This window comes from Moorena producens 3L, assembly GCF_000211815.1.
In the GTDB taxonomy this organism is placed as follows: domain Bacteria; phylum Cyanobacteriota; class Cyanobacteriia; order Cyanobacteriales; family Coleofasciculaceae; genus Moorena; species Moorena producens.
In genome coordinates this window covers 1-57671 of sequence record NZ_GL890815.1, presented here as the reverse complement: position 1 = coordinate 57671, position 57671 = coordinate 1, and the positions used below count along the sequence as shown (strand labels likewise).

51 protein-coding genes, 3 tRNA genes, 1 pseudogene and 1 other annotated feature (1 of these 56 running past the window's edge) are annotated in these 57671 nt (G+C 43.6%); of the genes and pseudogenes, 22 read left to right on the top strand and 33 right to left on the bottom strand.

The features are described from left to right. The 5 genes from LYNGBM3L_RS00245 to LYNGBM3L_RS00225 form a co-directional block, all read right to left on the bottom strand. Nucleotides 1–828, bottom strand: the 5' end (the start) of a protein-coding gene (locus LYNGBM3L_RS00245) for an alpha-2-macroglobulin family protein (RefSeq protein WP_008177594.1). 4929 nt of this gene lie to the left of the window's left edge; the window shows 828 of its 5757 coding nt (coding positions 1–828); its start codon is at nt 826–828; its stop codon lies off the left edge, out of view. Between the two features lie 177 nt (nt 829–1005). Next, nucleotides 1006–2178 (bottom strand): RNA-guided endonuclease InsQ/TnpB family protein, encoded by a 1173-nt coding sequence (locus LYNGBM3L_RS00240; RefSeq protein ID WP_229414236.1) that lies wholly within the window; start codon nt 2176–2178, stop codon nt 1006–1008. A 281-nt stretch (nt 2179–2459) separates the two neighbouring features. Further along, nucleotides 2460–3302, bottom strand: a complete 843-nt coding sequence (locus LYNGBM3L_RS46310) for an excalibur calcium-binding domain-containing protein (RefSeq protein ID WP_008177586.1) — start codon at nt 3300–3302, stop codon at nt 2460–2462. Nucleotides 3303–3652: 350 nt separating this feature from the next. Further along, nucleotides 3653–4108 (bottom strand): DUF6335 family protein, encoded by a 456-nt coding sequence (locus LYNGBM3L_RS00230; protein WP_008177584.1) that lies wholly within the window; start codon nt 4106–4108, stop codon nt 3653–3655. Nucleotides 4109–4792: 684 nt separating this feature from the next. Further along, nucleotides 4793–6427 (bottom strand): pentapeptide repeat-containing protein, encoded by a 1635-nt coding sequence (locus LYNGBM3L_RS00225; protein WP_008177582.1) that lies wholly within the window; start codon nt 6425–6427, stop codon nt 4793–4795. A 487-nt stretch (nt 6428–6914) separates the two neighbouring features. Here LYNGBM3L_RS00225 and LYNGBM3L_RS00220 point away from each other — a divergent pair, with 487 nt between their 5' ends. The 6 genes from LYNGBM3L_RS00220 (at nt 6915) to LYNGBM3L_RS00195 (ending at nt 14455) form a co-directional block, all read left to right on the top strand. After that, on the top strand, nt 6915–7997 hold the full coding sequence (locus tag LYNGBM3L_RS00220; RefSeq protein WP_008177580.1) for a DNA cytosine methyltransferase: 1083 nt from the start codon (nt 6915–6917) through the stop codon (nt 7995–7997). Nucleotides 7998–8509: 512 nt separating this feature from the next. Continuing rightward, on the top strand, nt 8510–10792 hold the full coding sequence (locus tag LYNGBM3L_RS00215; RefSeq protein WP_008177578.1) for a sensor histidine kinase: 2283 nt from the start codon (nt 8510–8512) through the stop codon (nt 10790–10792). 64 nt (nt 10793–10856) lie between these two features. After that, nucleotides 10857–11486: an IS607 family transposase gene (locus tag LYNGBM3L_RS00210; RefSeq protein WP_008177576.1), complete on the top strand. Its 630-nt coding sequence runs from the start codon at nt 10857–10859 to the stop codon at nt 11484–11486. Then, a complete protein-coding gene (locus LYNGBM3L_RS00205) occupies nt 11473–12573 on the top strand; it encodes an RNA-guided endonuclease InsQ/TnpB family protein (RefSeq protein WP_008177573.1) in 1101 nt (366 codons plus the stop codon). Before LYNGBM3L_RS00210 ends, LYNGBM3L_RS00205 begins: the two co-directional genes overlap by 14 nt. A 15-nt stretch (nt 12574–12588) precedes the next feature. Continuing rightward, nucleotides 12589–13026: a response regulator gene (locus tag LYNGBM3L_RS00200; protein WP_008177571.1), complete on the top strand. Its 438-nt coding sequence runs from the start codon at nt 12589–12591 to the stop codon at nt 13024–13026. A 241-nt stretch (nt 13027–13267) separates the two neighbouring features. Further along, nucleotides 13268–14455 carry a hybrid sensor histidine kinase/response regulator gene (locus LYNGBM3L_RS00195; RefSeq protein WP_008177570.1) on the top strand — a complete coding sequence of 396 codons (1188 nt, stop codon included), beginning with the start codon at nt 13268–13270 and terminating at the stop codon, nt 14453–14455. On the opposite strand, the gene LYNGBM3L_RS00190 is transcribed toward LYNGBM3L_RS00195, so the two are convergent. The 3 genes from LYNGBM3L_RS00190 to LYNGBM3L_RS00185 form a co-directional block, all read right to left on the bottom strand. Next, on the bottom strand, nt 14450–16225 hold the full coding sequence (locus LYNGBM3L_RS00190) for an ABC1 kinase family protein (protein WP_008177568.1): 1776 nt from the start codon (nt 16223–16225) through the stop codon (nt 14450–14452). The genes LYNGBM3L_RS00195 and LYNGBM3L_RS00190 overlap by 6 nt on opposite strands. Nucleotides 16226–16288: 63 nt before the next feature. Next, the gene (locus tag LYNGBM3L_RS39305) at nt 16289–16480 is read right to left on the bottom strand and encodes a hypothetical protein (protein WP_154659629.1); all 192 of its coding nucleotides are present in this window, start codon (nt 16478–16480) and stop codon (nt 16289–16291) included. Between the two features lie 128 nt (nt 16481–16608). After that, nucleotides 16609–17421, bottom strand: coding sequence for a spondin domain-containing protein (locus LYNGBM3L_RS00185; protein WP_044491755.1), 813 nt, complete (start codon nt 17419–17421; stop codon nt 16609–16611). Between the two features lie 149 nt (nt 17422–17570). Between LYNGBM3L_RS00185 and LYNGBM3L_RS46835 the strand changes: the two genes are divergently transcribed. Continuing rightward, complete coding sequence (locus tag LYNGBM3L_RS46835; protein WP_165691804.1) at nt 17571–17720, top strand: hypothetical protein; 150 nt, start codon at nt 17571–17573, stop codon at nt 17718–17720. 352 nt (nt 17721–18072) lie between these two features. Here the strand turns inward: LYNGBM3L_RS46835 and LYNGBM3L_RS00180 are convergent, their stop codons facing one another. Next, nucleotides 18073–19047, bottom strand: a complete 975-nt coding sequence (locus LYNGBM3L_RS00180) for a potassium channel family protein (RefSeq protein WP_229414234.1) — start codon at nt 19045–19047, stop codon at nt 18073–18075. Between the two features lie 257 nt (nt 19048–19304). Further along, nucleotides 19305–19442 carry a hypothetical protein gene (locus tag LYNGBM3L_RS42520; RefSeq protein ID WP_154659628.1) on the bottom strand — a complete coding sequence of 46 codons (138 nt, stop codon included), beginning with the start codon at nt 19440–19442 and terminating at the stop codon, nt 19305–19307. On the opposite strand from LYNGBM3L_RS42520, the gene uvrA reads away from it, so the two are divergent. The 4 genes from uvrA to LYNGBM3L_RS00160 all read left to right on the top strand — a co-directional run bounded on the left by uvrA (nt 19441) and on the right by LYNGBM3L_RS00160 (nt 24672). After that, a complete protein-coding gene (uvrA, locus tag LYNGBM3L_RS00175) occupies nt 19441–22425 on the top strand; it encodes an excinuclease ABC subunit UvrA (RefSeq protein WP_008177551.1) in 2985 nt (994 codons plus the stop codon). The two genes, LYNGBM3L_RS42520 and uvrA, sit on opposite strands and share 2 nt — an antisense overlap. A gap of 108 nt (nt 22426–22533) precedes the next feature. Beyond that, a complete protein-coding gene (locus LYNGBM3L_RS00170) occupies nt 22534–22953 on the top strand; it encodes an element excision factor XisH family protein (RefSeq protein WP_008177549.1) in 420 nt (139 codons plus the stop codon). Further along, complete coding sequence (locus LYNGBM3L_RS00165) at nt 22938–23276, top strand: XisI protein (protein ID WP_008177547.1); 339 nt, start codon at nt 22938–22940, stop codon at nt 23274–23276. Before LYNGBM3L_RS00170 ends, LYNGBM3L_RS00165 begins: the two co-directional genes overlap by 16 nt. A 103-nt stretch (nt 23277–23379) precedes the next feature. Continuing rightward, nucleotides 23380–24672: an FGGY-family carbohydrate kinase gene (locus LYNGBM3L_RS00160; RefSeq protein WP_008177545.1), complete on the top strand. Its 1293-nt coding sequence runs from the start codon at nt 23380–23382 to the stop codon at nt 24670–24672. A 127-nt stretch (nt 24673–24799) separates the two neighbouring features. On the opposite strand, the gene psaK is transcribed toward LYNGBM3L_RS00160, so the two are convergent. Beyond that, entirely contained in the window at nt 24800–25069 is a 270-nt protein-coding gene (gene psaK, locus LYNGBM3L_RS00155; protein ID WP_044491752.1) for a photosystem I reaction center subunit PsaK, read from the bottom strand. 834 nt (nt 25070–25903) lie between these two features. Here psaK and LYNGBM3L_RS00150 point away from each other — a divergent pair. From LYNGBM3L_RS00150 to gltX, 4 genes are all read left to right on the top strand, one after another. Next, the gene (locus LYNGBM3L_RS00150; RefSeq protein ID WP_008177541.1) at nt 25904–27460 is read left to right on the top strand and encodes a TM0106 family RecB-like putative nuclease; all 1557 of its coding nucleotides are present in this window, start codon (nt 25904–25906) and stop codon (nt 27458–27460) included. Between the two features lie 203 nt (nt 27461–27663). Beyond that, a complete protein-coding gene (locus LYNGBM3L_RS39300; RefSeq protein WP_071986763.1) occupies nt 27664–27927 on the top strand; it encodes a hypothetical protein in 264 nt (87 codons plus the stop codon). A 277-nt stretch (nt 27928–28204) separates the two neighbouring features. Continuing rightward, nucleotides 28205–28278, top strand: a tRNA-Asp gene (locus tag LYNGBM3L_RS00140). 130 nt (nt 28279–28408) lie between these two features. Beyond that, nucleotides 28409–29857, top strand: coding sequence for a glutamate--tRNA ligase (gene gltX / locus LYNGBM3L_RS00135; protein ID WP_008177534.1), 1449 nt, complete (start codon nt 28409–28411; stop codon nt 29855–29857). Nucleotides 29858–29882: 25 nt separating this feature from the next. Here gltX and LYNGBM3L_RS00130 read toward each other — a convergent pair whose 3' ends face one another. The 3 genes from LYNGBM3L_RS00130 to LYNGBM3L_RS00120 form a co-directional block, all read right to left on the bottom strand. Then, nucleotides 29883–30446: a helix-turn-helix domain-containing protein gene (locus tag LYNGBM3L_RS00130; RefSeq protein WP_008177532.1), complete on the bottom strand. Its 564-nt coding sequence runs from the start codon at nt 30444–30446 to the stop codon at nt 29883–29885. A gap of 87 nt (nt 30447–30533) precedes the next feature. Then, on the bottom strand, nt 30534–31349 hold the full coding sequence (locus LYNGBM3L_RS00125) for an SDR family oxidoreductase (RefSeq protein ID WP_008177529.1): 816 nt from the start codon (nt 31347–31349) through the stop codon (nt 30534–30536). 279 nt (nt 31350–31628) lie between these two features. Next, entirely contained in the window at nt 31629–33122 is a 1494-nt protein-coding gene (locus LYNGBM3L_RS00120; RefSeq protein ID WP_008177527.1) for an FHA domain-containing protein, read from the bottom strand. A 750-nt stretch (nt 33123–33872) separates the two neighbouring features. Between LYNGBM3L_RS00120 and LYNGBM3L_RS00110 the strand changes: the two genes are divergently transcribed. The 3 genes from LYNGBM3L_RS00110 (at nt 33873) to LYNGBM3L_RS48245 (ending at nt 36840) form a co-directional block, all read left to right on the top strand. Beyond that, on the top strand, nt 33873–34664 hold the full coding sequence (locus LYNGBM3L_RS00110; protein ID WP_008177523.1) for a hypothetical protein: 792 nt from the start codon (nt 33873–33875) through the stop codon (nt 34662–34664). A 474-nt stretch (nt 34665–35138) separates the two neighbouring features. Further along, entirely contained in the window at nt 35139–36698 is a 1560-nt protein-coding gene (locus LYNGBM3L_RS00105) for a B12-binding domain-containing radical SAM protein (RefSeq protein ID WP_008177522.1), read from the top strand. 16 nt (nt 36699–36714) lie between these two features. Then, nucleotides 36715–36840: a hypothetical protein gene (locus tag LYNGBM3L_RS48245; RefSeq protein ID WP_267871960.1), complete on the top strand. Its 126-nt coding sequence runs from the start codon at nt 36715–36717 to the stop codon at nt 36838–36840. Nucleotides 36841–36860: 20 nt separating this feature from the next. Here LYNGBM3L_RS48245 and LYNGBM3L_RS00100 read toward each other — a convergent pair whose 3' ends face one another. From LYNGBM3L_RS00100 to LYNGBM3L_RS00080, 7 genes are all read right to left on the bottom strand, one after another. Continuing rightward, nucleotides 36861–37502 carry a ThiF family adenylyltransferase gene (locus LYNGBM3L_RS00100; RefSeq protein WP_008177520.1) on the bottom strand — a complete coding sequence of 214 codons (642 nt, stop codon included), beginning with the start codon at nt 37500–37502 and terminating at the stop codon, nt 36861–36863. A 4-nt stretch (nt 37503–37506) separates the two neighbouring features. Continuing rightward, complete coding sequence (locus tag LYNGBM3L_RS00095) at nt 37507–38352, bottom strand: hypothetical protein (protein ID WP_008177519.1); 846 nt, start codon at nt 38350–38352, stop codon at nt 37507–37509. Nucleotides 38353–38412: 60 nt separating this feature from the next. Next, nucleotides 38413–38495, bottom strand: a sequence feature (23S ribosomal RNA rRNA prediction is too short). 530 nt (nt 38496–39025) lie between these two features. After that, nucleotides 39026–40459 carry a vWA domain-containing protein gene (locus LYNGBM3L_RS00090; RefSeq protein ID WP_008177516.1) on the bottom strand — a complete coding sequence of 478 codons (1434 nt, stop codon included), beginning with the start codon at nt 40457–40459 and terminating at the stop codon, nt 39026–39028. A 41-nt stretch (nt 40460–40500) separates the two neighbouring features. Further along, nucleotides 40501–40626, bottom strand: a complete 126-nt coding sequence (locus LYNGBM3L_RS48240; protein WP_008177514.1) for a hypothetical protein — start codon at nt 40624–40626, stop codon at nt 40501–40503. A 491-nt stretch (nt 40627–41117) separates the two neighbouring features. Then, nucleotides 41118–41183, bottom strand: a tRNA-OTHER gene (locus tag LYNGBM3L_RS42460). 165 nt (nt 41184–41348) lie between these two features. Continuing rightward, a tRNA-Met gene (locus tag LYNGBM3L_RS00085) sits at nt 41349–41420 on the bottom strand. A 501-nt stretch (nt 41421–41921) separates the two neighbouring features. Next, nucleotides 41922–42122 (bottom strand): hypothetical protein, encoded by a 201-nt coding sequence (locus tag LYNGBM3L_RS00080; RefSeq protein WP_008177509.1) that lies wholly within the window; start codon nt 42120–42122, stop codon nt 41922–41924. Nucleotides 42123–42326: 204 nt separating this feature from the next. Here LYNGBM3L_RS00080 and LYNGBM3L_RS00075 point away from each other — a divergent pair, with 204 nt between their 5' ends. Continuing rightward, nucleotides 42327–42617 (top strand): SDR family oxidoreductase, encoded by a 291-nt coding sequence (locus LYNGBM3L_RS00075; RefSeq protein WP_008177507.1) that lies wholly within the window; start codon nt 42327–42329, stop codon nt 42615–42617. Nucleotides 42618–42628: 11 nt separating this feature from the next. On the opposite strand, the gene LYNGBM3L_RS00070 is transcribed toward LYNGBM3L_RS00075, so the two are convergent. Beyond that, the gene (locus LYNGBM3L_RS00070) at nt 42629–43729 is read right to left on the bottom strand and encodes an RNA-guided endonuclease InsQ/TnpB family protein (protein WP_008177505.1); all 1101 of its coding nucleotides are present in this window, start codon (nt 43727–43729) and stop codon (nt 42629–42631) included. Beyond that, nucleotides 43716–44345 (bottom strand): IS607 family transposase, encoded by a 630-nt coding sequence (locus LYNGBM3L_RS00065; protein WP_008177503.1) that lies wholly within the window; start codon nt 44343–44345, stop codon nt 43716–43718. The genes LYNGBM3L_RS00070 and LYNGBM3L_RS00065 overlap by 14 nt, the downstream gene beginning before the upstream one ends. Nucleotides 44346–44413: 68 nt before the next feature. Between LYNGBM3L_RS00065 and LYNGBM3L_RS00060 the strand changes: the two genes are divergently transcribed. Next, on the top strand, nt 44414–44977 hold the full coding sequence (locus LYNGBM3L_RS00060; RefSeq protein WP_081431876.1) for an SDR family NAD(P)-dependent oxidoreductase: 564 nt from the start codon (nt 44414–44416) through the stop codon (nt 44975–44977). Nucleotides 44978–45070: 93 nt separating this feature from the next. On the opposite strand, the gene LYNGBM3L_RS00055 is transcribed toward LYNGBM3L_RS00060, so the two are convergent. The 9 genes and pseudogenes from LYNGBM3L_RS00055 to hslO form a co-directional block, all read right to left on the bottom strand. Beyond that, complete coding sequence (locus LYNGBM3L_RS00055) at nt 45071–45793, bottom strand: metallophosphoesterase family protein (RefSeq protein ID WP_008177499.1); 723 nt, start codon at nt 45791–45793, stop codon at nt 45071–45073. Nucleotides 45794–45826: 33 nt separating this feature from the next. Further along, entirely contained in the window at nt 45827–46642 is an 816-nt protein-coding gene (locus LYNGBM3L_RS00050) for a metallophosphoesterase family protein (RefSeq protein ID WP_008177497.1), read from the bottom strand. After that, complete coding sequence (locus LYNGBM3L_RS00045; protein ID WP_008177495.1) at nt 46639–47391, bottom strand: CobW family GTP-binding protein; 753 nt, start codon at nt 47389–47391, stop codon at nt 46639–46641. Before LYNGBM3L_RS00045 ends, LYNGBM3L_RS00050 begins: the two co-directional genes overlap by 4 nt. An 85-nt stretch (nt 47392–47476) precedes the next feature. Next, nucleotides 47477–48133 carry a GTP cyclohydrolase I FolE gene (folE, locus tag LYNGBM3L_RS00040; protein WP_008177493.1) on the bottom strand — a complete coding sequence of 219 codons (657 nt, stop codon included), beginning with the start codon at nt 48131–48133 and terminating at the stop codon, nt 47477–47479. A 358-nt stretch (nt 48134–48491) separates the two neighbouring features. After that, nucleotides 48492–49254, bottom strand: a pseudogene (locus tag LYNGBM3L_RS50065) (IS1634 family transposase); the annotation flags it as partial. 679 nt (nt 49255–49933) lie between these two features. After that, nucleotides 49934–51361 (bottom strand): ion transporter, encoded by a 1428-nt coding sequence (locus LYNGBM3L_RS00030; protein ID WP_008177483.1) that lies wholly within the window; start codon nt 51359–51361, stop codon nt 49934–49936. Nucleotides 51362–51591: 230 nt separating this feature from the next. After that, nucleotides 51592–51726, bottom strand: a complete 135-nt coding sequence (locus tag LYNGBM3L_RS48235; RefSeq protein WP_267871959.1) for a hypothetical protein — start codon at nt 51724–51726, stop codon at nt 51592–51594. 253 nt (nt 51727–51979) lie between these two features. Continuing rightward, entirely contained in the window at nt 51980–54283 is a 2304-nt protein-coding gene (locus LYNGBM3L_RS00025; RefSeq protein ID WP_008177481.1) for an AAA family ATPase, read from the bottom strand. Between the two features lie 224 nt (nt 54284–54507). After that, on the bottom strand, nt 54508–55392 hold the full coding sequence (gene hslO / locus LYNGBM3L_RS00020) for an Hsp33 family molecular chaperone HslO (protein WP_008177479.1): 885 nt from the start codon (nt 55390–55392) through the stop codon (nt 54508–54510). Between the two features lie 182 nt (nt 55393–55574). On the opposite strand from hslO, the gene LYNGBM3L_RS00015 reads away from it, so the two are divergent. Continuing rightward, nucleotides 55575–55970, top strand: a complete 396-nt coding sequence (locus LYNGBM3L_RS00015) for a hypothetical protein (protein WP_008177476.1) — start codon at nt 55575–55577, stop codon at nt 55968–55970. Here LYNGBM3L_RS00015 and LYNGBM3L_RS00010 read toward each other — a convergent pair. After that, entirely contained in the window at nt 55967–56311 is a 345-nt protein-coding gene (locus tag LYNGBM3L_RS00010) for a metal-sensing transcriptional repressor (protein ID WP_008177474.1), read from the bottom strand. The two genes, LYNGBM3L_RS00015 and LYNGBM3L_RS00010, sit on opposite strands and share 4 nt — an antisense overlap. A gap of 449 nt (nt 56312–56760) precedes the next feature. On the opposite strand from LYNGBM3L_RS00010, the gene LYNGBM3L_RS00005 reads away from it, so the two are divergent. After that, nucleotides 56761–57671: trypsin-like peptidase domain-containing protein (locus LYNGBM3L_RS00005; RefSeq protein WP_008177472.1), on the top strand; the 911-nt coding region annotated here is incomplete at its 3' end.

Sequence of the window (57671 nt, the reverse complement as noted above, 5' to 3'; positions counted from 1 at the left end):
TTGACTAACGAAAGGGGTTTCGGTCGCGATATTGCCGCGAGCGGGACGCACACCAGGGGCAAAGGCTAATTTGTAATCGGTAGCTTTAGTTAGGGGTTGCTTAGGGGTGATCGTATAAATCCATGGCCGCAAGGAGGGGTTAAATTCCTGAGCGGGTTGCCTATACTCTGAGGAAACATCCTCTTGTTCTTTAAGGGCTACATCTAGCTTGACACTCTGAGTCTGACCTTTTGGTGTCATGGTCAAGTGCTCGTTTACTGAAGCGAGATCCAATTGAGTATTGGAGGTAAACTCTAACTTAGGCTCCAGGGCAATCGGTTGTGGTTCGGCTTCTGGATTCCTCTGAGTTGCTGGCAGATTGGTTAACTGGATCGGGGCAGTATTGAAGGTCCAGGCTAAGTCTTGTTCTAGACTATGATTGTTTAGGTCAGTTAATCCAGCTTTGAGGGTAACTTGGACACGAGTGGCTAGAGGCAGAGCTTGGTCAGCTTGGAATCCTACCATCCGTGGGGTTAAGAAACGAAATTGCCCAGGGATAGGGGGTATGATTTCAAATTTCTGTAATATTTCCCGCTGATTCGGACTTCCCAAGCGTTCAACGGGAATCAAGGGGTCTTTGAAGCGAATCCGAATTTGAGAGAGGGGCTCAGCTATGCCGATGGGACTAATTTGCTCAATCCACTCTGGGATTTGAGGCATCGGTAGGGGAGCTACTGCTGGTAAGGGTTCAAACCCTGAAGTTAGTTTAGCGCTATCACAGCTTATTATACCTAGGATGAGAGATAATCCCAGTAATAACCCTATGGCTGTTTTAATTACCCTACCCATGGCGTGCCTAGATTTTCCTCTTGCAGCTTCCACTATTGATTAAAGCTCAGATTTTTTAATTTGGCAGGATTGTGCTAAGTTTCCGTGACATACTCCCAACGCTAATTACTTCGCTATCGCTACGTAATATAGCCTGGGCTTCTCAACTTGCGAGAACTTGGTGCTTCATTGGTAATCCTACGATTCTTCCTCCACACCCAGCTTGACGACCGCTAGACCTTCAACGGCTGCAATACCTCTATTTACGATAATTTTGCCACTAGCCACATCGCGAGGCATGACGATCTGACATTCTGGACAACTATGTATTCTGACACTCAAGTCTTTAGGCACATCAGCCCCACATTCAGGACAAAGTTGACTACTGCCTTTAGCATCAACTTTTTGATAGTAAGTCCCAGTCTTGCGACAAACCCAATCCAAGATATTCAAGAATTGACCAGGCGCACTATCCAAGACGTGCTTGGCAAGCATACCTTTGCTCAATCCCAAAATGTTCAAATCTTCAGCAAAGATCATTCCTGCCTGACGGCAAAGATGATGGCTAACTTTGTAGTGAAAATCTTTTCGCTGATTACCAATCTTTTCGTGCAGCAAAGATATTTTGTGTGTCAAAGCTTGATAAGATTTACTTCCTTTTTGTTTCTTACTCAATCTGCGTTGCAGCCATTTAAGCTTGCTTTGAGACTGAATGTAGAACCGAGGATTATCAATCAATTCACCTTGGCTGGTAGCGACAAAACTGGAAATCCCCCAATCAATACCCAAGGGTTCACCATGAGGCATCGGATCGGGGATAGATATGTCAGAATGCAAAATCAGTTGAGCATACCACCCCGAAGCTTTCATCAGGACTCGAACCTGCTTGATAACAAATCCTTTTGGAATAGCTCGATGCAGAACAATCGGCATCTTACCAATCTTAGGGAGTTTGATTTGCCACCCAGTAATCGGATTCGATTTGAACTGAGGGAATACAAACGAACGATAACGTCCAACCTTCTTGAAGCGTGGAAACCCAAACTGTCTCTGTTGTCTAATCTTAAATGCTCTATCAAGTCTCTTGAGAGCATCTTGAAGGACTTGAGAATGTACAGCCTGAAATTCACGAATGCTTTTCTTGGCGACTGTCAGTGCGTTCTGTTGTTTGTAGTAGTCAGGATATGGTTCGTCAGCAGAGATAATATATTCCTGCCTGAGACTACAAGCGTCAACTCTACACTTACGGCTATTGATCCAGTCTTTTCTTTGTCGTAGTGCGTAATTATAAACACGCCGACATTGTTCGAGCCAATCAAGCATCTTTGCTTCTTGGTCGATATCTGGATGAATGCGATATGTGTAAGTCATGCTTTCCATACAAATAGTCTAACAAATATTGCCGTCTTGTTAGACTATTTATCCGATTGCCAATTATCACCCCATCGAGGGTTTCAATTGGCTTGGCTTGTCCATGTATCCCAACGCCAAATCAAAGATTTCGCGCGCGGACTTATAGCCCGCCAAACCCCCCAAAAGTTAACTCGTCGGGGTAGTGCTGGTGTAGTAGGTTAGGGCTTTTTGGTGGGGTGCCTCCGGATCACATTAAGTAACTGTGAAACTCCCCAAAACCAAAAATACAATTACTTTGTTTACGGCAGTGACTCACAAGCGATACCATCTTTATCACGGTCTAGCCGGTGGGGGTCGCCGGGAAAGGCATCAAGCACCTGTTGGGCTTCAGCTTGAGTACTGAAATCTGAACAATTGCAATCTGAATTCACGCAATTGGGCAATTCAGGTTGTAGATCAGGAGACGAGATAGGTGTTGTGTTACTAACCATCTTGGCAAAACGAACCTCAGATAAGCCAATCAGACTTGTCGGTCCATAGTTGGAGACAACATCGATTCTGGCAAACTGAGCTTCCACATTAGGAAAAGAGAAGATAGTAGCCGGAATATTGGTTGCAGGTCCTTTAGGCAGAGTTAGGGTTGAAGATTCAAAAACTGGATCACTAAAATCTGAATTGTTAGAGAGAACTAAGATAAAGTCTTTGATGCCCCGATTAGTTGCCGTTGTATTGAAAGCATTGTAATTCCAGAGGGCTAGTGTATTGAATAGGACTGGGCTGCCAAAGTCAAAGTCAAAGTTGACATCAGCTGCGGTTGCACAATGATTTAGCTTAGCTGAGAGAAAGTTAGCTGAATTTCCTCCAGCTACGTGGAGTTGATCCAGTTCCGTGCCGCTACCAGTCAGTCCATTGCCATTGAAAATGTTAGCTACAGCTCCAAAATTAGGTGTGAACGAGCCATTATTTAGGTTAACAAAAGCAGTTGGATGTAGGATTTCAACCTGAGAACCAGGGCTGGAGATGTTAGAATCTGTTTGGGCTAGGGCTATATCGGGGTAACTAGTCAGTGATGCTACTATCGAAAGCATCAACAGAACTGTCATCACAAAAGCTTGAAAGCTTCTCAGGAAAATTTGTTTCACTATTCTATGGTTGAGATTACTTTAATGACTTTACGTGAATTTGTCTAATTTTTCAAGCCCCTTACATAATTCAATTGTAGTATTTTGTCACACAAAAACCGCCAGGAAATTACCAGAATTTTTTTTAGTATAAATCATCATTGTTTCCTTTGCGGTAGTTGTCTGATTCATCGGGATTGAACTAGAGGGGAAAACTAAGGTTGGCAGCAAATATCCCCTCTTTTAGACGTTTTTTATGGTTTAAGTCCCGATATTCCCAAACTAATCAATTCCCAAAATAATCCCCAAAAAAACATCAATCCCTCTCCCTATCCCTGACATCCGTTAAGCCATCCGTTGCCAACAGTACCTTATTTCGAGTGCTCGGAGTAATCTTCAGAAGATTCAGGGTTCAGCTCCCAGCGGAGGTGATCACGAACCTCTAACTTGTCTCGAGTTTGCACAGCTTCACCATCAACTGAAGAAATCCCCATGGACTCCAGCAAGTCTTCAGTTACATTTTGGTCAGGAGTGGGCGTTTGTCCTCCAACTGCTTCTTCCCCCACTACTTCAGCCTGATACCAATTATCATAAATATCGCCACCGGTCACATTGCCACCGGATAGTTTGCTAATTCTCAACTTCTCCAAGGTGCGTCCCATCCCAGTGTCACGGTCAACCACACCCTCAAAAATCCGGTCAGGGTCTTCTATTCCAGTCAGGTCTGCTAACAAGACTTCTTCAGTATTACGGTTGTGAGTATACCCTTCCTCTCGGTTGACAATTTCATAAGAGTTGACTACATCGTTGTTCTTGTAATCTTTCATAATCGTTACTCCTGATTAGTGTCATTGTTTGATTCATTAAAATTCTCCTTATAATTAAATTATACTGCTAAAATAATTAAAATTCACAAGCACTCTCCCCATCACCATCACTCCCTTCACCCCAGCATTATCAGGAATATAACGCTATGCTATCAGTTAGCAAAACTATGAAACATTACTCAATAAATTGTAAACTTATCGCTGCTTAGCCCTTAGCTACAATGGTGGCCACCTAGAAATCATGGCTGCTTCCCCTGAACATTAACGTTTTAAAAACGTGATGGATCGCTTTGTTTAAAGCTTAGCTTAAGCATTGAAAATTAGGAGTTTTTTTTAGGTTAAAATCCCTTTATAAGTCCCGAAATTATTGTTGATAAACCTGATTTATGTTATTAATAACAAGGTTGTTGATGGTTAAAGGTTAACCGTTTGACTGTTATTGGATATAGCTAATGAAATTAGTGTCGAATTACCAGTTAGGTAAATTAGGCGATCGCTCTTTTTTAATACAGATAAATTATCAGACGAATTACCAGTTAGGTAAAAAAGAGCGATCGCTCTTTTTTAATACAGATAAATTATCAGTCGAATTACCAGTTAGGTAAATTAGGCGATCGCTCTTTTTTAATACACATAACTGGTAAGTTTTCAAGAACTAATTTCAGAGGGTTCACCTGGAAAATTCTAAAAAATTGCTCCTCTTTTAATTAGCTTAAGCTTTGTGGATTCATCAATTCCTACAATATATCCGAATCGGGCATTTTTCACGTCAGCACCATTAAGGTTAGCACTACTGAGATCGGCACCAGTGAGGTTGGCACTACTGAGATCGGTATCTTTAAGGTCAGCACGATACAAGTAGGCACCACCAAGGTTAGCGCCACTGAGGTTTGCAGCACTAAAATCGGTACCAGACACCCTCATAGGACACAAGTTGGCAAGACTAAGGTTGGCACCACTAAGATTGGCACCACTGAGGTTGGCACTATAAAGAGAGGCACCCCTGAGGTTGGCACCACTGAGGTTAGCACTATAAAGAGAGGCACCCCTGAGGTTGGCACCACTGAGGTTGGCACCACTCAGCTCAGTACCCCTGAGATTGCTATCAATCAGCTTGGCATTACTGAGGTTGGCACCACTGAGGTTGGCACCACTGAGCTTGGTACCCCGCAGATCGGCACCACTGAGATTGGCACCACTCAGCTCAGTACCCCTGAGGTTAGCACTACTGAGATTGGCATTACTGAGGTTGGCACTATACAGAGAGGCACCACTGAAGTTCGCATTACTGAGGTCGGCACCACTAAGGTCGGCACCACTAAGATTGGCACGAATTAGCTTCGCACTACTGAAGTTGGCATTGCTGAGGTTAGCATTACCGAGGTTCCCACCAATCACCTTAACATCACTGAGGTTAGCACCACTCAAGTTCGCACGAATCAAATTAGCACGAATCAGGTTAGCACTACTGAGGTCGGCACCACTAAGGTTTGCATCATTGAAGTCGGCACCACTTAAGTCGGCACCACTCAAGTCTGCACCACTCAAGTCTGCATCACATAGGTTAGCACCACTGAGCTTGGTATCACTGAGGTCCGCATCACTGAGGTTCGCACCCCTCAAGTCTCGACCCACAGCTCCACCACTAGCAATCTCTGCGACTAGACGCCATTTATGATCAAGCTTGCTATTATCTTCATCATCTGAACTTTCGTTCAAAATTTGAATATCTTTAACAGGAAAACCACTTAATTCTTTTAGGTCTTCTGATTTTATCCGAGCTTCAAGCCCTTCGATAGCTTCTTGAAACCCCTCTAAGATTAAGCGGCTTGGTTTGATATCAATAATGTTGATCGTGTATCCTGAAGATTGTTGTAAAATAGATTCAATCAGTTTTGAAGGTTGAACTGAATTTATATCTCCTTCTAATACAAGAACAGCTTTTATTGTTTGACTTTGTCTTTCGATTATAGTCTCTTGGTGCGTCAGGGTTTGACTTTGCTCTACACCCTGCACCGGCTCTGAGCTACTGCCATCAGTTTTGTTTAGTTGTTCTGATGATTTTTCTTCTACTATTCCCGCAATTTCTTTCCAGTCTAGGGTCAATCCCTCGCATATCCGTTTAAATAAATCAAGCTGAATTGGCTCTGATTTCAAAAATTTTGTAACTGTATAGTGACTTATACCTTGTGACTTAGGAAAGTTACTTTTTAGCTCAAACTCTAGCTTTTCCAAAGCTTTTTTCGCTGTTTCGACACCTTTTGAAGAGGCGGCAATAGTTAGTTTTTTAGTTTTATTACCCTGGCTAAACTCTGTCATTGTCTTGCTGATTTAGCATAACTCTAGCATCAGAAGTATTGAACAGAGAATAGGGAATAGGGAATAGGGTAAAAACTAGGAAGTTTGGGGAGGGTGAGGAGAGTGGGAAAAAACAGGGTATTTATAGCATGGTTTTAGCTAATTCAGATCACTCAGTATTTTCACCCTACCCTACAAGGGACGCCAAAGGCTAACAACTTTCAAATTTAAACTTTCAACCTTTAACATTCAACCTTAAACCTCCAAGTTTAAACCTTCAATTTACAACCTTCAACCTTAACCCTTAAACCTTACTAACCTGATCGTAAATAATCAAATATGTACCAATTTGGCATAACAAAATCAGCTGATACCCTTAAACTACAATTAGTCCAAATATAGCCCTGATCATAATTATGAGGTACAGTAAATTTTCTTACCGCTGCTCCCTACTCCCTACTCCAAATAAAAATGCTATAGCTGATAGCTAAAAACTGCTCCCTAAGTCATGAATGATTCAAAAAACGCCATCGATCTATTTGCAGGGGCAGGTGGCCTTTCTCTAGGTTTCCATATGGCTGGGTGGCAGATCACCACAGCAATAGAAATTGATAAGTCTGCTGTTTCCACTTATCGAGAAAACTTTCCTAGCACTAATGTTATTCGCTCCGATGTTCGAGCTATAGACTTTACTCAATTTCAAGGTATTGACCTAGTAGTAGGTTCACCGCCATGTCAACCTTTTTCTGTCCCAAACCAAGAGCGAAATAAACAGTTATCCCGAGCCAAGCCTAAGGATTTAGTTCCAGAATTTATTCGAGCGGTAAGGGATATTCGACCAAAGGCATTTTTAATGGAAACTATGCCTGGGTTGCAAAGGTCTAAAAAAAATCACTATTATCAATGGATTGAGCAGCAGCTTCAAACCCTAGATTATTCAGTTTATGTAGAGGTGTTAGAGGCAGCATCCTATGGAATTCCCCAGTATCGTGAACGTCTATTTTTCGTCGGTTTAGCCACAAAAAATGATTTTACGTTTCCCCGGAAAACCCATGGTTTAGGGACATCTAATCCCTATATTTCATCGGGTTCAGCCTTAACTGATGTTCCTGACTATGAGCCCAATACCACTAAAGTTTCCTATGCCAATAAACCCGTTATTCGTCCTACCCCTTGGACAGCAACTCTAGTCAAAGGTGGGGGAAAACCCATCAATTTCGATGCACCAAGTCCTACCATTACCGCTACTACAGTCGGTTACTGCACCCACATTATTGATCCTGAAGGTGTTTTACTGGTGTATCACCGTCATTTAATGAATGGGGGAAAGCCGAGATCAGGAACAGTTGAAGGGGTAAGACGGCTGACGGTACGGGAATCAGCTAGACTCCAATCCTTTCCTGATCATTTTGTATTCAAAGGTTCTAAAACATCACGATACAGACAGGTTGGTAATGCTGTACCACCACGGTTAGCCAAAGCAGTTGGAGAAGCAATCCATAAAGCCATCTTCCCCTCTGAGGTATCAACGACAAAAGACTTTCAATCCTATTTTGATCAGCTTTGCGACAAATTGCATCTGCGGCTGTAGGGGATAAGAGTGTGGGAGGTGTGGGAAGTGTGGGGAGATACAGTCAACTTAGTTACCCCTACTCCCTACTCCCTACTCCCTTAATGGAGTGTGGGGAGTAGGGAGTAGGGGTAACAACCTGATTTGCGTTTACGTTTGTCCATCAGAAGTTAACGTTTTTTGTTAAGTTAAATTATTAAATATTGAGTTTTTACGTATTATTATTAATATTTTTTTAGAAGCAAGGCTAACATTGCTCTTGCAATCAAGAGGAATCCCAGAAACAGCAGAAGATCTAAAGGCAGGACAAAAAATTTAATGTTTTTTTAAAAATTACTCTAGACCTAGTCGTTGACTTCCTGGGATATACTAGAGATTGCTAGCTAGTCATAGGTAAGTTCGGTTAAAGATCCACAAGTATTAGACCAAATAGTATTAGGCAAAATAGTATTAGGAATGATATCGATAATCGGAGAGCCTTCCTTCTAGAACTCGTATAACTGTTGATAATCCTGGATTAAGGTCAGAGAATTATGCTAGGAATAGATTTACCAGCACAACAAACCAAATTGGATCACGAACCGATTCATGTGATTGGTCAGATTCAGCCTCATGGGGGACTGTTGGTACTGGAAGAGCCTGAGCTAAAAATATTACAAGTTAGCAACAATACCTCTAGGGTTTTGGGAATCCCTGCCGAAGCCATGCTAGAAAAAACCCTAGAAGATGTACTTGACCCATTCCAAGTGGAGAGAATTAAAGCTGGGTTATCTGAGGAAAATCTAGACCTAATCAATCCTACTAAAATTTGGGCGAGGAAAAAAGGCGATGATTACGCAGTCTTTGATGGTGTGTTTCATCGTAACTCAGATGGCTGTCTGATTCTGGAATTAGAACCAGCAGTTTCCCGGGAAACTATCCCATTTTTAAGCTTTTATCATCTAGCAAGAGCCTCCATCAACCAGCTCCAACAAACCTCAAACCTCCGAGATTTTTGTCAGATCATTGTCAAAGAGGTGCGAAAAGTCACTGGGTTTGACCGGGTGATGCTCTATAAGTTTGAAGATGATGACCATGGAGCAGTTATTGCCGAAGAAAAACTAGACAGTCTGGAATCTTACCTAGGCTTACACTATCCAGAATCCGATATTCCTAAACCAGCTAGACGATTATTCTGTTCCAATTGGATCCGCTTAATTCCAGATGCCAATTCCCAACCTGTTGAGATTTTTCCTACCGATAATCCCATCACCAATCGCCCCCTTGATTTAACATTATCAATTCTCAGAAGTGCTTCCCCCTGTCATATCAAGTACCTCCACAATATGGGAGTTGGGGCGTCTTTGACTATTTCATTGATTAAAGATAAAAAACTCTGGGGACTTATTGCTTGTCATCATCAAACTCCTAAGTATGTATCCTATGAGTTGCGCAAAGCTTGCGAATTTTTAGGACGAGTGATTTTCTCAGAAATTTCAGCCCGAGAAGAGACGGAAGACTATGACTATCAGATGAAGTTGTCCTATATTCAATCAATATTGATTGAGTATATGTCCCAAGAAGAAAACTTTATTGATGGCTTAGTTAAGCATGACCCCAATTTACTGGACTTAACCAGTGCTCAAGGTGCAGCAATTTGTTTTGGGGATAATTTTACGGTTATTGGTGAAACCCCTAGTGAAGAAGACCTGAAGTTTTTGGTGCAATGGCTGAAACAGAATGTTAATCAAGAGGTTTTCTATACTGATTCTCTGCCTCGCATTTATCCTGATGCACAACGGTTTAAAGATATTGGTAGTGGCCTGCTAGCCATCCCCATTTCCAAGAGAAACTATGTACTGTGGTTCCGATCAGAGGTGATTCAAACGGTTAATTGGGGGGGTGACCCCAATAAAGCCTTTGAAACAACCCACACAGAGGGGACTTTGCAACTGTCGCCCCGTAAATCCTTTGAACTATGGAAAGAAACCGTTCGCTTAACCTCTTTACCCTGGAAACAGGTAGAAATTAAGACAGCACTGGAACTGAGGAAAGCACTGATTAATATTGTTCTGCGCCAAGCTGATGAATTGGCTCAATTGGCTCAGGATCTAGAACGTTCCAATGCTGAACTGAAAAAGTTTGCTTATGTGGCATCCCATGACCTGCAAGAACCCCTGAATCAAGTGGCGAATTATGTGCAGCTTTTAGAAATGCGCTATAATGACAAGCTTGACGAAGATGCCAGCGAGTTTATTACCTTTGCGGTTGAGGGAGTCAGCCTCATGCAAACCCTAATTGATGATGTGTTGGCTTACTCGAAAGTCGATTTGCAGGGCATTGAGTTTAAACTGACGGAAGTGGAAACGGCCTTAGACCATGCTCTGGCTAATTTGCGGGGACGCATCCGTGAAACTGGAGCAGTGGTTACCCATGACCCCTTCCCAACAGTTATGGCTGATAGCACCCAGTTGATGCAACTGTTCCAGAACTTAATCGGTAATGCGATCAAGTTCCGCAGTGAACAGCCACCGGAAATCCATGTGGGGGCAAAACGACTCGAAGATTCATGGCTATTTTCAGTGCAGGATAATGGGATTGGCATTGAACCGCAGTTTAGCGATCGCATTTTCGTGATCTTCCAACGTCTGCACACCCGGGATGAGTATCCTGGCACAGGTATGGGTTTGGCTATATGTAAAAAGATTCTGGAGTGCCACCGGGGCAAAATTTGGGTAGAGTCAGAACTAGGTCACGGTGCCACCTTCTATTTTACAATTCCAGTAAGGGGACGCGAGCGTGAGCGTAGAAACGGAGGTGTAACTATGAGCATTTAATCTTATCAAACCTTGTCATACCTTTACAAATATGTAAGTATAGATTTGTAAAGGTTAAGCTGTTATGAAAAAATATGTCACCCCAAAAGAGGCAGCCCAATATTACGGTGTCTCCATTACAACACTCAGGAGATGGGATAAAGACGGAAGACTTGACAGCATCAGGACTCAAGGGAATCAAAGAAGGTTTTGTGTTGAAGGACAACACACGCAGAGTAAGCCCATTGTCGCTTATGCAAGAGTCTCTACACACTCCCAACGAGACGACCTTGATCGACAAGCTGAATTTTTACGGTCAAAATACCCAAACGCTGAAGTTATTTCAGAAGTTGGATCGGGACTCAATTTTAAACGGCGAAAGTTTCTCAAAATATTGGAACGAATATACAGCTGTGATATCTCGGCATTTGTCATTGCATACCCAGATAGAGCAGTCCGATTTGGATTTCCGTTACTTGAATGGTTGTGCCAAAAAAGTGGAGTTAAACTCTTGGTTCTCAATGAACGTAAATTATCCCCAGAGCAAGAACTCGTCGAAGATATCTTGTCCATCCTCCACTGTTTCTCTGCTAGGCTTTACGGACTCCGAAAATACCAAAAACAAGTCACGAAAGCGGTACAAGAAAAAACCTCGGAATCAGACGGTGAAGTTGACACCCAACAGTGTCTCAAAGATCAGGGTGTTTCCGTCTAAAGAACTTCATAAAATCTGGAAAACTTGGCTTAATGCTTATCGTTGGATCTATAATTGGTCAGTAGCCATGCTTAAAAACGGTTATAAAGGTAGTGCTTATGATTTACAAAAACTAGCGAGAAAAGTTGATAGACCAGATTGGGTAAACCAACTTCCAGGTCATCAATTACAAGAAGCAGTAGCCGATGCAATTGATAGTTTCAAGCAAGCCAAAGCCAATCAGGGTTATGTTAAGTTTAAATCTTGTCGAGAAACAAGGCAAGTTATTAAATTTAAAGCGGGAGACTTCAAAAAAAAATGCTGGTACCCAACAAAAGTAAAAGGCTTGTCTTATCGTTCACCTCAAGGTTTCCCTGAAGAATGCATATATGGAACTCAGTTAGTATGGATTAAAGGGAAATGGTACGGGATTTTTCCGGAATATATTGAACCTATCCCTACTGCTCAGGATAAAGTAATAGCTTTAGACCCAGGCGTTAGAACATTTATTACCGGTTTTGATGGTAAAACTTATGTAGAAATAGGTTCTGGTGATATTGGCAGGATTCAAAGACTCTGTCAGCAACTAGATCGGTTGATGAGTCGTATTGACTTAAGCTCTGCAAAAAGACAGAGACGAGCAATGAAAAATGCTGCTCATCGTTTACGCCAAAAGATTCAAAATCTAATCAAGGACTGCCATAACAAGTCAGCTTCTTTCCTTGTCAATAATTACAAGCTTATCTTTTTACCAACGTTTGAGACATCTGTGATGGTAGTAAAGTCAGCTAGGAAATTAAACAAGAAAACAGCTCGTAACATGCTCACTTGGAGTCACTACAAGTTTCGCCAGCACTTAACTCAAATGGCAGATCGTCATGATGTTTTGGTTGTCTTAGTTAACGAATCTTACACCAGTAAAACTTGCCCAGAATGTGGTCAAATTCACGAAAAATTAGGCGGCAGTAAAAAATTCCAATGCCCAAAATGTGGCTTCTCTTTACCACGGGATTGGAATGGCGCGCGGAACATAATGATCCGCGCTTTGTCGGCAACAACCACCAGGTTTTCACCTGGTGCTATACAGATCATTCCTGCTGATGGGTAGGTTTAGAGAGGTTAAATGTTGCACGAAAGACACAAAATCATATTTTTGGTTGAAGACAATAAAGCCGATATTCGCTTAATCCAAGAAGCGTTAAAAAATAGCTCGGTACCCCACCAGGTAGTAACAGTCCGAAATGGCATGGACGCTATGGCTTACTTACACCAAGAAGGAGAGTATGCTGATGCCGTCCGTCCAGACCTGATCGTGCTAGATTTAAACTTGCCAAAAAAGGATGGTCGAGAGGTGCTCGCAGAGATTAAGGCTGACTCTAATCTCAAACGAATTCCTGTGGTGGTATTAACTACCTCAAGAAATCAGGATGACATTTTCCAGAGTTATGACTTGCATGTGAATTGCTACATTACCAAATCCCGCAATCTTAGCGAATTATTCAAAATCGTCAGAGGAATTGAAGACTTTTGGCTCTCGACTGTCACCCTGCCATCCCAATAAAAGGATTAGGGATGGCAGGGTGACAGATTAGCCATAAACCATGAGACACTAGGGCGTGTCTTCAAACTCGGAGATCCCCCTAAATCCCCCTTAAAAAAGGGGGACTTTGAGTATGGCTCCCCCCTTTTTTAAGGGGGGCTGGGGGGGATCATAATCTTGCGGAAAACTTTGAAAACACGCCCTAGGGATGAGACATCAGGGTTGACTAACAGAAACTTGCAGGAAGAAATACTCAAAGGTAATGCCTGAAGGCTCAGTAAAAATCTTGTTAATTGAGGACAACCTGGCAGAAGCCAGATTGTTACAAGAGTTTTTGAAAGAAGCTCAGTTCAGGCACTTTAGTCTAGTTCATGTCAAGCGGTTGCGGGATGCACTCCAGGAAATCGCTGAGGCTAGAGCAATCTCAATTCCCTACGATGTGATCTTATTAGATCTGACTCTACCGGACAGCCACGGACTAGCATCCCTCGGACCCTTGATGAAGCAAGCGCCTAGTTTACCGATTGTAGTGCTAACCAATACCAATGATGATGAATTAGCGATTGAAGCAGTTCGTCAAGGAGCACAAGATTATCTAGTCAAGCGGCAAGTCAAGGCAAAAATGCTGGTTCGTTCCTTGCGCTATGCTATTGAACGTAAGCAGGCAGCAGTTGCATTACGACAAGAAAATCAAGCCCTAGAAAGTCAGGTTCAGGAACAAACCGCTGAGTTGGTTAGAGCCAAAGAAGTCAACCAGCGCAAAGCTGAATTTGTTTCCATGCTCTCTCACGACTTTCGTAATCCCTTAAATACAATCCTCCTTTGTTCTGGATTGCTCCAAGACAAAGAGGAACAATTACCTCAAGAAAAAAAACTGGTTCATTTGCGGCTAATTCGCTCGGCCATCAAAAACATGGCCCAGTTGTTGGATGAGGTTTCATTAATCAGTAAAGCTGATTCCGGTAGACTCCTGTGTCAACCTACTCGGTTGGATTTGAAACGGTTTTGTCACCAATTAGTGGAAGAGTTACAAATCAGTACCAACAACAACCATCAGCTAGTTTTTACCAGTCAAGGGGAATTGAGGGAAGCCCTATGGGATGAACGATTGCTGCGACACATTTTTAGCAATTTGCTCACCAACGCTATTAAGTACTCACCCACAGGGGGAACAGTTCAGTTTGAACTGATTGCTCAGACAGAATGTGTTATCTTCCGGATTCAAGACCAGGGGATGGGCATTCCTCCAGAAGACCAACAGCAACTGTTTCAGCCTTTCCATCGTGCTAGCAATGTTGGCACAATTCCTGGTAGTGGCTTAGGACTAGCTATTGTTCAACAGTGTGTGGAAGCTCATGGTGGTGAGATTTCTCTCAAGAGTCAGTTGGGAGATGGTACTACATTTACCGTTAGTTTACCGTTAATCATGTTGACACTCCCCGGCCTATAAGGACGGGGATTCTTCGCTCAAGCGAAACATTCGCCTGGCAATTTCGGAAGCAATTTGTTGACCTAGCCGTTGAGTTTCCTGCTTTAACAAAAGTTCCAGCATCTTCGGTACCGATTCTAGGTCAAACCTAGAGGATTCAATAATCATAGCCCCAATCTTTTCCATCCGCTCCAGGTTAGGAGACTCTAATTTTCCAGTTACATTAACCGCCAAGCCCACCGATGCAGTTATCTGGCCAAGAGTCTTGTATGAGAGATTCTCTAAACTGGTAACCATCTCTTCAACCAGAGCATTACGCAATATACTCCCTTGCTCGGAGTAGAGAAATTCTAAACCCTGGTGTAAGAGCGCACTAATATCAAACTTCCTACTGGTGCGCACCTGACCTAATAACTCCTCCAAAACATGCCATTGAATTTCATCATCCTGATAGACAATCTCCTGTAAACAAGTCCTTAATTCAGGGGATGAATCCGTTAACAGCCGTTGAGCAACATAGGGATACGTTTGATTGAAGGGCTGAAAATTAGGATTGAGCTTAATTGCTATCCCTTCTAAGGTAGCGGCACTGCGGAAAATCAGGAGGTAGTAAGTGGGTAATTTAAATGGATATTTATAAAGTAACGGGGATAGCTTCCGAATAATACGATTAAAGCCGAATGTTGACACAGTAGCTTCCATCACCCCACCAAAAATATCAGTGAGTTCAGGAATCAGCGAGGTCACATCTGTCTCCGGTGGCAAAAAGTCGAGTTTCTTATAGTCTTGTGCTAAACCTTCAAAATCACCAGTAATCATATGGACAACGGATTCGAGTAACCGATACCGATAAGACGGTTCTACTGAGCTCATCATGCCAAAGTCAAGATAAGCCAATTTCCCATCAGGGGTAGCCAATAAATTGCCAGGGTGAGGGTCAGCATGGAAGTAACCTTCTTCTAAAAGTTGCCGCAAGCAACACTGAAATCCCACATCAATCAGGGTATTCGGGTCTAATCCCTGGGCTTTAATGGTTTCTAGTTCCGTCAATTTAGTCCCAGTGATCCACTCCATGGTTAACACCCGCCGCCCCGAGTATTGCCAGTATATACGTGGTACAGCGATATTATTAATGTCACCGTAAAGTTGGGCAAATCTTTCCGCATTGCGACCTTCCTGGGTATAGTCCATTTCTTCAAACAAGCAAATAGCTAGTTCGTCGATAAGTGCTACTAGGTCGCTGTGAACAAAGGATATTGATTCTTGCGCCCATGCTGCTATTTTCCGCAGGATATAGATATCTAGGGAAATACACTCTACCAGACCAGGGCGTTGCACCTTTACTGCTACCATTTCACCAGTTTTGAGTGTCCCTTTGTACACTTGTCCTAGGGAAGCAGCAGCTACGGGTTTGTCGCTCAGTGAGCCATAGATGTTGTTATAGTTATCCCCTAATTCTTCTTGAATTAACTGATAGGCAATGTGATTAGGGAAAGGAGGTAATTGGTCTTGTAATTTAGTGAGTTCCTCTAAATAAATAGGAGGAACAATATCCGGACGACAGGAAAGGATTTGTCCCAATTTAATGAAGGTTGGACCAAGTTCAGTCAGCTTTTCGCGAAATTCCCAGGCTCGTTGAGGCTGATTTTGGGTAAGGCTACCGGTGACGAAATCCCACGCTAGCCTGATGCTAAAGGTAATCAGTGCCCCTACTAAAGCTATCCTGCGCCCCCAGACTAGCCGAGAACGCTGGCGGTAGTAGTCAGAAATGGTTCTTGGCTCGTACTGCAAGGTTAGTATTTTAAGATTTGTTAAATAATTACAAGAAAATTATCTCTTGAACTTTGCGGTTGGTCAAGGGGTCGGGAGTAGGGAGTAGGGAGTAGGGAGTAGGGAGTAGGGAGTCGGGTGTCGGGTGTCGGGTGTCGGGTGTCGGGTGTCGGGTGTCGGGTGTCGGGTGTCGTCAACAACAGCGGGAAATATTGATGCCGTGTCAGTGTTGAGTTGTTGAGTTTCCCTAGACTGGTCTAAAAAAAGCGATCGCACTATGCCAAGTCAAGCCTGACATGTAAGCGATCGCATGTATCTTGAGTCTAGTGAACTAGTTATTTTTATACTGTTGTTAATCAAGAAGGGAAAATTGAAAATTTTCAATGGTCAATTGCCAAAGGGATTTACGCGAATCTGTTAAGACTCTGACGCCAGCGGCTACCCAGCCATAACAACCCACCGATAGCAAGTAATCCTCCAGTAGTAGAAGATTCTGGCACTTTCTCGACTTTAATACGTGCTATCTGGTAGCCATCCACTGTGAAGTCACCTTGAGCAAATGTCTCAGTTGATAAAATCGGTCCACCTGGGATAAAACCTGGATGCAGGGTGACAACTCCGTTTTCTGGTGTACCGGTATCAGGAATAGTTTGACCGAAGAAGGCAGTAGTCGTCTGCTGCTCGTCGTTAACTTCCGTACCTGCATCCAGAACTTGAGAACCGAGAACGGTAAAGTCAGCTCCAGTGAAATTACCTTCTTCATCAAAAATCTCAAAAGCCAAGGGGTTGCCATTAGCAATGAAAGCATCATTACTGGGAAGAATCATTGCTGCGTAGCTGAAGTAACGGCTAGTAGAATCTACAGTAAATGTGGCTTGGGCAATATCCCCAGAAGCAACTGGACCATTTGGACCAGGAATTACCCCATCAACTGAACCCGCACCACTAGCAAAAAACTCTTGACTAAGCACTGCTGCATTGCCATCCTCTGCAATCCGCTCAAGTCCTGGTGAAGCTGCCTCACCCCGATCATAAATATCAAACAAACCATTATGAAAACCAACCCAGACTGGAGTCAATAACGTGCCGTTTTCCGGTGCCAGGCTTTCAATTGTCACCTTAAGGGTGGCTGCTGTTGCCCTAGATGCCATGGCTAGTGTAGAGGTTACCGTAACCATGGTCACGATTTTGAGTGATTTAATAATTGAATGCTTCATGGTGATTCTGATCAATGAGATCAATATGGTAGATTTGTCAATGAGTGTGTTGCTCAACTATCTATACAGCTACATCATTATCCGTAGAGTGTAAGTATTCAGCTATCAGCTAATGCGCTACGCGCACGCTACGCGAACAGCTAAAGGCCTTGGCCGTTGGCCACGCTACGCGAATGGCCACGCTACGCGAACAGCTATTAGATGCTTTAACTGCTCGGGGTTGGATGAGTAAAACAAGCAGGGATTTTCAAGCAGCCGTATCAGCAGCCCCAGCTTGTTTACTACCGACCGTTGATTAGCTGACGACTGACGGCTGATAGCTGAATGCTTACCGTAGAGTTAATCAGCTAAGTGTTCAAAACTTAGTGTTCAAAACTGATTTTGCTGGCACCGTATCAAGTGGTTAATCCTAGGTTAGTAGCTTGACTAGAATTATTGGTTTCTTGGTTTAATTGTTGCTGAATAGAGGCTGAAAATTTGCTGATAATTTACTGATAATTTTCCGCCTCTCTCAGCCTTGTCTCATGACGTGATATTATCTAGGGTTGACTACTTATGCTGGAAGGGTGTTCGTTAATTTAATTAAAATTAACCATTTAAAATTAACCATTTACAATGGTTAATTAACACATTACAGGTGACATATCACACTTACGTTGAAGATTTCTGTAGCGGTCGTGGTTCATCTTGAGCAACGACAATTAAATAGTCACCATTCTCAAGTTTATAATCTGTCGGTGGATTGGAGATAACATCTCCTTCAATTCCTTTTTGTACTGCTAGGACAATACTTTGATAGGCTTGCTTCATATACGTAAATACTTCCATAAAGGAACTACCCACCCGAGATTCAGGTATCGCAATTTTATAAAGCTTGTTGCCACTTTGAGTACTTAATATTTCAGAGACAACTTTGGTAATTCCATGGTTAAGAGCAGCTTGGGAAATGAGCATGCTACTTAACTCACTGCTAACGATTATTTCGTCAACCTTAGCCCGCTGACAGGATTTAACATGAGTTTCATCTACCAGCTCCACAACTGTGTAAGCGTTGGGATTAATACTTTCTACTGTCAGGGTAGATAGTATAACTTTGGCGTCGCGAGCTGTTTCATCTATGCTGTCATCCCCTAAAATTATAACAGTTCTAGCCTGGATCAAGTTGGCTCGATTCAAGGTTTCATCACATACGTTGCCCTTAATAAAAAACAAATTATTGTCTTCGATAGGCTTCCGGTCTATATTGGCAATTAAAATAATTTTATCATCTTGAGTTTTAGGAAACTTTCGCAACTCATTTATAATAAATTGTGCTCTAGAATTCCATTCGGAAATAATCAAGTGATTGTTAAATTTATAAGACCCCATACCTAGATCATTTTTAATTTTTTGATCGACAAAAATACCAGCGAGGGTAGCGGTGAAGATGGCTAAGAATCCAATCCCCACAAACATATCGAGAATAGCAATAAAGCGACCACCAACTGTGACAGGTGTGATATCACCATAGCCAACAGTTGTTAGGGTGACGATGCTCCACCAGAAAGCATCTGCTTTTGAGATATCTGGTTCCAGCCATGATATAGTGATGGTGTTAATAGTAATAATTATTATAATAATAATCATTACTTTATCAAGGTTTTCACTGCGCAAAAAATTCCAGAATTTTCGATTCCATAGTAAGATCATTTGACTTAGAGGTAATGGTTAGATCATGTCGGTTTAAGTAACTATAATATCCCTTCACGGGGATCTATTCTCGGGTAATGGCTAAGCTGCGGGTGCATCTAATTTATAGATTGAATCGGCAAGGGTGCAGGGGGGCTCAGGAGCTCGGGAGTGGGGTTTGGAGTGTTTCAAGTTTACTGAAAACTATACAAAAACTATACAATTTCAATCTGCGATCGCTCAAGCTGAAAGCTAGAGGGCGTTCGGCAAAGGTCTGAATGCTTAGGTTTAACATTACTATAGGAACGGATAGCGCTACTATTGTTAAGGAGTTTAAAGCCGCTGTCGGTCATGCCAAAATCCTCTAACCCCAACCACACCCAAGACCACACCCCTAACTCTGCTCAAAACACCATTCGGATTCGGGGGGCTAGACAGCATAACCTGAAAAATATTGATCTGGAACTGCCACGCGATCGCATTATTGTCTTTACTGGTGTTTCCGGTTCCGGCAAATCCTCCCTGGCATTCGACACTATCTTTGCGGAAGGACAACGCCGTTATGTAGAATCCCTTAGTGCCTATGCTCGTCAATTCCTGGGACAACTGGATAAACCGGATGTGGATGCCATCGAAGGCTTAAGCCCCGCTATCTCCATTGACCAGAAATCTACATCCCATAACCCCCGTTCCACCGTTGGTACAGTTACAGAGATTTACGATTACCTGCGATTACTGTTTGGAAGGGCTGGTGAACCCTATTGTCCCCGATGCGATCGCAATATTGCTCCCCAGACCATCGACCAGATGTGCGATCGCATTATGGAACTCCCTGACCGGACTCGCTTCCATATCCTGGCTCCCGTTATCCGAGGCAAAAAAGGCACTCACAAGAAACTATTATCCAGCTTAGCCACCGAAGGATTTGTGCGAGTCAGAGTCGATGGTGAAACCTTTGACCTCTCCGATACCATCGAATTGGATAAAAATTATACCCACAACATTGAAGTGGTGGTTGACCGTCTCATCAAAAAGCCTAGTATTCAAGAACGGATTACCGATTCCCTTGCTACTTGCCTAAAACGTTCTACTGGAATTGCAGTTATCCAAGTTTTAGATAATACATCAGCACAGCCAGCAGAGGTCAAATCTGATCATAATTATAAACGTACGGCTCGCAAAAAGGGTAGTTCATCTGACCAAGACCTTCCCCAAGAAATCGTCTTTTCAGAAAACTTTGCTTGCCCAGAACATGGGGCAGTAATGGAAGAATTATCTCCCCGATTATTTTCCTTTAACTCCCCCTACGGCGCTTGTCCATTTTGTCACGGTATCGGTAATTTACAAACCTTTTCTCCAGAACTAGTAGTACCTGACCCTACTCAACCCTTATATAGTGCTATTGCCCCCTGGTCAGAAAAAGACAACACCTACTACATCTCCCTACTCTATAGCGTAGGACAAGCCTATGGTTTTGAAATCCAAACTCCCTGGAATCAGCTAACCTCTGAACAACAAGACATCCTGCTCTACGGCACCGACGAAAAAATCTACATTCAAAATAATTCTGCTTATGGCAAAGAAAAAGGGTACTACAAGCGCTATGCTGGCATTATCCCGATCCTCGAAAAACAGTACAAAGACACTAGCTCTGAAGCATCAAAACACAAACTAGAGCAGTATTTAATTTATCAACCCTGTCCAGAGTGTCATGGTAAACGGCTCAAACCAGAAGCACTATCGGTGCGGTTAGGACAATATCATATTGATGATTTAACTAGTGTCTCAATTCGCCAATGTCGTCAACGGATTGATAACTTACAACTCTCCCCCCGCCAAGCTCAAATTGGTGACCTTGCCCTCAAAGAAATTAAAGCCCGATTACAATTTCTGCTTGATGTAGGATTAGATTATCTTACCCTTGACCGTCCAGCCATGACCCTTTCTGGTGGAGAAGCTCAACGGATTCGCCTAGCGACTCAGATTGGAGCAGGCTTGACTGGAGTTTTGTATGTATTAGATGAACCGAGTATTGGATTGCACCAAAGAGATAATGGACGGTTACTCACTACCCTGATCAAATTGCGAGATTTGGGGAATACCTTGATTGTTGTAGAACATGATGAAGAAACCATTCGCACTGCCGATCATATTGTCGATATTGGTCCGAAAGCTGGAATTCATGGGGGAGAAATTGTTGCTCAAGGGGATTTAGAAACTATAATAAAAAGTGAAAATTCCCTGACGGGAGCGTATTTATCAAAACGCCAAGTAATTGAAACTCCTAGTCAACGTCGAGAGGGAAATGGTCGTTCATTTGTGATTAAAAATGCTCATCGTAACAATCTCAAACACATTGAAGTAGAGATACCACTAGGGAAATTAGTCAGCATTACAGGTGTATCTGGTTCTGGTAAATCTACGTTAGTAAACGAATTACTTTACCCAGCATTACAACATCATCTGACTCGTAAAGTACCCTTTCCCAAACAATTGGATCAAGTTGAGGGACTCAACGCTATTAATAAAGCAATCGTAATCGATCAATCTCCCATTGGTCGCACTCCTCGGTCTAATACTGCTACCTATACAGGAGTATTTGATACCATTCGAGAGGTATTTTCTAAAACTATTGAAGCTAAAGCTAGAGGTTACAAGCCAGGCCAATTTTCATTTAATGTCAAAGGAGGACGTTGCGAAGCTTGTTCGGGACAGGGGGTGAATATCATTGAGATGAACTTTTTGCCCGATGTCTATGTACAATGCGATGTTTGTAAGGGAGCGAGATATAATAGAGAAACGTTGCAAGTGAAGTATAAAGGATATTCCATTGCTGATATTTTAAATATGCCAGTGGAAGAAGCGTTGGAGGTATTTAAGAATATTCCAAGAGCAGCATCTCGGTTACAAACCTTAGTAGATGTGGGGTTAGGATATATTCACTTAGGGCAACCAGCACCGACATTATCTGGTGGAGAAGCACAGCGGGTGAAGTTGGCAACAGAATTGTCACGTCGGGCAACGGGAAAGACATTGTATTTAATCGATGAACCGACAACAGGATTGTCATTTTATGATGTTCATCACTTGTTAAATGTATTGCAGCGGTTGGTAGATAAAGGAAATTCTGTTTTGGTGATTGAACACAATTTAGATGTGATTCGCTGTGCTGATTGGGTAATAGACTTAGGACCAGAAGGTGGGGATAAAGGGGGAGAAGTAATTGCCTCTGGAACACCAGAGGAGGTAGCAGAGCATCCTAATTCCTATACAGGGCAGTATTTGAAGGAGGTTTTGCAGGAGTACCCGCGACAGGAAGGACTGCTAAGTGCTTAGTGCTTAGTGGGTCAGTTATAGGGCATGTTTCAGGGATGGCTTTTCTGATGCGATCGCTATTTGAGTTTCCATCCTAGTTGAGGATGATGCTAGAGGGAAGAGATTGAGATGGCAAGGCGAGACATATACCACAATACGGTTAAGCGTGCCTTACAAAAGGATGGCTGGACAATTACCCATGATCCATTTCCCCTACAGATAGGCCACAAACGCTTATCTGCTGATCTTGGTGCGGAACGTCTAATTAGTGCTGAAAAAGGAATACAAAAAATTGTTGTTGAAGTCAAGAGTTTTGTAGGAAAGTCTGATGTAAAAGATTTAGAGCAGGCTTTAGGGCAGTATATCCTGTATCGTCAAGTCCTGGATGAAATGGGTGTAGAGCGCTGTCTTTATCTTGCCGTTTCTAGACTGACCTTTAAAAACGTGTTTACCATAGAATTGGGAAAGGTATTGCTAAGGAACCAAATTATTAAATTAATTGTTTTTGATCACGATAGTGAAACGCTGATTCAATGGATACCAGATTAAACTACCAAGACATCATCAAAAAAGTATTAATGGAACACGCTGAGTATCGTGCTTCCCTACCTGACAGCTATGACTCTAAAGTGCTTTTCGATGATCAGCGAGGACACTATTTAGTATTAGACATAGGTTGGAATGATGACCAGTACCTACACGCTACACCCATTCACCTAGATTTAATTGGTGACAAAATCTGGATTCAATACGATGATACGGAAGAGGGGATTGCTACCGATTTACTGGAAGCAGGTATTCCCGCAAACGATATTGTACTTGGTTTCCGCCATCCTCAAGTAAGACAATATACAGGTTTTGCAGTAGGCTAAAGGTGGAATGCAGAATGTAGAATGCAGAATGTAGAATGAGGTAAAATTCCAAATTCTAATATTCTAAATTCTACATTCTAAATTCCCTAATCCCTAATCCCTAATGACTGTCTATCTAGGCATCGATTTCGGAACCTCTGGCGCACGGGCAGTAGTGATCGACTCTGTTGGTACTATCTTTGCCGAGACTCAATATCCCTTTCCAATCCAAGCCATCACCATCGATACCGCAACACACTGGCAGAAGGTATTATTTTCCCTGATTGAGCAAATTCCCCAGTCAATCAAGGGTGAAATTAATGCGATCGCAATTAATGGCACCTCCGCAACAGTTTTGTTATGCGATCGCATCGGTCAACCTGTAGATGCACCCATCCTTTACAACGATCCACGAGGAGTAGCTGTGATGGAACAACTTAGAACCATTGCTCCTCCCAACCATGTCGTTTTAAGTGCTACCTCCAGCCTTGCCAAACTTCTCTGGTGGTATGACTGTACAGATCTGATCAGCAAAAGCTCTGCTGAAACTAATCCCCTATACTTCCTCCATCAAGCGGACTGGTTAGCCTTTCTATTGCATGGAAAACTAGGCATAAGTGATGATCACAATGCCTTAAAGCTCGGTTATAATCCTGAAAATCTTTGCTATCCTGACTGGCTCAAACAGCTACCGGTGTCACCCATGCTACCCAACGTCTTGGCTCCCGGTACACCAGTAGGAGTTGTAACCCCTGAGGTAGCTCACGGCTTGGGATTATCACCAGATTGTCTAGTCTGTACAGGTACCACCGATAGTATTGCCGCATTTATCGCTAGTGGTGCCAAACAACCAGGTGAAGCGGTAACCTCCCTTGGGTCTACCGTGGTATTGAAACTATTGAGTACCACTCCTCTAGAAGACGCCAAATTTGGGATTTACAGTCATCGATTGGGAAATTTATGGCTTACCGGTGGCGCATCCAACACGGGTGGAGCAGTACTACGCCACTTTTTCAGTGACAGAGAATTAGAAAGTCTCAGCTCTCAAATCGACCCGGAGCAAGAAAGTGCCTTGGATTATTATCCCTTACTTAGACCAGGCGATCGCTTTCCCATTAATGACCCTGATCTCCGGCCAAGATTGGAACCCAAACCCGATAATTCCGTGGAATTTCTCCAAGGAATGCTCGAAAGCATAGCGCGAATTGAAGCTAGGGGATATAGCTTGTTGCAACAGCTCGGAGCAAGTCCCTTAACCGGTGTCTATACTGCTGGTGGTGGTGCCAAAAATCCTACCTGGACAAGGATTCGAGAGCGTCAGCTCATGGTACCGATGTTGACATCCCTTCACACAGCGGCTGCTTATGGTACAGCACTATTAGCAAAGCAGGGATGCCTGTTAGAAGATCGGGTATAGGGTGATCGGCTAGAGGGTGACCGAGTGTAGGGTGACCGGGTGAGAATCTGCTCTGAGTCATCACCTCTGGCTCAACCTGACCATCATCTCTACTCCCGTTCGCCCTATACCCCACAGCTACTAACTTCTAGATAATCCCCATGTTAGCCAATCCTAAGATAGTGCCTAGTCCTAGGATGTGACCGAAGCTGGTGGTTGCCAGTAGGGCGGGAAGACCCATGCCACCGAAGAACTCAGGCATAGGCAATGCCGGACCTGCGCTAGGATTCTGGATAGTAGCTTTTCCGAAGGCAATCGCTAGGACATTGCAGACAATCATGATGATTCCGACTGTCGGGCTCCATTCCAGGGTGTTGGGAACGGCAGATGCAGCAGCAAGCAAGATTGAGTAAGTCAATTTGTGTTCTCCTGTTTTTGATAGACTCTTACAGTGATCTCTTAAAGATTTAATCTTTTATAAAGATTTTACCAGCACGGTCTCATAATTAATTTTTTTGGAAAAGTCGATTCCGTTGCCAGTCTTGCTTTGATTACCCTTGATTAGAGAGCGAAAGCCCGTGATTACTAGACTTTTGGGCGGTGGGATTCGGTAAAATTAAATCAAGCCTTTATGTAAATAATTGTTAAGTAATCCCTGGTTGCTCAGTCAATGTTTCGGTAAATTTACATAAATTAATAAAAGCGGGATAAACCCTGGATTGATCAATCAATCCGGGTTGACCGGATTAATTCATCCTGCATGGCTGGTGATATCTTACGCCTAGCGGCGAGTATCACTAGCCATGGGGGGTTAGCTTCCTCCGCTCTTATGCCCCACACCTCAATGCTACGCCATGAGTGTTTAAAGTTACCGTAAGGATAGGGTCGCCTTTATGGTTAGTCGGTTATGCGTAAAAGGGTTAAAACTTTGCCGATTTTGGCTCCACTATCCTAAGGTTTCGTCTCCAGGGATGAATCCCGGACAGGAACTCTGATAAACAGCCTGAAAAACGTTATACTGAAAATAGTAGGGAAAACAAATTAAGAGCTAACCGCCACCTGCTAAGTAAAAAAAAGAACTTTTTTTAATTGTTCCGGTGCGGAGGGGCATCCCGTATCGTTAATAAAGCTTACCGAGTAACCGAACGCGCCCCGCGTCGGCGAAAGCCGATAGCGATGGCTGGTGTTGGTAAGAAGCCCACACTCAACCTGACAAGGTGAGTGTGGGAGTATGTCACCTGAAACTATAATTATGCTGCTGACGGACGCATTACTTTTAGATTACAAACGCTGTCGGCGTCGAGCGTTTTTGGACATTTATGGAGACCCCACAGAGCAAGACCTACCCTCAGATTTTCTGCTGAAACTGCAACAGAAAAGCCGAGACCATAAACAACAGATTCTGGCTACTGTGCCCCACCACTCACCCCGCTACCCCAGAACAGATTGGCACGCTGCTGCACAGGCCACCTTGAAACTGATGCAACAAGGGACGGAGTACATTTCTGGAGGGGTACTGTTGATGCCAACTGGTGACGGGGTGACATTGCTATGTTTTCCTGATTTGCTGGTCAAACAGCCGGGACGTTCTAATTTTGGTGATTGGATCTATGTTCCCACCACCATTAAGCTCAGCAAACGACCCAAGCCAGAGTATAAAATCCTTACTGCTTTTCGTGCTCAGCTGTTAGCAGCAGTACAAGGACATTGGCCCACCACTGGCTCATTAATTTTGCGTAACCAAAAGTGCTACACCGTGGTAATAGAACGATGGGTGCCACTGATGGAACAACTGCTATCGGAATGTATTGAGACTCTATTGCAGCGACAAGAACCAGAGGTGTTCATTTCCCGTCAGCGGTGTAGTCTTTGCTGTTGGTATCACAGTTGTTATGCGATCGCTAAATCTGTGGAGCACATTTCCCTATTGCCTGGAGTAACACCCAGCCGCTATCGGGATTTGGAGGCTTTGGGAGTAACCACAATCGAATCCTTAGCCACGTCTACGATTACTGAATTAGAGCCCAGCTTTGGTAGCTCAGTAGCTTTCCAGTTGGTGCAGCAAGCCCAATCTCAGGTACAAAACCGGGTGCTGCTTTATCCCAAACATTACTTTAGTATACTTGAATACGAACAACTAGAGCGAGGGAATGGTAATGCCAAAATCTCGGCAGACCTCCCGAATCAAGACTCTTTACCGACAGCATCTGTTGAGCTTTATTTTGATATTGAAGCACAGCCTGATTTGCCCCTGGAGTATTTGCTAGGGGTGTTGGTGATTGATCGACGCACTGAAACAGAGACTTTCCATAACCTATTCGCAGAACATTCTTGGCAAGAAGGATTCATCTGGCTACAATTTTTAGACTTAGTTGAGCGTTATCCAGATGCCCCAATCTTCCATTTTTCCAAGTATGAAGTTGACACGGTCAAGCGCTTAGCAACCCTTTACCAAACTCCACGACAGATAGTTAAACCCCTGCTAAATCGTTTCGTGGATGTTCATCAAATAGTTATTGATACTGTGACCATGCCAGTGGAGAGTTATTCTCTGAAAAATTTGGCGAGATGCTTGGGCTTTGAGTGGCGAGACCCCGATATGACTGGCTCCCAATCTGTGTGTTTGTATGACCAGTGGTTACAAACAGGCAATCACTCTATTCTCGAAATGATCCAGCGCTACAATGAAGATGACTGCCGCGCTACATATCACCTCAAGGAGTGGCTAGTCAACTTTTTGTCCAACACTTTGTCCAACACTTTGCCCAACACTTTGCCCAATACGATTAACTTTCAAAACTTAGCATGAAGTTATGCAACAATTTATTAAGTTATTAGATTTTGTAATCTAGCTGACACACACAATGTATAGGTAGATGCTAAATTAAATCTAAAGGGGGCTTTCGCCATCATTGGATGGAGGGGAGCCCTCTCTAGAATTTTAAGAGGTCTAGAATTTAGAGGTCTAGAATTTATTGAGGTCTAAAATTTATTTGATAAGAGGTGATTAATATGCTTCCACTTTTTCTAATTCTTTTGGTAACTGCCCTAGGGAGCATCTTGATATCTTGGAGAGTCTCTCACGAAATCCCTCGCCTATTGGGAGTAGGCAGTACCATTGTCTGTCTAATATTTGGTTTTGCTATGGCACCTTGGCCAGTACAGGTTTTGATGCTCCTATTAATTCTTAGCCTGGAACGATTTTATCCATTCAGCAGAACAGCTTCAGAGGCAATCTTAATCTCAAAAGTCTCCAACACCAAAAGAGAATGGTGATTCTGCCATAGTAGTAAATAAGGTTTTTGGTCTTGAAAAAAAATAGTGAGCCCTAGGGTGCTTGATTCACGCACCCTATTGCTTAAGCCCTGGGATAGGTTATACTGATCACAGCCATAAACTGAGCCTTCGGTCATTGGTCGAGGGTAAGCTCAAGGCAAATCGGCTGAGAGCTCAGAGCTCTAAAGTGACTGCTCAAAGTATTTTTCGGTTTTTTCAAAAAAAGCCTTGACAAATACACCAGTCATAGATAACAATAGTAAATGGTTCAGAGATTGGGACTGTAGTTCAATTGGTTAGAGCACCGCCCTGTCACGGCGGAAGTTGCGGGTTCGAGCCCCGTCAGTCCCGTAGAAGAAATGTAGGATACTATCGACTCCTCCTAAAGATGATCCTGAAGATGATCTAGTCGGAGTAGTTGATTGTTGCAGGTACAATAGAGACGAAAAGACTATAGTAATTAGGTTCTTAGCAATCAGCTGTGACAGTTAGAGTCCGTATTGCCCCAAGTCCAACCGGAAATTTACACATTGGTACCGCTAGAACCGCTGTATTTAACTGGCTATTTGCCTGTCGCCACAGCGGTAAGTTTATTCTGCGCATTGAAGACACCGACCAAACGCGATCGCGAGAGGAATATACCCAAAATATCCTCGATGGTTTAAGTTGGCTGGGACTGGAGTGGGACGAAGGACCATTTTTCCAATCCCAACGTCTTGACCTTTATAGTGCTGCTATTCAACAACTCTTAGACCAGGGATTGGCTTATCGCTGCTACACCACAGCTGAGGAACTAGAACAACTGCGGGAAGCTCAAAAGGCAAGAAAAGAAGCCCCCCGCTATGACAATCGCCATCGAAATCTGACACCAGAACAACAAGCAGCATTTGAGGCGGAAGGGCGCAAGCCGGTGATCCGCTTTATGATTGATAATGACCGGGAGATTGTCTGGAATGATCTAGTCCGAGGTAAAGTCACCTGGAAAGGGAGTGACCTTGGGGGTGATATGGTGATTGCTAGGGCATCTCAAGAGAATGATATCGGTCAGCCTCTCTACAACCTAGCTGTGGTGGTGGATGACATTGATATGCAGATTACCCATGTCATTCGCGGTGAAGACCATATTGCTAATACTGCTAAACAGATTTTGCTCTATGAAGCCCTAGGGAGTGTAGTCCCAGAATTTTCCCATACACCTCTGATTCTTAACCATGAGGGACGGAAGCTATCCAAGCGCGATGGTGTAACCTCTATTTTTGACTTCAAAGCCATGGGCTTTACCCCTGAGGCGATGGTTAATTATATGACATTGCTGGGATGGTCTCCCCCTGATTCCACTCAGGAAATCTTTACCTTGGCTCAAGCCGCTCAAAAGTTCGGTTTTGAACGGGTTAACCCAGCTGGGGCAAAGTTTGACTGGGCTAAGCTGGATTGGATTAATAGTCAATATATCCACCAGATCAGTGCATCTGAGTTAGTGGACTTGTTGATTCCCTACTGGGAAAGTGCTGGGCACAACTGTGATCCTGTGGAAAATCGCCCTTGGCTGGAACGGTTGACTGCTATGATTGGGCCAAGTTTGACTCGCTTGCCAGAAGCAGTAGAGATGACTCGGATGTTCTTTACTGAGTCAGTTGAGTACACTGAGCAGGCCGTAGAGCAGCTGAAAAAAGCTGGTGCTAGTGAGGTGGTGCAAGCTATTCTTGAGCAACTGGGTAATTACCAACAGCTGAGTCCAGAGGAAGCTAAGCAGATTATTAACCAAGTCACAAAAGCGCAAAAGGTCAAGAAAGGATTGGTTATGCGATCGCTTCGTGCTGCACTAACTGGGGATGTCAATGGTCCTGATTTGATCGAATCCTGGGTATTGCTTCATCAGCAAGGGTTTGACCAAACTCGCTTGAAGGAGTCATTGCTTCAGGTTGCATGATCCCAACTGATAGGTAACTGATGGGTTACCGATTGGTAACCCATTTCTGATCCTGTTTAAGTCTATTGCACCCAATTGATTGAGAGGTTTCACTAGATGTATTACCCATCAATTCTTCTGCGGTAATTGGGGTTATTCTGAGAGTATCTAGAGGAACTAAAAACTCACCTTTTTGGAGCTTAATATCCAGGGCATCAAGGACAAACAAAAAATCTATAAGGCTCGCTGTTTGGTAGTCTTTAGCTTCATAGTCTATGATTTTTCCCTCGGTTAAACCAGCGATATCCGCCAGTTGTTTTTGGCTTAGATTAGCAGCTATACGAGCTTTGAGCAGAAGTTTTGGGAGATTTTTAATATCATCAAGTTTCAGAACAATTGGAGTACGATTGTCATGGTTGATGAGGGTTTCGTCTTCAGCAACTTCGGTTTTTAAAGCATTAAGATGACTTTGTAATGAATCGCGCTTAATCTTCCACCAACAATCATTTTTTTTGAGCTCTTCATCTTGAGCGTCATAAACAGATAAGTCAGATTCAAATTGACGAACTAATTCTTGGCTGTAGTCATACTGTCTTTGATTTTTAATCATGGTTCCCACCTCAATCCCTACGCAACTTTACATACCAAGCATTTCAGGTTGTTTCGTCGCCCCTTCAGGATAAACCCTCTATTTGAACTAGATGCCAAATTGCTCTTTAATACCTTGGATAAACGTCTTATCATCCAATTCTTTTCGATTAGCAACCATCATCCTGGCATCTTCGCCAGCAGTATATCGCAATTTATCAGTGCCGTCTGTCGCTGCTTCATAAATCACGTTAGCGACAACAATAGGCTCAGAAGCCTGATCAGGGAAAGATTCCATCGAATTGAACAGCTTACCAATTAATTCTTGATACTCAGTTAGGCTTTCATCGTTGCTCATATCAAGGGAGCGGCCAGCAAAATCAGTGTTGATAATGCCTGGCTCAATAATTTTCACTTTGCAGCCAATTGCTTCCATTTCAAAACTCAGACCTTCGGAAATCCCCTCAACAGCAAATTTAGTCCCGTTATATAATGAAAATAATGGAAAGGTCATTTTGCCACCAATCGATGAAATATTAATTAATATACCATCTTTATTTTGTCTGAAATGGGGTAGGATTGCTTTGGTTACATCTAACAGCCCAATAACATTAACATCAAATTGTCTTTTTATCTTTTCCCTGGGGGTTGCTTCTAAAGGGCCAAAAGCACCATAACCAGCATTATTTACCAAAACATCAATTTTAGCGAACTTTTCAATACCTAGCTGAATGGCTTTTGTAATTGAATTTTGGTCTAAAACATCTAGTCTTGTCACCAATACATTATCAAGGGTGGTTAGTTCTGTTTCCTGTTCTGGACTTCTCATGGTTGCAACCACGTTCCAACCTTTTTCCTGGAACAATTTTGCAGTTGCTTTTCCAATACCGCTGCTTGCTCCTGTAATTAAAATTGTCTTACTCATTTTGGATTCAAACTAATTTTTGTTATTTGACTATGACAATTCATGCTTGAATGTCGATTCAGTTTGATCCTATACTAACGAAGGGGGAAATTTCACTAGCAAGTTACGCCAAACTACATGCAACGTGCGCCAATCAAAAATTATTCACGTTATGTGACAAAAAGCGAAAAGATGACTGTTGTAAAAGACAGATAATGTATAAGGTACTCCCGACTCCCGACTCCCGACTCCCTAAAACCTAGGACGAAAGTACCTCACCGAATTGAGAACTGCTATAGCTCAAGCGCTAACTACCACTTGTCCGACAGGATGAGCCACACAAGTCAAAATCATGCCTTCCTTCCGTTCATCCTCTTCGAGAGCATCAGGTTCCTCGTCATACTCTACTTTCCCTTTTAGAAGCTTTTGCTTACAAGCACCACAGGCTCCCATGCGGCAACCGCTTGGTAATGCCACCCCTTCTTGTTCCGCCACATCTAGGATCACATCCTCTGCATCACAGGTGACTTCTTTCCCAGACTTAGCAAAGACTACAGTTGGTTCTGAACAGGTTGATGGTGATTTCACTAACTGTAGTTTAGGACGACCTTCTGCTTTGACTGGTTCAGGAGTCGGTGCTGCTGCTGTCTTTTTTGAGGGCTTTTTGCCACCAAAACTCTCTTCATAGTAGTTCTCCATCGGGAAGTCTAGACCGGCTAGCATGGCTTTCACCCCTGCCATAAAGGGATTCGGACCACAGACATAAATAATGCGATCGCGAAAATCAGGAGCCATCTCTTCCAGCATGGCTTGATTAAGTCTTCCGATATAACCCCACCAAGCTTGGTCTAGTTCTGGACGAGTGGTGGTAATAGCAGGCTTAAAGTTGGGGTGCAAAGCCGCCATCAACTCTAATTTCTGACGGAAGATGATATCTTTTGGGCTACGAGCGCTGTGGACAAAAACCACATCCACATCAGCCCCAATGTCACAAAGCCACTCAGACATGGACATCATCGGAGTAATCCCGCTACCTGCTGAAATGAACAGCAGTTTATTAGCAGAATGGTCAGCACAGGTAAATTTCCCCATTGGGCCATTTAATCTTACCTCGGATCCAACTTTGATGTTGTCGTGCAACCAGTTAGACACCAAACCCGCTGGTACATTAGGAGCATCCGCTGGTGCTGGCACTCGCTTGACGGTAATTTCCAAAGTATAAGGACGTGAGGGGGCTGACGAGATGGAGTAGGAACGCTTAACTGCTTTGCCATCAATATCCAAATCCAGAGTGACGAACTGACCTGGCTTGTAGCTGAACAACATTGGCGGGTCAGCGACAAAGCGAAAGGTCTTGACATCATGGGTCTGATCAATGATCTGTATACAGCGGACAGTAATCTTACCCTTAGTCCACCGCTTCATCCCAGTGCTATTGTCATCTACCACTGGCTTCTGTTCCTGGTTAGAATCATACAGCTGTAGTTCTTTGACCAGCAGGACAAAGTCACCGATGCGGATAATATCCTGTTCCCTCAGGAGCCAGTTCTGGTTAACATCCATCTCCTCATTATTGATCCGAGAGCCATCGGTGCTACCGAGGTCAGCAAAGTAATACTTTCTCCCTTGGCATAGGATTCTGGCATGTACACGACTCACTACAGGACTATCCAGAACTAGGTCACAACTCGGGTGACGACCAATAAGATACTCACCTTGAATCCCAGTTTCCGGTTTCAGAGTTTTTTCCTGTAACTCGTTGGTTTGAGAGTTGATAAGTATAGTTTTAAGCATGTTTCGTGTCACTCCAGATTACCGCAATAATCGGTCAATTGTGTCAATTACTCAGGACTTACCCATAAACTCTGCCGCTAGGGTGGGTTGATAACACACGATACTATATAAGGGCATTTGCGTTTGTTACCCGATTTGACATAAGTCCTGGTAATGAACTATGAGAGGATGATCTATGCTAACTTCAGGTGCGACCCGTGGCGAATTTAATTCTTAATGGGTCAAGCGCACCTAACAATTGAATTAACACTTGATACCAGCATCATACTTAGTACCCTTGACCTCTCGCAAAAGTTCAGGGGAGGCGCGCGTTCCAATGGGCAGGTAAACTGCCTAAGGCGCGCTTTCCGCTTGAAGAATTAAATTACGGGGTCGCGCCTCTTGGGTCGCGCCTCTTGGACACATCCCTATATACTTCTCAGCCTTTTGGTAATTTTTTATGCAACAGGATTTTCTGAAAGCAGTTTTCAATTGGGTGAGGTAGAAATTCCTTGGTTTTAGGGAACAGGGAAAAAATCTTGTGTACCTCATAGTGAGGATAGCTCAATTGAGAACTGCTATAAGTACCTAGAGATAACTTCTGATAGCTAATAGCTGACGCCTGCATGCTTACCTTGGAATCGCGACCAAGATTATTTCGATGCTGAAACTTTTGATATCATGCAACGTCTGTAGTAGTCAGCCAGAAGCTACAGCATTTGATAATCCTGGCTGTTCAGACTATTGATGTGTTGAGGAAGATTGATCTCAATGAAATATCCGATTCGAGTGTTATTATCACTCGTGACCCTATGTACTATTGGCTTAGGGACCGATAACGTATCTGCTGAATCGAATCGATGTGGCCAGATTCGTGCTGTGCGTCGCTTGGCGATTAGCGAAAACTTAGATAGCGATAATCTAGCTACCCTAGAATATAAATACTGTGGAAATAGTAACCCACGTTCATCAAGTATTGAGTCACTACAAACTTCTTCTCAAGATTGCTTCGACCTGACCGTCATGGCCAAACTAGCCAGTATGACAGAAGAGGCAAAAAGCTTTCTGGGTATGATTGAAAGTTTAAAACAAGTTACCTGCAAACTTCCTAGGCAAGATCAGAGGTCTTCGTTATACTGGCCAAATGGTAAAACAGCCAAATGGGGATCAAATTGGTATTATCCAAACGGTAATAGGCTTAATTATGGATCTATTTTTTACTATCCAAATGTCAAAAGATTTAATTATGAGTCTATTTTTTACTATCCAAATGTCAAAAGATTTAATTATGGGTCTATTTTTTACTATCCAAATGGTCAAAGGTTTAATTATGGGTCAATTCTGTATAATCATAAGGGTAGACGTACTTCAGTGGATAGTTTCCTGACCCAGGGTTGTAGTATAGTTAGCACCACAGAATGCGATCGCATTCTCACATACATCAACCGCGATGACCGGAACCGCGATGACTCGAACCGCTCTGAAACCGAGAGTAAAGAGGATTTCTTGCGGGATTTGTCAATCATGCAAATTCTTGACAGGCTTACTAGAGTAGCTGATTAAACCTCAGGGGGTAACAAGCAGCCTTTTTAGCTCCTAAGGGTGTAGAGCTCCAGCTTGGCACTGGGTTTGGGGTGTAGAGAATCATTGCAGCCGTCATTTAAACCCTAGACTATATTGATTAACTTGAACTTAGCCTAGGCATCCGTTTATAATTACCTGTCATTGTTTAGTGATAATTTTTTAGCCAAGTTGGGAGCTCAATAGAACTGGACACCCCTTCAGCCAGTAAGCATATGCGCTACGCGCACGCTACGCGAACAGTGGTCAGTGGTCAGCTATCATGGTCATTTTCTTCAAAAGCACCTCAAGTAGCGTGGCACAGGCTTCTAGCGTGACACAGGCTTCGACGCTGTGACCTAACCCATAAGCTAATAGCTGAATACTGATAGCTCAATACTGATAGCTGATCGCAATCTTAATTAGGATGTAAGATCGCTATAGGCTATATGGCCACGTGTGTGAGGATTTCTCTAAATGCGAGTTTTATTACTGTATCCCTTATTTCCGAAAACGTTTTGGTCTTATGACAAAATCCTTGAATTAGTTAATCGCAAAGTTTTATTGCCACCCTTAGGTCTAATTACTGTTGCTGCATTATTACCTCAAGACTGGGAATTTAAACTTGTTGACCGCAATATCCGAGACGTAACCGAAGCAGAATTTGAATGGGCAGATCTGGTGATAATCTCAGCAATGATTGTCCAAAAAACCGATGCCCTAAACCAAATTAAAGAAGCCAAACGACGTGGTAAATTAGTGGCATTTGGGGGACCTTATCCTACCTCTTTACCAGACGAAGGAAAGAAGGCAGGGGTGGATTTTCTCATCCTAGATGAAGGAGAAATCACCCTACCGATGTTTGTAGAAGCTTTACAGCGAGGGGAAACTAGTGGAACGTTTCGCACTACAGAGAAACCCGATGTCACTCAAACCCCAATTCCCCGCTATGATTTGTTAGAGCTTGATGCCTATGATTCAATGTCAGTGCAGTTTTCGCGGGGATGTCCTTTTCAGTGCGAATTCTGCGACATCATTATTCTCTATGGCCGCAAATCGAGAACAAAGGAACCAGCCCAGCTTCTCAAGGAATTGGATTATCTGTATGAATTAGGCTGGCGGCGTGGTATCTTTATGGTGGATGACAATTTTATTGGGAATAAGCGTAACGTTAAGCTACTTCTGAAAGAGCTAAAAGTATGGCAGAAGGAGCATCAGTATCCCTTTCGATTTAATACTGAGGCATCTGTAGACCTAGCTGCGGATTCAGAATTGATGGAATTGATGGTGGAGTCTAACTTTGATGCTGTATTTTTAGGAATTGAAACACCGGACGAAGAAAGCCTTAAACTAACCAAAAAATTCCAAAATACTCGCAGCTCTCTAACGGATGATGTAGATAAAATAATTCGTGCGGGATTGCGACCAATGGCAGGGTTTATTATTGGTTTTGATGGAGAGAAACAAGGAGCAGGTTCCCGGATTATTAGTTTTGTTGAACAGGCTGCTATCCCTACAGCCATGTTTGGCATGTTACAAGCGTTACCCAATACTGCTCTGTGGAATCGTTTAGAAAAAGAAGGGCGTTTGCGAGATAACACTAAAAAAGATATCAATCAAACCACCTTAATGAACTTTGTTCCTACTCGTCCCATTGAAGAGATTAGTCAAGAATATATCGAAGCATTCTGGAAGCTATACGAACCTGAACGCTATATAGACCGTGCCTATAAATGTTTCTTAAAGCTTGGCCCCCCTAAATGCAAAGCCCCATTCAAAATGCCAGAGTTGGTAGATTTGAAAGCTTTGGCGACTGTAATTTGGCGTCAAGGGTTTAAGCGCAGTACTCGCTGGAAATTCTGGCATCATTTATTTGGTATTTTCAGGCACAATCCAGCTGTGTGGGAACATTACCTTACTCTATGCGCTCACAACGAACACTTTCTCGAATATCGTCAAATTGTCCGAGATGAAATTGGAAGACAGTTAGTTGATACTAATCCTAAGTTGATGGATAAAGAATTAATAGAGATATAGCAACTATTAGCAACGTTTGAGGGACTTAAGGCAAAAGGCAAGAGGCAAAAGGCAAAAGGGAATAGCGATGCAACGCTACTCCCTACTCCCTACTCCCTACTCCCTACTCCCTACTCCCTACTCCCGACTCCCGATTCCCTAAGACGAAAGTCCATCACCCAATTAGCTGCGATCTATGGGCTTGATACTTAAATCTCTCAAGGTGAAGGTGAAGTCGAGTTTTTTGGTTGTGTTAATAAATTCAATGATGACTTCAGTAGCAACTGCTGTAGTCATCAGCACTAAATTCCGAGCTAATGGATAATCACAAACATCATCATTAACTGGGGAAGGGACTCGATAATTTTCAGTCCAAATTATCTCACTGTAGTCTTCTGCTAACCCAACATGAAGACAAGGAGTTTGGGAACTATCACAGTAATCTTTTACGGCTTGACGAGCGACACTGTTATCAAAGGTGTCAATGACTAAAGTAGAATTAGTCAGTAATTGTTTGGTATTAGCTGTGGTTAATTCCTTGACCTTAGCCTCCAATTTTACCCCAACCGCTTGGTAGAGGGAATGAGCCAGGATTTTGGCTTTATGGGCACCAATATCAGAGCGGTAGTAGGGTTGGGTAGAAAGATTGCGCTCTTCAATGCGATCGCAATCAATAACCTTGAGCTTTCCAAAGCCTGAACGAGCCAAATTTTCGGTAATATTAGCTCCAAGTGCTCCGGCACCACACACGGTCACGGGGTAGTCACGTAACTGGGCCATGACTTGGGAGGTACGGTAGAGTTGTTCGTGGTAAAAAATTGACATCATCCTAATCCCAATATCGTGCCTCAATCACCCCAACCAAGGACTGTAAATCAAAATCGCGATCGCGTCCACTTAGACAAATCCCGGAACTGATTACAGTTAGATCCTGTTTAGATATCGCTGATATATGGTGTTTACCGTCAGCAGTGCTCCAGCGCACCTGCCAGAATTCTCCCCGGTCATGGAACTGTTGCAGTGCTCCCCCACCCATTTCCAAAGCTTGCTCCAGCCGTTTGTGATCCCGTTGATGCTGCCTTTTATCTTTAAACTCTTTAGTCTGTTGTCTTACCAAGTCATAAACTATTCTCATTTCTGGGGTCACCCCCTTTAAATCCAGTTCTTCAGGTGGTGTTACTTGCTTTAACTGCTCTGTGAGTTGTTCTGCTAGTAAAGGATCTCCCTTACGGTCAAGCTGCTGAAACCACCAAGCCTTACCATCCCCACGAGCTACCACTTGTTCAAAGGCTACCCCGCCCTCTACCAGATGGACAGCAATAGGTTTAACCGTGCCAAAGCGCTGACGAGCATCGGATTCATTGACTGGATACCCTAGCCAGGTCTTTCCCGACAATTGATAAGCTAGTCGTAAACGCAACGGTTGGAGCAGTTGCCAATAGTCCTCAAGTTGAAACACATCTGGCTCTTCTATCACAGTTGCGACTTGATCGCTGACTGGCTGAAAAATACCCCATCCTTCAAACTTACGAGGCTTAGGGGAGAAGGTATAAATCATTCCAGCAACACGAGTTCTTACCCTTCCCCCACGTACACAGGGAGCGAGGAATTGATTTTCACTCAGTTGCGTTTCCTTTGCAGCAATTTGATTGATGAGGTCGAGGATATTTGCCATGATCCTGCTCGATTGTATTAATAATGTGCAAGTCGCCAGAGCAAAAGCGTTCGTCACTTAGAAGGAACTCCGCCGGTGAGTTACTACACACTCTTTAAATGATGGCTACTTCTAAGCCCACATTCCGGGTTCTTCGCGCCTTCCTCGCTTCACGCCCGTTACGTTAGAGTAACGGTACTATTCCTCTCGTACTATGTATGTAAGCTCTGGCTGTTAGGGCACACAAGTCGGTGAAATTTATAGAGGTGCGGATTCCAAACTTATAAGCCAAGTTTGATCCCAAGATTAGACTGGGTGACTGGATATACTGCTTCATCAGGAGTTATCAAGTCAGTCCAATTCTTAGAGGTGCAACTACTTATAGCTATCTAAACCTTGTCAAACATTATCCATTGTTTTATAATTAACTAAGTTAGTAACTTGTTTAACTTCGGAACACTACCGCCCAACGAAGAACTAAAAGCGAAGGCAGCTGGTCGTAAGTTAAGCGACGTAAAATAATGGACTGAGTGAAGTTACAGTGCGGTTTGAGAGTAGGCAGCAGAGCCTCCATTAATAAAATTAGCGCAATGCTTTTGGCATTGCTTTGTCGGCAACAACCATTAGTTTTCACGCTTTGCTATACCATCGTCTTATCTGCTTGTGAGTAGGTTTGTACAGGTTAAATGTTGCACTACTTATCATTTCGCACCGGTAGCGGTGTATCCAGAATCTCCATCAATAAGTCTAGCCGTGATGGACGAGTCATCAGTGGAACCAGGTTTGGTAGAGAATAGTAATCTCCAGCAAAGGTAAAGGTTTCTACTGGCACCTGTTGCTCCTTGAGTTTACTTTCCACCCAGTCGTAGGAGTAACCAACTCGGACAATAATCACATTGGGCATCAATCCCAATTCACGAGAGTAGGTCTTGTAAACCTTACCAAAGTAAGGTGCTGTGTTTTCACCTTCATCGGTAACCAAGATAATCTGGTCAACCGCCTGCTTCCGAGAACGCATTACTTCTAAAGCACAACCAATGCTAGTCCCACCCCCTGCCTTGATGTGCCTGAAGGCACGTTCCCAGTCACTCAACTTTTTTCCTTGAGCCTTAACTGGGTAAGGCATGGTATCGAAGGCATAGACAAACAGCTCAGCTTCAGTAATACCAGAGATTAGGGCTGCCAGCCGCTTACCAACTTCAATGGCTTTGTCCATTGAACCGGACTTGTCCACTAGTAGAGCAGTGGGCTTGGTAATGGTACCTTTGCGCTTTACTTGCTCATTGGTAACTTGTTTTAACTTAGCAAGAGTTTGAGTATCTAACTGAGCAGCCTCAGCGGCAACTTGTGCCTTGAATGCAGAAACGCGATCGCTTGTCTGTGCCTGTTCTAGCTTTGCCTCAATCAACTCCTTGACCTGTGGGTGTTCCATCGCACCCCGCCCTTGGAGGGATTTGAGATTATTAATTACCTCTTGGGGTGTCATAGCATTGATTAGTGCTACCAACACCGTAGGAGTGACAGAGCGCACAGCACCAATGGCGATGGTATAGGGAATCTTATGTTCAACAATCAATTGCGCCTGTTCAGCAGCAGTTTCAGTTTTCCCTAGCTGCTTCAGTATCCAAGCTAAGGAACCTTCTGGAGGATTGTCCTTAAATAATACAGCATCTGCTCTAGAGCTAGGCTTAATATGTAAACTAGCATAGAGATGCTTCATCGCCTTTCGACCCCGCAATGCTGCTCGGTCAAACAAGGCTGGAGTTTTTTCCCGTGTCTTAAGGTAGCGCCGCACTGCTGTCCGAGCCGAACGAGGCACCTTATTGCGCTGCTGCTTCATAAAATCCACTACTCGTGCCACCTGGTAGGGTGGGAATTTTTGCAGCATTACAAAGCCAGCATCTCGGTGTTCGGTCAAATTGCTAGTCAACATATGACCTAGAAACACTTCTTTGTGGTCCCGGACATCCCCGTGATTTTCGTACCAAACGGCTAAGTGACCGTAAAAAATTGGGTCAAGTTCTACCATCAGTTGGTGCAATTCTGTCACTTGCTCCAGCTTACGATGGGGTGTAGTTAATAAACTGTTTAGTAATTCTAAACGCAGGTCACGCTCTTCAGTTTTCATAGGATTAACCTCCTATGCTCCTATGTAATTTCTGGACAAATCTATAAGTTATTTGATTGTTTGGTTGAAAGTTGGTTGAAGGTTGTTTGGTTGAAGGTTGAAGGTTGAAGGTTGTTTGGTTTACTAAAACCAACAAAAATGCCACCATTAATTAAATAATTTATCATCCCAATAATAATAAAATTAATGGTGGCTATTACTACCTCATTTAAATCATTAATCGTGAATAATAATCTAAATTAATTAACAATGATAAACTAATAATATCTGTAATTAATTTTAAATTATTCCTATAGCAAGCCTAAATTAATTGTCATAATTTTGAACCGAATTTATCTACTCCTTACTCCCTACTCCCTACTCTCTACTCCCTATTCCCTGTTTCCTTTGCTATAGAAGATTGAATCAATCCGCGCAAGTTCAGAAAGCCATTGTTTCACACACGGGATTTGAACCCGTATATACTTGAACAGAATCAAGTGCCTTACCATTTGGCGAGTATGAAAGCTTTCCGGGTCAGGGCGCGAAGGTGACTCAGTGAATTTTTAAAATTGTTTGGTTATGGCAGTGAAAACGATTAGAATTAGGGTCCCCGCGCAAGTCAATAAAGCTTTTAATAAAATGATGCTCTATCCATTTGAGCTACAGCGGCAAATAGCGCCACTGATAGGATTCGAACCTATAACCTTCCGATTCGTAGTCGGTAGTATGTAAGCTTCAGCGGTTAGGGCGCGGGGGTAAATTTGTAACACTTGCTTCTGTGCAAGTTAATACAAAATTGATAGGAACTTATAATAGTTTTTTAACCAGTACTTTTATCACTCTGTAGCATAATTTGGAAATTATTCCTAGAAGGTTGAATCAATCGCGCAAGTTCAGAAAGCCGTTGTTTCACACACGGGATTTGAACCCGCATATTCTCGATGATGAGTCAAGTGCCTTACCATTTGGCTAGTATGAAAGCTTTCCGGGTCAGGGCGCGAAGGTGACTCAGTTATTTTTTAAATTGTTTAGTTATGCCAGTAAAACCACTCTAATTGCACTAGAATTGGGGTGCCCGCGCAAGTCAGTAAAGCTTTTAATAAAATGATGCTCTATCCATTTGAGCTACAGCGGCAAATAGCGCCGCTGATAGGATTCGAACCTATAACCTTCCGATTAGTAGATCGGTAGTATGTAAGCTTCAGCAGTTAGGGCGCGGGGGGAAATTCCGAACAATTGCTCCTGTGCAAGTTAACAAAAGCTTTATAGCAACTTACGACCGTCCTCACCAAGCATGGCTTAGCAGTGGACACGCACGCCAAATCTCTGTAAGACAATGGCTTAGTGCTCGCGCTCCTCGGTTACCCGAGTTCGCTACCTTAGGATCGTTATCTGTGTGTAGGCTTCTTGAGATTAGGGCACAGGACAAAAGGTTTAACCTTTTAACACCTTTTAACCATAAACCTTTTAACCACAAACCTTAACCATAAACCGCTTCAGGTCTTATAATCAGATTGCGGTTGGTACTGCGGTCGATGACATAAGAGGTCAAGCGCTCTGGGGCTACATCAAAGTACTTCGCGAGTTGCTGTTTAACAGCGGTATCGTTCATACTTTTGGCTATACCCAGCTGACCTTCAGCAATGTCGTAGGAACGACCTTCAAACCGAACATGAATCATTGGGCATCCCTCCTTGTAGCGCGATGTTTTCTCTTTAACCTTACTTTTATACTACATGTATATTACAAATGTGTCAAGTCCTTGGCAAAAAAATTTTTTAGGACTTAGGCATCACTGGGATATTTGACTTATTTAACCCTTAAAAGCAGGCAGATTCATTAGACCTTATACTAGCGATTGAAATTAACTTTAAGCAAGCAATAGATGAGCAACTTTAAGGATCAAGTGGCACTAATCACAGGAGCTTCCTCTGGCATTGGAGCAGCTCTTGCTCATGAATTAGCCCGTCAAGGAGCCAATGTGGTACTCCTAGCTCGGCGAGCAGAACGATTAGAAGCCATAGCTTCACAAATTGATCCCAACGGTCAACGTGTACTTGCTATGCCCTGTGATGTCACAAAGGATGGTGACCTGGATAAAGCCGCAACCTTTGCCCGTAGTAAGTTCGGCAAAATTGATATCGTTGTTGCTAATGCTGGCTGGTGCAACATTTAACCTCTCTAAACCTACCCATCAGCAGGAATGATCTGTATAGCACCAGGTGAAAACCTGGTGGTTGTTGCCGACAAAGCGCGGATCATTATGTTCCGCGCGCCATTCCAATCCCGTGGTAAAGAGAAGCCACATTTTGGGCATTGGAATTTTTTACTGCCGCCTAATTTTTCGTGAATTTGACCACATTCTGGGCAAGTTTTGCTGGTATAAGATTCGTTAACCAAGACAACCTTCACCTCATGACGATCCGCCATTTGAGTTAAGTGCTGGCGAAACTTATAATGATTCCAGGTAAGCAGATTGCGAGCTGTTTTCCTGTTTAATTTCCTAGCTGATTTGACTACCATTTGAGATGTTTCAAACGTTGGCAAAAATATAAGCTTGTAATTACTAACCAGGAAAGAAGCTGACTTGTTATGGCAGTCCTTAATTAGGTTTTGAATTTTTTGGCGTAAGCGATGGGCAGCATTTCTCATTGCTCGTCTCTGTCTTTTCGCAGAGCTTAAGTCAATCCGACTCATCAACCGATCTAGTTGCTGACAAAGTCTTTGAACCCGACCAATATCCCCAGAGCCTATCTCTAGGTAATTTTTGCCGTCAAAGCCAGTAAGGAATGTCCTAATACCTGGATCTAAAGCTATTACTTTATCCTGTTTGGTGGGAGTAGGTTCAATGTATTCGGGAAAAATGCCGTACCATTTGCCTTTAACCCAAACTAATTGAGTACCGTAGATGCATTCATCGGGAAAACCTTGAGGTGAACGAAAGGACAGACCTTTTACTTTGGTGGGATACCAAGAACCTTTTTTGAAGTCTCCAACTTTGAATTTGATTACTTGAGTGATCTGCCGACAGGATTTAAATTTGGCAAAACCTCCATTGACCTTGGCTTGTTTAACGGCATCGATCCCATCGGCAACAGCTTCTTGTAATTGGTGCCCTGGTAGGGTTTTTACCCACTCTGGTCTATCAGATTTTCTAGCCAGTTTTTGTAGGTCATAAGTACTACCTTGATAGCCGTTTTTGATAGCAGCGATCGACCAGTTGTAAATCCATCTATATGCATTAAGCCAAGTTTTCCAAACCCTGTGAAGCTCTTTAGATGGAAACACCCTGAGCCTCAAGACACTGTTTGGTGTCAACTTCATCGTCTGGTTCCGGGGTTTTATCTTGTACCGCTTGCGTGACTTGCTTTTGATATTTTCGGAGTCCGTAAAGCCTAGCAGAGAAACAGTGGAGGATGGACAGGATATCTTCGACCAACTCTTGTTCTGGGGACAATTTGCGTTCATTGAGAACCACGAGCTTGACTCCAGCTTTTTTGCATAACCATTCAAGTAATGGGAATCCAAATCTGACGGCTCTGTCTGGGTAGGCAACGACAAATGCTGAGAGATCACAGCTGTAAATTCGTTCCAATATTTTGAGGAACTTTTTCCGCTTAAAATTGAGTCCTGATCCAACTTCTGAAACAATTTCAGCGTTTGGGTATTTTGACCGTAGAAATTCAGCTTGTCGATCAAGGTCGTCCCGTTGGGAGTAGGTAGAGACTCTTGCATAGCAGACAATGGGCTTAATCTGCGGAGTTTCTCCTTCGACACAGAACCGCCTTTGATTCCCTTTTGTCCTGATACTGTCGAGTCTCCCCTCTTTGTCCCACCGCCTAAGAGTTGAGATCGAGACTCCGAGGTGCTCGGCTGCCTCTTTTGGAGTGACATATTTTTTCATTGACCGTGAACCTTACTAAATCTAGTATACTTAACTTTAGTAAAGTTTGCTAAGGCTTAGTAAGATATCTGGCTAATAGTTGCACCTCTTTGAAGGGTAATGTCGAAAACCTCAGGGTGAATGACTATCGACGTCTTTGGGAAACCAATGTTTTTGGGGTACTGAGTACCATCTACGCCACCTTAGATGACCTCAAGAAAACTAAAGGAAGACTGGTCATCATTAGTAGCGTAAAAAGTTACGTTGCCTTGAGTGGCGATTCTCCCTATAGTATGAGCAAATTTGCGATGCGGGCTTTGTGTGAGTCGTTGTCTCAAGAGTTGGCTCCCGATGGGGTGTCGGTCACACACATTTGTCCAGGGTACGTTGCTACTGAAATTCGTCAGCTAGACAATCAGGGAATTTGGCATTCAGACTGGGAGGATCCTATTTCCCCCAGGCTTCTGATTTCTGCTGATCAAACTGCCAAACAAATTGTTAAAGCTATTTCCCGACGACAACGGGAACAGGTAATAACAAACTACGGCAAGCTGATTGTCCTGATCAAGCGTCACATGCCTTGGTTGCTCTCATTGCTGATTTCAAAATTCCAAATCAAGGTAGCTTCTAAGCCGTCACCGATTCAGCAATAATATTTTTTACTATAGCAATTATCATCTCATTTTCCAGAAAGTTGTCTCCGACTACCTGTTTTTGCACTTAGCCATACCTTTAGTAACCTGAAACTAATTACCAGATCCCTTTTTATTGCCATAAAAAACTGTTTTAAACTCCAGAAAATCGCTGTTTGGACTATAAAGCGTATAAATAGCCTTTCCTAGTTCTTTGCCTACATTTCCTACACCAACAACTCTTCTTTTGGGTGCAGTAATAGTTTGCACGGGTTGCTGGCGATCTAAAGTCATCACCGAACTATTTACTGAACCTCTTTGTAGTTGATATTCAAATACTTGACCCGAACGACCACAAAAGAGATGATTTGCCTGGACTCTTTGCAAGCGGTCTAGCATTTGCCAGGGTAAGGTTTCGGGGGTTAACTCATCGCTGACGCTAACAGTGCTACCGTGAATTAACAAACAATCTAATTCAAAGAAGCCAAAATGACAGTTGCGTAACCACTGTACGGTTTCGCGAGATACCGAATCCCAAAGAAGTTTAGCGGTTTCTTTACCAAAGCGCTCGATTAATTCTGTCGGTTCTGCTGTCGAACCCAAACCGTGTAAAGCAAAGCATTGTTCTTCCCACCAGCCGAAGCATACTTGGGGTTCTAATTCTCCAGGTAAAGGATTCTGAATTCGTTTAATTACTTGTTCGCTATCTTGGTTAGCTGCTACGATATCGCCCAGAATATACAATGCTTCCACCTTAACGCGCTGGCGTTTGATATCTGCCAACACTGCTTCGTAAGCTGCGATATTTCCTTCAATTCCGCTTAAAATTGCCCACATTGATTTTCAATTTAAATATTTAAGTAATTTAATTTACCTCTCACACACATGAGTCGGATCGTCGGCTTTTTCGGCAAATTCCAAACCTCTAGCCAAACGCCAAGCGAAAATCGGTGGTAAACCAGCATCTAAGATGGCAGCGCAGGTTGTTTGATAGTCATACTCCACTTCCCGCAAGTTTACTGCTTGTGTTTCCGTGTCATAGATAACATAGGTAGCATTGGGACGACCATGACGGGGTTCGCCTACCGAACCGACATTGATAATTCGCTTCAGGGGAGTATTAAAACTTATGGTTGGTTGTTCGTTTCTACTGGGTTGACGAACTTTAACCTGTAATTGTCCAGAATCTAGGGTGCGGACATAGGGAAAGTGGGTATGTCCGCAAAATAATATATCTGCATCGCTGGAGAGAACTCTTTCTAAAGCAGTGAAAGCATCCATTTCGGGTAACAAATATTCGTGGTTGCTATTAGGACTACCATGTACGAAACAGAGATTATCTTCTTTGTAGGTATGGGGTAGTTGGGCTAAATATTCCCTAACTTCGGCATTGACGTGCTTATTTGTCCATTCGTGGGCAATTTTACCTCTTTTTTCCGCCAACAGGGAAGGATAACTACATTCACAAGCATTTAGTCCTTCTACAATATCTTCATCCCAACAACCCTGTACAGTGGGAATATCTAAAGAACGAATTTGTTCCACCACTGCATTAGGATAGGGACCATAACCCACTAAATCCCCCAGACAATAAATCTTTTCTGCTTTTTGTTCGTCAATATCCAGTAAAACTGCATCTAAAGCTGCATAATTACCATGGATACAAGATATCACTGCTATTTTCATACCACTTCTACCTCTGGTTCACTTTCTAAAGACTCTTTTACTTGTTGTTGGTAATAATTAATTGCCGATTCGGGAAGACAGCAATCTCGGACAGTTTGAACAATTTCAGCTTTATCTAAATTACTACCTACTATTTCAAAACCACTAAAACGATCTGGTTTACCATTTAACCAACGGGGTAATTTTAAAGGTTTAAATGCTAATTCCGATTCCCCTAGTATGAAGTCACCATAATAAATTTGTCCATCCACTAGGTCGAAAATTCCTTTTACCCGAGCTACCTCACCGTAAGCACCTTGAGTAAGTTCCAGCCAAAAAGTAGCTAAACTATCAAAATCTACAATTTCCCCCGTCAAAACCCCCCGATGAATCTGCAAAGCTGTGGTTGGCTTACTGATGTTATTTCCTGGAATAACTTCATCCGCCCAAGTATTTAACTCTGTACTATCTGTATCGCCGGGGATTATGGCTACTCGATGGGGGTTCAAAGTTTGCAGTAAAGGTTCAATTCCGGCTAAATCCAAATACCAGGGAATCTCTAGATAAGTTATGGTTTTGTCTAATTCCGCTTCTTCCCCTGTCTGATAAAGTTTTAGTTGAGGGTATTCACTTTGGAGATATATTGCATCAATGGGTACGGAATCAGTTTGAGGACTGAAATAACCTACAGGTTTATTGGTTTGGGCTATTTGTTGACCAATCCAGTGGGTTTTACCGCCACCGGTCGGACTGGCGACAGCAATAATCATAAGCAGTTTTGTTGATAACGATAATTATTGTATCAAAAAAAGAGATGAGCTTTATACCCATCTCTCATGCTGTCACGCGAATTAATTAATGCATTGAACGGTTGTAGTGAATTAAACTCATAAACTCCTGACGGGTTTTTGGATCATCTGCAAATACGCCTCTAACCGCACTAGTGGCAGTCCAAGAACCAGGTTTTTGGACTCCTCGCATTACCATACACATATGGCTTGCTTCCACTACTACCGCCACCCCTTTTGGTTTTAATAATCCTTGAAGGGCATCGGCAATTTGGGCAGTTAATCTTTCCTGTACCTGCAAACGTCGTCCGTACATTTCACAAATACGAGCAATTTTTGACAGTCCGATTACCTTACCGTCGGGAATATAAGCGACGTGAGCGTGACCGAGAATAGGTAAGATATGGTGTTCGCAGGAGCTAAATAGGTCAATGTCCCGAACTAAGACCATTTCATTTGTATTTTCGTGAAATACTGCCCCGTTGAGGAGTTCGTCTAAAGATTGATGATACCCAGAAGTCAGAAATTTTAAGGCTTTAACCACTCTTTTAGGAGTATCTTTCAAGCCTTCGCGGTCTGGGTTTTCTCCCAATCCTAAAAGTAAAGTCCGTACCGCTTGGCGCATCTCTTCTTCAGAAACGAGAGGTTGTTGGATGGTATTTAGTTTTGGTAATTTGCGATTAATTTTATCAATCTGGTTGGGTTCGGACTTACCTAAGGTCATGAATTTGAATTAGATGAAATTAAACAGTAACAGAAGTAGCCAAGCAGTTATTTAACTTTTGGCGAAGTTTATCGGTATCTATAATGATAACCGATAAAGACTAGCTGATTCGTAAATTCGCACTAAACCTTGTAGGATAAGGCTTGCGCTACAATAGCAAAACTGAACTATTTAATAACCAAAAGACAATCATACCAAGGCTTTCAGACTTTTTGAGATTTACGTTACGAATCAGCTGTTAATTGCGATGCGGCTTTGCCGACGCTACGGGAACGCAACGACTTCTGTTTCTTTTGCTCAAAGCCAGCTAAAATATCGCAATCAATAGGACTAATGTACCCCACATTCCGCAGGTGGGTCAGATCAACAAATAATATTTTTGGCAGGGAGCACCGAGAAACTGTAGAATCCCTTGATGCTCTTGGGTTAAGTTGATAATCTGTTGAACTCCATCAACAAGACCTATGTGAATCGACTGAAAACACTGAAACACCCAACGCATTGTTGGGGTAGCCGTCGGCTTACCTAATTGATTGTCAATGGTTTGTTTGGTTCTGCTGAGAGCTTGGCGTAAGGCTCTGTGAGCCAGAGTATAAACCAACAAACACAGACCCATCACCATGTGCGTTGGCGGCTACCCGTTTAGGAGTTTTGAGAAAGACACTGTAGGCATACGAACATCGGGTCTTTGAGAAAACGGAAACCCCTCTCAGTGCATTGTTGCCCTTTGTACTCACAGAGGATCTCCTCTGGGCTAAGTTGTTTCGACTCCAAGACATTGGTGGCTTGAACGAACCGTCCCGCCCTTCTTCGAGCCAGGGCAACCACCTCTTGTTTAACTTTCAAAGTCCCTTGGAGACGATAGTGATAGCCGTCTGGAGGTTGTCCTATTCGCGGTCGTCCCGGTTTGTGGTAGTAAGGATGTGGCACGACTTCGAGCTGAGACAAGCGCATGATAACGCAACTGTTGATTCAACTTTTCCCCTGCCCTGAAGGCATCAGCAGCACAGGCGAAGTCCTGTTGCCCTAACTGCAACAGTAGCTTTTGAGCCGACTGCTGATGCTGTTGGATTTTCTTGTTCTTGCTGCTTGAGGTCAGCTTCTTTTCTAGCTTGACTCTCCCGCTTCCGGAGTGTACTCGAAAAAGCAAGCGAGCGAAGCTGAATAATCATTAGTTACCATGTTCAGTAACACTCGGCGGATTGTGCTGTATGATGGCAGTCGGTTGACTTGAAACAATTGGCTCAACTCCTCACGATTGTTTCAATCCAATCAGCGATCGCTAAAAATCTTTTATTCCCTGCAGCTACTGCTAGGGTAAAGATAGCCAGACATATAGCCACGCTCGTGTCAACATCCGCTGCCCTAATCGAGCATCTGGTAAATCAGAAAAGGCTTCTAAAATAGCAATTTGACCCATTGATGTTGATTCTCTTGTGCCCTTGTGCCGGGAGCAGGTCTTGCGTTGCAGAACAAATGAACTATGTACCATCACAGCAAGCTTAAACCCATGAGGGGGCATAAGATTTAGTACAAATGTTCGGCATTTGTGACATGCTCCCTGTTGTGCCAAAGCATCTTATCTTACCATCTAGAATGAAATAGCCCTGTACCAATTACGGAGAGGAGGTTTAATTTTGAAGTGCCAGGGAAGTAAGTTTTAAAAAATTGTAACTGCCCAGATAGGGTATCTAGATAAAGACAAGCGGAATGTGGGTTTAAAACGTCGGAATCATGGTAAACTGAAGGGGGATATGAACTTGCGATCGCACCATAAAAACCTGCCGACAAGTTGAGACTTCACCGGACTGGAACCCCAATTTTCGGCAAACTACGAGCAATAATCACTAAGTGATCGCCAGACAGTAGTGTTTGATCTTTAGGGGGATTAATTAGGGTTTCCCGATTTCCATTGCTATGGCGCTCTATTGCGATCAACGTTGTATCAAACTCCTCTTTCAACCGCCGAGCAGCTTCCCAGAAGGAAATGTCAACCCACCTCTGTGGTAAAACAATTTTGTAGAATTGGTTTCCCACTTGCACAGTTAGCAACTCTGCCAGCACATCTACAGCCCCTAGGTTCCGAGCTGAGGTAGCAATTAAGTGACTGGCTAATTCATCAACAACAATAACATCTTCAACTCCCGCTACTCGCAGTTGGACATTGTTTTTCCGGTCAAGGAGTTGAGCACAAGTGTAGATTCCGGGTTGGAGTTTTTCAATGGTCAAGGCAGCTAGGACTGTCCGTGCATCCCGGTCTTGGTCACTTCGAGGACGGGTAGAATCAGCAAGGAGGATTGCCCGTGAGGCATGATAGATCCCCACACTTTCGAGGACATCAATAGTAGTGTAATCACCAATATAGAAATATATTTGGGAACGGTTAACTCCTTTGAGTTCCCACTCTGGTGTGTCGGTAAACTCTGCCACAACCACCATTGGATAGTGCTTGAGCTCAGAGTCTGCCTGGAGTTCCTCAATGAGTAGGTGACCACCTCGGTTCCAGCCGCAGATAACAATGTGATTGCGCAGTTCATCCAGTTCCAAGTATTTCACCTCCATAACTGTTCTAAGTCGTTGCACCATTACTGCTGAAACTACACCGGTGAAGACGGCAAACATAGTTAACCCGCCAATGACTACCATGAGGGTAATCAGACGCCCAGCATCAGTCTGGGGTTCACCACCAATGGGTTCTCCTGATATTAGGGTAAAAAAACTCCACCATAAAGAGTCTCTTAGGGAAGCAAATGACTCATTCTGTCCTCCCTCCAGCAGATAAATCCCTAAAGCACCGACTAATGTAATTAAGCCGATAATCAGAAAAACTCCAATCTGAGCACTAATACTGGCAGCGAGTGAGGAAGAGATACGGTTGAGGTTACGGTTTACCAAAATTCCGACTCTGAGCAGCCTTAACATCCGTAAAACTCGCAATAAGCGGAATGCCCGGAACAAAGGCAGCACAGCAACAATATCCAGCCAGTAGTGACGCAAGAACCGACGTTTGTTTCTTGCCACTAGGTAGCGGATTGTTAGTTCTACGATAAATATGCCCGTCAGTAGCTCTTCGCTTACATAGACCAGTCCATATATGAAACCTGCACCCTCTAGACTTGCTTCAACAACCACTAGAACTACCGAAAGTAGAATTAGCAGAATGAGGGTGAATTCAGTTTGGGGAGCATGAATGAACTGGTCAAGACGGGACTTGATGGTTGATGACAAGTTAAAGTCTTCTATATTAAATGGAATTCACTCCATTTAATATTAAGAATTTTTAATTCTGAATGCTTCCCCCACCTGAGTTTTCATGGTGTGGGTATCCGTCTTAATTACAAGGTTTTATCCCTCGCGACAGGCGGCATTCTCGCGCCTGTTGCCAGGACTTTTGCTGGACTATTCCCCCAAGTCGTTGTCTTGATGCAATAGCGAGTGGGGGAAACCACGGCAGTCGCTCATGGGGGGAACCCCCAAGACCGCGCTGCCTCCCCAAGACCGTAATGGTGCGCTTTCCGTAGGCGAATTAAATTCGCCACGGGTCGCACCTCTGCATCGCTTCCGCTGTGGGGCTTATGCTTAGAAACTTTCACCTAGAGTCTGACGTTTATAAACCGACAGAGCGAGGAAAAACAGGTTTAATTTCCCTATCGTGAGAGGTCGTGCCTCCAGTTTGCTCAGAATCTCGTTCTGCCCTTTGCCGTACCACTCAAGATAATTCAATTATATCACAATTTGCCGCTCCTTGACCCCCACCTGCGTTCTCGTGGTGGGGGAATGCGTCGCTCATTTTTGTTCAATTTCCACAGGTTTGCTCCTAGCCGGTTGTACTACCCTCGGAAACTCTTAAGAGTCAGCATCAATCAACTCAATCTTCCTACCAGCGGGGGGATTAAACCTGGGCGGCTCTAACTGAGTCGGTGGTTTGACGATACCCGATGGTGAGGTCACTTCCGGTGGTGGAACCACAATTGGGAAGGAGCGAACCGGTGATGGCGGTTTGACCACTGATGATGGTTTTACCACTGATGGTGGGGAGGGAGCTGGTTTCGGGATCACCACTTGTGGGGGAGATGGAGGCGGAACCGGTCTTGGTCGTCTTACGGGCACAGGAGGTGGGGGAGGTGGGGCTAAAATCTTGCGCCATGATTGAATTTGCCGTTGGGCTTCCTGGTAAGGGCGAGTACCAGACGGAACTATGTTTGCGATCGCAATGGATTCAGACAGGTTATAGGCAGAACGACTTCTGGCTATGGATAGGATTTTGTAACTCCAGCGATTGACTACTGTTCTCGCCTCGCTACGGGATTTGGTTGAGGTTGGCACTTGCCTAGCTACTCGAATCGCTTTTCTTAGGGCTTGTGGAGTTCCAGCCTCAGCAATTTGGTAAGCTTCCCGTAAACGCTGCTGACCCTCTAGTTCTAACTTCCAGCTTCTGACTTTGCTTTGGGCTTCATTGTACAGAGCCCGACCTGCCTTAATTTGTTGGGCAGTTGCCACGGCTGCATATAGATCACCCCGGATTGCCAGAGTGCGTGCTTGGTCTAAATAAGGTTGGTCTTCTTGCTGCTGGATACTTCTAGACCACTGATTAATTTTACTTTGAGCTTCCTGGTAAAGACTACGACCTCGGGAAATTTTACGGGCTTCTTGAACAGCAGCTTGCAAAGAATCAATGCTGCCATAACTAGCCAGTTGTGCTGCCCGTTCCAGGAATGGCCTGTCTTCGATCAGCTGAATTTGACGAGTCCAATCTCGAATTTCGCCCCGTGCTTCCTCATAGCGGGGATTACCACGAGGGATCTGTTCCACTTCAGCTACTGCCAGTCTTAAGTCACTAGGTAAACCCGAGGTAGCATAGGTTCTGGCTCGCTCAAGTCGCGCCACATCTTCTACTTCTCGTTGCCAACGGCTAATTAATTGCTGCCCTTTCTTATATAGGGGACGTTCTGATCCCAGCTTTTGGGCAGATGCGATCGCTTCTTCTAAATCCCAGGTTGTACCAGACTCAGCACGAGATAGGGCATGAGCTAGGTCAATTAAATCCGATTTGAGTTCAGGTACTTTAATCGTTTCGGGAAGTTTATAGGCAATGTCAAGAACTTCGGACCACTTACCTTGCTCTAGCTTGTTCTGAGCAATCTCCACCAGCTTGTTGCCAGAGTCTTTAATTAAATCCTGAGCTTCTTTGTAAGCATAACTTTGCTCTGTGATTTCCTTAGCTTTTTCAATAGCTGCCAGGATCTTCTCTATATTGCCACTTCTACTCAGCTCATAAGCCTTATCCAGCTTAGCCGAGTCTTCCCGTCCCATCTTAATCTTATCCGTTAGCTGGTTATACTTAGCCGTAGCCCAGTAGTCATTGTCCACATAGGTCAATCGTACTGCTTCGCGAAATGCTAAGTTCCAGTTTGATAACCTCAACTGTTTTTCCGCTTGCTCATAAACTCCCTCTGCCCTCGACCAGATTTTCTGCCAACGTTTTACCCGCTTTTCTACTATCGCGCCAGCTACGGATTTTGAAGGAATACGTTTAGCAATCTTAAGAGCTTCACTGAGCTGACCAGCTTGAAACTTAGCTTCCCCAATCTCTAGGATTACCTGTGACCACTCTTCGATATGTTGGTTAACTTGTGGGCGTAACGGGTGATCTTCGGGCAGGGCATCCACTAATGCGATCGCTTTTAGCAACTGGGGGACAGTTTGCTGATTTGCTGCCACCTGAGCACAAGATAGGCGCATCGATGCTGAAGCCGTTGGCCAAAACACAGCACGGCAGTTTGGTACAGCTGGCAACCTTAACAACATCATTGCTGAAGCAAATCCAGCACTACCGAAAAGCAACACAACTAAAGCTGACCAAAACTGCCAACTGCGAGGCAAGAGGTTTTTTACTCCAGTCGTTTTTCCTGAGGGAGCTTGTCTACCGGTAGTTTGTGCTGTGTTTAATCGAGAGTTAGCTACTGGTTGACCAACCCCAAATTTTTCTGATTGCTGGGGGGGCTGTGTCGATGGGTTTCCTCGGTCAGGATAGTTTACGTTCGGTTGAGTAACCGGCTGGCTCTGGTTAGGTTGCCAGCCATTAAACTTACCTGAACTTGAACCATTTGAGGTTGGCCAACGGTCTGGAAATTCTCTATTTCTGGTCATAATTCACTTCCACACTCCCTACACCGGAAGACAGCAGGTTGTTTACAGCAACCTCAGTTGTTGAGATTTTACCCACCTTACACATATAGAGTCTACACCCTATCTTATAGTAGTGTTCTTATAATTCTGGTTGAGTTTATATGCTGATCCATATTTCTTGCAATCCTTTACAAGTCAGGATTCTAATCTTCCAGTTACAGTAGGAAGTCCAGTAGCTACTGAGTTTACAATTCTTTTATCAATTGAGATAGTTGATCGGGATTGGCATGATAGACCTCTGAGCAAAAATGACAAGTTGCCTCAGCGCCACCGTCTTTTTCTATCATATCCTGAAGTTCCTCTTTTCCCAGCATTTTCAGAGCCCCCAACATCCGGTCAAAGGAGCAACCACAGTTAAAATGCAGCATCTGGGTTTCTGGAAAAATCTCTAGCTCCATATCCCCCAGCAACTGTTCAAAAATCTCTGGTAAGGTCTGGTTAGCTTGGAGCAGTGGTGTAAAACCTGATAGTTTGGTAATGCGAGATTCCAAAGTTTGAACTAATGCCTCATCCGTTGCTGCCTTAGGCATAACTTGGATTAAAATACCCCCAGCCGCAGTGACCCCTTGAGCACCTACGAATACACCAACCACCAGCGCTGATGGGGTTTGTTCCGAATTTAGCAGATAGTGAGCGATGTCATCACCTATTTCACCAGAAACCAACTCTACTGTACTCGAATAGGGATAGCCATAACCCACATCCCTAACCACGTATAGGAAACCATCCCTACCAACAGCACCACCCACATCTAATTTGCCCTTCTTATTTGGTGGCAGTTCCACCTCTGGGTTGTCTACATAACCTCGAACTTTACCATCTAATCCTGCATCCACCATAATTCCACCCAGTGGACCATTGCCGTTGATACGAATATTGACCCTCGACTCTGCTCGCTTCATACTAGAAGCCAGCAGAAGACCTGCAGACATGGTACGACCTAGGGCAGCCGTTGCCACATAAGAGAGTTGGTGACGTTGTCTAGCTTCTTCCGTCAGGCGTGTAGTAATCACACCAACTGCGCGAATACCCCCTGAAGCTGCTGTGGCGCGAATTAACTGGTCAGCCATAGAAAACTCTTACACTTCTTAATATAATTAATGTTTATTTTACAAAGTATTGAGAAAGTATCGAGTCCCTTGCTTGCCCTCTCCTTTTAGCCGAGGCATTAAAACAACAGACGGGATTTATCCCATTGGTTCATTCACAATAATTACAAATATTTCCTACGAGTAAGGACGATCTAACCAAAATGCTAGGAATCTTTCAAAAAAGTCATCTGAGGATTGAAGTCGAAGCACCACAAAATGTTATCCGGGATAGTCTGCTCTATACCGCGCAACTGCACCAGTGGTTGTGGCCGGAGAATTTATCTTCCGAGTTACCCGAACAGCTAGATTTAGGATTGACCTTTACTTCTTCCATCGGGCCAGTAGCAGTACAACACAAAGTTGAGCTTGTTCAGCCCAACTGTTTAAGACTGCTCTTGAGCCAGGGAATTGATGGTTATCATGAATGGTATTGGGGAGATGGTTGGGTACAATCTCGCCTAGAAGGGGTGTCTTTGTTACCATTAAATTGGGGTCAAACCTTAAGTTTGCTGAGGCTACGTCAGTTTGTAGAGCAGCATAGAGCCTCTGAGGGCTAACGTAAAAATTGATCTAAAGCCGCTTTCAACTCCTCAATTTCTACCTCAATGTTGCCCTGCTCAGCGGCACGACCGATACACTCGCTTAAATGTTCATCCAGGATAATTCGTGCTACTTTATCCAAAGCTCCTCTAACTGCAGCAATCTGTACCAAAACATCAGGACAGGGGCGACTTTCTTGCACCATAGTCTTAATCCCTCGAATATGCCCCTCGATTCGAGACAGGCGATTGATAATTCGCCTCAGAGATTCTTCATCATGGACGTGACCATGGGTATGTTCACTATGGTTGTGATTCAGTTCTTGAGTCAGGGCATATTCTCTATCTTTCGAGATCATAGCGGTTTTATTAGTTTTATTAGTCCAAGGTTAACCAACTTCCTGGGTATATCATTATTGATAATTATTAAGCTTAACTTCTTCGGGTCTCAAGGGCTGATCACCCCTTGAGGTCAACCTCTCTCACTCTCGGTGCGCGCCTCCTAGGGTCGCACCGTCTGGAACTCGCCCAGGTACTACTAACGTCATAGTAATAACTCTCAAAATAGCGATTAGATGCTTGTAGCAACTAATCCACAATCCTACAAATCTGCCTCGAAACCCACTCCTGGCTCTGGGTGGGAGGAATATCAGGGAAGGTAAACTTGAGTTAGGGGTTAACACTAAGGGTCAGCAACAACTGACTACTAACCACTAGCCAAAGCCAAGTAAATCCCATGGGTTTTAGGTCGTGGGATTGGCTTAGCAATAGTATTCCCCAAAATTAACCAGAAGAATACGATAATACTATGTCATCAACTAAATTTTCGATTTGGCTTCGCTCAATTAGTAACTATCTCTTGGCTATTTTACTTGGAGTCTTATTGACAGTTGGCGTTTATCGTGTATCTCCCTCCAAGGCTGCTCCTGTACCCAGCACAGACTCAGTAACTCCGCCACTGATCGCCCAACAACTGCTAAGTCCACAGCAAGCTAGTAATAGCAGTTTTGTAACAGCAGCGGTGAATCGGGTTGGAGCAGCAGTGGTGCGTATTGACACCGAGCGCACAGTTTCCAGGCGCGTCGATCCCTTGTTTGATGACCCCTTCTTCCGGCGCTTTTTCGGTGATGACTTTTCAGCCCAAATTCCCCAAGAAAGACGTTTACAAGGTCAAGGCTCTGGCTTTATCATTGACAACAGTGGCATCCTACTGACTAATGCCCATGTTGTGGAAGGTGCAGATAAAGTAACCGTTACCCTCAAGGATGGGCGCAAGTTTAATGGTCAAGTCAAGGGTGTTGATGAATTCACTGACTTAGCTGTTGTCAAAATTAACGGTACTTCCTTACCGATTGTCTCTCTAGGGGATTCGAGTCAAGTTCAGGTTGGAGATTGGGCTATTGCTGTTGGTAACCCCCTAGGGCTAGATAATACAGTGACTTTGGGAATTGTCAGCACCATAGGACGCTCCAGCGCTCAGGCAGGTATTCCCGACAAGCGACTGGACTTTATACAAACCGATGCTGCTATTAATCCTGGAAACTCTGGTGGTCCGTTGTTGAATGCTACAGGGGAAGTTATTGGCATCAACACTGCTATTCGGGCTAATGCCATGGGAATTGGTTTTGCTATTCCCATCAACAAAGTCAAAGAGATTTCCAACAAACTAGCCCAAGGGCAAAAAGTTGTCCATCCATATATCGGTGTTCGGATGACAAC

Coding starts and splice junctions, on each gene's coding strand:
- LYNGBM3L_RS00240 (WP_229414236.1), bottom strand. CDS start 2,178: ATGACTTACACATATCGCATTCATCCAGATATCGACCAAGAAGCAAAG.
- LYNGBM3L_RS00230 (WP_008177584.1), bottom strand. CDS start 4,108: ATGAAAGATTACAAGAACAACGATGTAGTCAACTCTTATGAAATTGTC.
- LYNGBM3L_RS00225 (WP_008177582.1), bottom strand. CDS start 6,427: ATGACAGAGTTTAGCCAGGGTAATAAAACTAAAAAACTAACTATTGCC.
- LYNGBM3L_RS00220 (WP_008177580.1), top strand. CDS start 6,915: ATGAATGATTCAAAAAACGCCATCGATCTATTTGCAGGGGCAGGTGGC.
- LYNGBM3L_RS00215 (WP_008177578.1), top strand. CDS start 8,510: ATGCTAGGAATAGATTTACCAGCACAACAAACCAAATTGGATCACGAA.
- LYNGBM3L_RS00210 (WP_008177576.1), top strand. CDS start 10,857: ATGAAAAAATATGTCACCCCAAAAGAGGCAGCCCAATATTACGGTGTC.
- LYNGBM3L_RS00200 (WP_008177571.1), top strand. CDS start 12,589: ATGTTGCACGAAAGACACAAAATCATATTTTTGGTTGAAGACAATAAA.
- LYNGBM3L_RS00195 (WP_008177570.1), top strand. CDS start 13,268: ATGCCTGAAGGCTCAGTAAAAATCTTGTTAATTGAGGACAACCTGGCA.
- LYNGBM3L_RS00185 (WP_044491755.1), bottom strand. CDS start 17,421: ATGAAGCATTCAATTATTAAATCACTCAAAATCGTGACCATGGTTACG.
- LYNGBM3L_RS00180 (WP_229414234.1), bottom strand. CDS start 19,047: ATGATTATTATTATAATAATTATTACTATTAACACCATCACTATATCA.
- uvrA (WP_008177551.1), top strand. CDS start 19,441: ATGCCAAAATCCTCTAACCCCAACCACACCCAAGACCACACCCCTAAC.
- LYNGBM3L_RS42520 (WP_154659628.1), bottom strand. CDS start 19,442: ATGACCGACAGCGGCTTTAAACTCCTTAACAATAGTAGCGCTATCCGT.
- LYNGBM3L_RS00170 (WP_008177549.1), top strand. CDS start 22,534: ATGGCAAGGCGAGACATATACCACAATACGGTTAAGCGTGCCTTACAA.
- LYNGBM3L_RS00165 (WP_008177547.1), top strand. CDS start 22,938: ATGGATACCAGATTAAACTACCAAGACATCATCAAAAAAGTATTAATG.
- LYNGBM3L_RS00160 (WP_008177545.1), top strand. CDS start 23,380: ATGACTGTCTATCTAGGCATCGATTTCGGAACCTCTGGCGCACGGGCA.
- LYNGBM3L_RS00150 (WP_008177541.1), top strand. CDS start 25,904: ATGCTGCTGACGGACGCATTACTTTTAGATTACAAACGCTGTCGGCGT.
- LYNGBM3L_RS39300 (WP_071986763.1), top strand. CDS start 27,664: ATGCTTCCACTTTTTCTAATTCTTTTGGTAACTGCCCTAGGGAGCATC.
- LYNGBM3L_RS00130 (WP_008177532.1), bottom strand. CDS start 30,446: ATGATTAAAAATCAAAGACAGTATGACTACAGCCAAGAATTAGTTCGT.
- LYNGBM3L_RS00125 (WP_008177529.1), bottom strand. CDS start 31,349: ATGAGTAAGACAATTTTAATTACAGGAGCAAGCAGCGGTATTGGAAAA.
- LYNGBM3L_RS00120 (WP_008177527.1), bottom strand. CDS start 33,122: ATGCTTAAAACTATACTTATCAACTCTCAAACCAACGAGTTACAGGAA.
- LYNGBM3L_RS00110 (WP_008177523.1), top strand. CDS start 33,873: ATGAAATATCCGATTCGAGTGTTATTATCACTCGTGACCCTATGTACT.
- LYNGBM3L_RS00105 (WP_008177522.1), top strand. CDS start 35,139: ATGCGAGTTTTATTACTGTATCCCTTATTTCCGAAAACGTTTTGGTCT.
- LYNGBM3L_RS00100 (WP_008177520.1), bottom strand. CDS start 37,502: ATGTCAATTTTTTACCACGAACAACTCTACCGTACCTCCCAAGTCATG.
- LYNGBM3L_RS00095 (WP_008177519.1), bottom strand. CDS start 38,352: ATGGCAAATATCCTCGACCTCATCAATCAAATTGCTGCAAAGGAAACG.
- LYNGBM3L_RS00090 (WP_008177516.1), bottom strand. CDS start 40,459: ATGAAAACTGAAGAGCGTGACCTGCGTTTAGAATTACTAAACAGTTTA.
- LYNGBM3L_RS48240 (WP_008177514.1), bottom strand. CDS start 40,626: ATGATAAATTATTTAATTAATGGTGGCATTTTTGTTGGTTTTAGTAAA.
- LYNGBM3L_RS00080 (WP_008177509.1), bottom strand. CDS start 42,122: ATGATTCATGTTCGGTTTGAAGGTCGTTCCTACGACATTGCTGAAGGT.
- LYNGBM3L_RS00075 (WP_008177507.1), top strand. CDS start 42,327: ATGAGCAACTTTAAGGATCAAGTGGCACTAATCACAGGAGCTTCCTCT.
- LYNGBM3L_RS00065 (WP_008177503.1), bottom strand. CDS start 44,345: ATGAAAAAATATGTCACTCCAAAAGAGGCAGCCGAGCACCTCGGAGTC.
- LYNGBM3L_RS00055 (WP_008177499.1), bottom strand. CDS start 45,793: ATGTGGGCAATTTTAAGCGGAATTGAAGGAAATATCGCAGCTTACGAA.
- LYNGBM3L_RS00050 (WP_008177497.1), bottom strand. CDS start 46,642: ATGAAAATAGCAGTGATATCTTGTATCCATGGTAATTATGCAGCTTTA.
- LYNGBM3L_RS00045 (WP_008177495.1), bottom strand. CDS start 47,391: ATGATTATTGCTGTCGCCAGTCCGACCGGTGGCGGTAAAACCCACTGG.
- folE (WP_008177493.1), bottom strand. CDS start 48,133: ATGACCTTAGGTAAGTCCGAACCCAACCAGATTGATAAAATTAATCGC.
- LYNGBM3L_RS00025 (WP_008177481.1), bottom strand. CDS start 54,283: ATGACCAGAAATAGAGAATTTCCAGACCGTTGGCCAACCTCAAATGGT.
- hslO (WP_008177479.1), bottom strand. CDS start 55,392: ATGGCTGACCAGTTAATTCGCGCCACAGCAGCTTCAGGGGGTATTCGC.
- LYNGBM3L_RS00015 (WP_008177476.1), top strand. CDS start 55,575: ATGCTAGGAATCTTTCAAAAAAGTCATCTGAGGATTGAAGTCGAAGCA.
- LYNGBM3L_RS00010 (WP_008177474.1), bottom strand. CDS start 56,311: ATGATCTCGAAAGATAGAGAATATGCCCTGACTCAAGAACTGAATCAC.